This window comes from Pseudomonas amygdali, from assembly GCF_002699855.1.
Lineage (GTDB): Bacteria > Pseudomonadota > Gammaproteobacteria > Pseudomonadales > Pseudomonadaceae > Aquipseudomonas > Aquipseudomonas amygdali.
In genome coordinates this window covers 19485-60332 of sequence record NZ_LKBW01000101.1, presented here as the reverse complement: position 1 = coordinate 60332, position 40848 = coordinate 19485, and the positions used below count along the sequence as shown (strand labels likewise).

The following is a 40848-nucleotide window of genomic DNA, read 5'->3' as shown; positions in this document are numbered from 1 at the left end:
TTCGGTAGTTTTTTCATCGCTCCATCCTCTCAAAGGTTGGAGTCTCCGAGAAACCCGGGGCGGTTCATAAAGCCATCCAGATACAGCTATGGGCTTCTAAGAGAAATCCTTGACGTGTACCCTTTCGGTTTTGGCCCAAGGAATGCGTACCGGCCATCATTACACTCAGGAGCAGTGAGTCGCTATGGTTTGGCAAACGCTGGAGGCGAAGCTTTCTACGCCAAGGATGTCCCGCTACCTGAACGGCAACCGAGACAAGGACCGAGCCGCAGAGGCTTACGTCCACAATATGAAAATTACCGAGTCTCTCGTTTCAGTTTTTCATGTTCTTGAGGTAGCTGTGCGTAACGGAATTCAGAAAGAAATGGCCTTGGAGTACGGCCGGGATGACTGGTACGAAGAATGGAATGGTACTGGCAATGCAAATTTCCAGAAACTTTATGACAAGATTTCAGAGGCCAAGAATGAGCTTCGTAATCGAAGGGTTGAGCTTACGCCAGACAACATCGTAGCCGAGCTAAGCTTCGGCTTCTGGACGTCTCTATTCAACCGGGCGACCATCATCAACCTGTCAAAACCGCTAGTGCGGGTTTTCTATTTCTGCCCTAAAAGCATGCGACAACCCGACAACATTCGCACTCGCCTGAACAAGGGACGTGACCTGCGGAACCGTTGCTTCCACCATGAGCCGCTTTTGTGGCAACCGCTCTATGAACTGCATAGAGATGTATCTGAAGTCATCAAGTGGATCGAACCTGGATTACATGCATGGATAAAGATCCACGATCGAGTACCTGCCACACTCGGCGACTGTATAAAGTGGCGAGACTCACCGGAGCCAGGTCAAGCTGAGAGCATTATCGGCAGCAACGAATAAGCAGAGTGTAAGCGGCATTCCAAGAAGTGCTTATCCAGCAGCTGATCGGAAAATCGCTTGGTAGATGTTACCAAACGGAATGATGACATTTCATGGAGGACTTCTTTGATCACTTCAATGTGGGTCAGGGCGATTACGACCACTGTCGATACTTCAAACCGGAAGGTACAGATATTTTTATGCTGTTCCGAGCCAAAGACAGGCGCGCCAAAACGCCTCTGACACTGGGAATTCTGTACGAAGCGACCAGAATGAAGGTATGGAATTGCCAGACGCTAGAGGAAATGACGTTTAGCTCAATGCCTACTTACGGTCGTACCGAAGATACACCGGTTAAAATATTTGAGATAAAAACCCGGCAACCTGCGTCCTTATACAGTATGGGTTGCTTGCGGATGCCGAGCCTTGGCACGACGAAAGGCGCTCTCCCGGACACCTCTCGTTCCCATGCCACCTAGCTCATATTCATACACAAGTCCCCATGACGCCGGGAAACGTGGCTCAAGCCAATATGATGACCGTTACTACGCGTGGTAACGCAGAGCTGCAGCACGAAATCAACATTCATCAACCGCAGAACCACGCCATCACTCAATAGTCTTAGCCTTGCAGCCATTGCCTTGTATAGTTGCCCTCTTCATCTCAGGAGCTTTCCATGCGCATTCCTTCTCGCTTGATCGGTGGTGTTCTGGTCGCCACGTTGCTGACTCAGATTTCTGCCTGCGGCAGTATTTTCTATCCTGACCGTCGCGGTCAGATTGATGGCAAGGTTGACCCGGCCATTGCGGCGCTGGATGCTTTTGCGCTGCTGTTCTATATCGTTCCCGGGGTGATTGCGTTTGCAGTGGACTTCGCGACGGGCGCGATCTATTACGCACCCGGCGAGATCGATCCGCAGAAGCTGCAAAAGGCGATCAAGGCTGACGGCAGCGTCGACAACACCAAGCTGCAAGCCATCATTGAAACCGAGCTGGGCCGTTCCCTGCCACTGAACGACCCACGCCTGATTCAGCACAAAGGCAGCGTGGAACAACTGGCAGCCTTGGGCCTGGTCCCGGCAGCCTGATATCGATACGGTTCAAGGAAGCGTCATGAGCACCACTGCCGAACATTCCCGACTGCTGCGTCTGGCGACGCGGGCCTCGCTGGCGGTTGCCGTGACGCTGATCCTGGCCAAGGGCGTTGCCTGGTGGCTCAGTGGTTCAGTGAGCCTGTTGGCCGGCCTTACCGATTCGTTGCTTGATGGCGCGGCCTCGTTCCTCAATCTGCTGGCAGTGCATTACGCGTTGCGCCCAGCCGATGAGGATCATCGCTATGGTCATGGCAAGGCGGAAGCGCTGTCGGGTATGGCGCAGGCGCTGTTCATCACCGTCAGTGGCGTGCTGATCGCTGTTCAGGCGGTCGAACGCATCCAGAACCCGGAACCGCTGGGCGCGCCGCTGTTGGGTATGGTGGTGATGGTTATTTCCATCGCCCTGACGCTGGCACTGCTCACCTTGCAATACCGGGTGATCAAGGCGACAGGTTCGGCGGCCATCCGTGCCGACTCGCTGCACTACCGTTCCGACTTGCTGCTGAACGCCAGTATTCTGGTGGCGCTGACCCTTGCCTATTTCGGCTGGCAACAGCTGGACGCGTATTTTGGTCTGGGCATCGCGCTGTACATCTTGTGGAGCGCTTTGCAGATCGCCCGCGAGACAGTGTCGGTGTTGATGGATGAAGAATTGCCCGCCGATGTCAGCACGCGCATGCTGGCGCTGGCGTGCGACGTGCCGGGCGTGCTTGGGGCGCATGATCTGCGTACACGGATATCCGGCAATCACTGGTTTGTGCAGCTACATCTGGAGTTGCCGGGCACACTGACCCTGTCGGTCGCCCTTGCGCTCTGCGACAAGGTCGCCGATGCTATTCACGAGCAATTCCCGAAGGCCGAAGTGCTGGTGCACGCCGACCCTCAGGAAGTCGTCAAGCAAGCCAATGTCTGATCAGCGTCAATTGGCGCTGACGTTGTAGCCACGCCCTGCCAGACAGTCGCCCATCGAGCGACGATAGGCATCGACCAGATCCGGCGGCGGCTGGCCGCTGACATTGGCCGGGTCGAAGCCGCTCTGCTGCGCGGCCTGCAAATAGCACTGATAGTGATCCAGTTCGACCTGTTGCGGACTCTGGCCATTGGCAGGGTAGGCAACCGGGTCGTAGCCATTGACCTGCTGTCCAGCAGGGGCCTGATACACCGCCTCGTTCTGCGGCGGGTTGACCACTACGTAGTCCTGACTGTCAGGCTGGTAGGCATAATAAGTACCGGCTGCCAGAAACAGCAGACTGCTGCCGATCCACACTTCCTGCGAGTAGGACGGTAGTCTGCTGACACGTACCCCGTAAGGCGGTGTCACCACGACATAACGCGGGCCTTGCGGGCGATACCAGTAACCACCCGAGTAGTAATAGTCCTGACCACGATAGGGAATACGCGAGTAGCCACCCGGTACGCGATCTATCGCATAGCCAGGCCGATATTGCGGGCCTGGCCCCCAGCCATTGCCACGCCCGTCGGGACGCCCTTCCCAATGATCATTGGGGCGGCCGTTACCGGCCTGCCAGTTGCGGTTGTTGCCACGCGGGATGTCCTGATAGTAGCCCTGACGCGGCTGCTGGGTTTGCCACACCTCTCCAGGACCACCCTGGATCGGCAGATTGTTCTGGCTTTGGCGCAACTGCTGGCGCTGCTGGTTTTGCTGCTGCTGAATCTGACGCTGCTGATCACGTTGTTGCTGATCGATCTGCTGTTGCTGCTGACGCTCGACGTTGCGCTGCTGGATCTGCTGTTGCTGGATCTGCTGCTGTTGCTGGCGCTCAACCTGACGCTGCTGGTTCTGCTGTTCCTGAATCTGGCGTTGCTGATTGATCTGCTGCTGGTTGATCTGTTGTTGCTGCTGACGCTCGACCTGGCGCTGCTGATTCTGCTGCTGTTGGATCTGACGCTGCTGATTATTCTGTTCCTGGAAGCGCTGCTGTTGTTGCTGACGCTGCTGCCCGTTTTCGCCAGAGCTGTTGTACAACTGATTGCGCGGCGAATCATCACGTTCGTCGGCCAATGCCTGAGCGCTGATGCTCAGACACAACAGACTTACACCCGCAAACTGCCAGATGCCAGATTTCATGCTTTCCTCACTAGAGCGCGGGTTGACGTCATTAAGACTGTTTAAGCGTAGCGCCGTTCTGCGCACTTTATCAGCAGACAAAGAAAAGGGGACCAAATGGCCCCCTTGAGATACTTCGCCCTGGCGCAACGCTTTTGACGTTGGCTCACCTCATGCCGTCTTCTGGACAGTATGTAGCCCGGGGGCCTGGCACACCCTGTTGGGTGGGAGGCCGCGACTGGCCTGATTCGGCGAGTCGCGCTGGACGCTGTGTCCGGGCAGTGATTCTGGTTAAAAGAATAGGCCTGAGGCTAAGGCAGAGGATTGCTAATATTGCGGATTAAAACATTACTTGCGCAATTTTTGACTTCAGATGAATAATCCAGCGCAATTGAATTGATAAAGGGGTGCATCGTGAGCAAGCTCGACAGATACGACCTGAGCATTTTGGCTGAATTGCAACGTGACGCACGCATATCCAACCAGGAATTGGCCGAACGCATCGGTCTGTCACCCTCACCCTGCTCGCGACGGGTCAAGCAACTGGAGGACGACGGTTACATCGTGCGCCAGGTGGCCCTGCTGGATCGCAAGAAACTTGGCCTGAACCTCACCGCCTACGTGCTGATCGGCATGGACCGGCATACGCCCGAGCGATTCGAGAATTTCGAGCAGCAAATCCGTAACCTGCCTCAGGTTCTGGAATGCAGCCTGGTGACCGGCATGGACGCAGACTACCAACTGAAAGTGGTGGTGCCGGACATGGATCACTACCAGAAACTGCTACTGGGCCATCTGACGCGGATCGAGGGCGTGACCAGCGTCAAGTCCAGCTTTGTGCTCAATCAGGTGCTGGCCAGCACCGAAATGCCGCTGACTCACTTGCGCAACTAAGCCCGCTCGACCTCACAGCTTTGCGGCGACTTCCCGGTATTGGCCCTGATCCAGCCCATCCAGCGTCCAGTCGCCAATTCTGACCCGCACCAGCCGCAGGGTCGGCAACCCGACGGCAGCAGTCATGCGCCGCACCTGCCGATTACGCCCTTCCTTGATCACCAGTTCCAGCCAGCTGGTCGGCACGCTCTTACGAAAGCGCACAGGCGGGTTGCGCGGCCACAGTTGCGGTTCATCGAGCTGCCGCGCCTCGGCGGGCAAGGTCGGGCCGTCGTTGAGCTGGACACCGTCGCGCAACTGCTGCAACTGCTCATCGGTCGGCTCACCCTCGACCTGCACCCAGTAGGTCTTGGCCAGTTTGTGTTTCGGGTCGGCGATGCGCGCCTGCAACTGGCCGTCGTTGGTCAGCAGCAACAAGCCTTCACTGTCGCGATCCAGTCGTCCGGCCGGATAAATGCCGGGGATCTTGATGAAGTCCTTGAGCGTGGCGCGCCCTCCTTCGTCACTGAATTGAGTCAGCACATCGAATGGCTTGTTGAAGAGGAACAGCTTCGGCTCGGCCGGTGGCGCTTTGGCGACACGCCGGGCAGCGCCTGCCGGGTTGGAGGCAGGACGGCGGGAAACGGGGCGTTGGGTGCGGGACATGGGAATTAGGCAATCAAAAAACAGAAAGGGCCACTTTAGTGGCCCTTCGTGCAAATACCAATCTATTAACGGAATGCTATTAACGGAATGGCGGCTCGTCGAAGCTGCGCAGTTTGCGCGAGTGCAGCGAGTTCAGCTCGGTGCGCAGCAGGTCCAGCGCGGCGATACCGATCTTCAGGTGCTGGCTGACCGCACGTTCGTAGAACGCATTGGCCGAACCCGGCAGCTTGATTTCACTGTGCAACGGCTTGTCGGATACGCACAGCAACGTGCCGTAAGGCACCCGCAGGCGATAACCCTGAGCGGCGATGGTGCCACTTTCCATGTCGACCGCCACGGCACGCGACAGGTTGATCAATGGACGTTCCTGAGCCCAGCGCAGCTCCCAGTTACGGTCGTCATAGGTCAACACCGTGCCGGTGCGCAGGCGCTTCTTGAGCTCTTCGCCGCGTTCGCCGGTGATCTGCGCCGCCGACTCCTGCAAGGCCAGTTGCACTTCGGCAAGCGCCGGAATCGGGATATGCGGCGGCAGTACACGGTCAAGAATACCGTCGCGACGCATGTAGGCGTGCGCCAACACGTAGTCGCCGATAGTCTGCGACTGACGCAGGCCACCGCAGTGACCGATCATCAGCCAACAATGCGGACGCAGTACTGCCAGGTGATCGGTGATGTTCTTGGCGTTGGACGGGCCGACGCCGATGTTGACCAGGGTCACGCCATGACCGTCTTCGGCGATCAGGTGGTAGGCCGGCATCTGATAGCGATGCCAGACCACGCTGGCGACGATGGCCTGGGCTTCTTCCTGGCCCATGCTCTTGTCGACTACAACGTTGCCCGGCAGGACCATGCGCACGAAACGCGGGTCTTCGCGGAGTTTTTCCAGCCCGTGCAGGATGAACTGGTCGACATAGCGGTGGTAGTTGGTCAGCAGAATCCACGGCTGCACATGACGCCAGTCGCTGCCGGTGTAATGCACCAGACGGCGCAACGAGAAATCCACCCGTGCAGCGTCGAACAGCGCCAATGGCAGCGGGTCGACATTGGCCCAGTCATAAAGGCCGTCGGCAATACCATCGGTGGCAGCCGACAGGTCGGTGCTGGGGAATACCCGCGCCAGCGCCGCTGCGGTAACATCAGTGCCGGCCAGCTCATCGCCCTGCTCGACCACGTAAGGATAAGGAATGCTCTGCTCGCTCATGCCGACTTCAACCGTCACGGTGAAATCTTTCATCAGCGGGACAAGTTGTTCGAGCAGGTACTTCTTGAAGGCCTTGGGCTGCGTGACGGTAACGCTGTAAGTACCCGGCAGCTGCACCTTGGCGTAGGCACGAGTGGTTACCGGCACTTCGCCCTTGCATTGGTAGACCAGGCGCAGTTCCGGGTAGCTGAATTGCGCTCGCTCCTCGGCAGTGGGCTCGACGCGGTCTTTCAAATAGCGCTTGAGCGCCTGGCTCAGCGCGCTGGTCGCGCGCTCATGCAGCTCGGCGAGCCGCTCTACGGCCTGCTCGGCGGTGTCGACAACAACAAAGGCTTGGGTCACGATTCATGTCCTGTCTGATCTTGCAGACGTGCATCGTAACGGGTTCGCGTGCTCATGCCACCTGTGGCGAGGACCTGAGCAGCAATGTTTCGACATCGACACCACGCGGCAATGTGCCATACACCCGCCCGCCAGAGGCTATTCGCCCCGCGATAAAGCCGTCGCTGACAGCGGCATTGCCCGCTTCCAGCAATAGCTTGCCCTGCAAGGCGACGGCAATGTTCTCGGTCAGTTGGCGGGCGCGGTACTGAATATCGCTCGTGTCCTGAAACGCACCTTTCAATGCAGCTATATGCGCCGCCAGATGCCGATCGCCGTGCCCGTCGCCCAGTTCGTCGAACAGCGCATCGAGCGCGCCTGGTTCTTTGGACAGGGTTCGCAGCACATCCAGGCATTGCACATTGCCCGAGCCTTCCCACGTGGAGTTGACCGGGGCTTCGCGGTAAAGCCGGGGCAGAATGCTGTCCTCAACATAACCGGCACCGCCCAGGCATTCGGCGGCTTCGTTGATCATGGCCGGAGCCCGCTTGCAGATCCAGTATTTACCCACTGCCGTGACCAGACGGACAAAGCGTTTTTCGTGATCATCATCGAGATGGTCCAGCGCACGGCCCATGCGCAGGGTCAGGGCCAGCGCAGCCTCGCTTTCCAGCGCCAGGTCCGCCAGAACGTTCTGCATCAACGGTTGCTCGGCCAGCAGCCGGCCGCTGACCGCACGATACGCGCAATGATGCGCGGCCTGCGTCAGCGCCTGACGCATCAAGGCGCTGGAGCCAATCATGCAGTCGAAACGGGTCATGGCGACCATTTCAATGATGGTCGGTACGCCGCGCCCTTCCTCACCGATCATCCACGCCAACGCGCCGCGAAACTCGACTTCGCTCGATGCGTTGGACCAGTTGCCGAGCTTGTTTTTCAGGCGCTGGATATAGAACTCGTTGCGGGTGTCGTCCGGTCGGTGGCGCGGCAGCAGAAAACAGCTGAGGCCCTTATCGGTCTGCGCCAGGGTCAGAAACGCGTCGCACATCGGTGCCGAGCAGAACCACTTGTGTCCGACCAGCTCATAAGCCTGGCCGGGGCCACCCGCGCCTACCGGGAACGCGCGCGTGGTATTGGCGCGCACGTCGGTGCCGCCCTGTTTTTCGGTCATGGCCATGCCGATGGTTGCGCCACGCTTGTGCGCAATGCCCACGTTACGTGAGTCGTACTCAGTCGACAGCACCTTGGGCAGCCATATTTCAGCCAGATCCGGTTGCAGCCTGAGCGCAGGAACACTGGCGAACGTCATGGTCAGCGGGCAGCCGCTGCCCGGTTCTGCCTGCGTATGCAGATAGCTCATGGCAGCGCGCGCCACATGAGCACCGGGTTGCGGATCGGTCCATGGCAACGACGGGATGCCATGCTCGATGGCCGTGCTCATCAACTGATGGTACGCCGGGTGAAATTCGATCAGATCGATGTGGTGCCCGTAACGGTCATGGCTGGCGAATGCAGGCTTGTTCTGATTGGCCAGAAAGCCAGCCTCCATCAGCGGGCCGCCTGCCAGCGCACCGTAAGCGTCGATACGCGGTTGCGCCCAGCCCGCACCGAAGCGGCTGCTCCACTCCTGAAGCGGCACGTCGATACGGTAGAGGTTCGCCCCGTCCAGCGGTGGCGGTTGATTGGTGACTTCGTGGGTTTCGGCGAATTGATTCAGGTTCATGAGTCATCTCCTGCCTGTGTGCACGCGCAACATGCAGACAGTGAATCACGCGCCCGACACTTGCAAAAGTGCCGTAGCCGCCGAAATCTCGGCGCTTTTACCTGATGCGCGTATCAAATGACGCTTTATATACCCCACTGGGCCTTGAGTTCTGGGGCTCTGCGCACCGCGCCCGGTACGGCCATCAGCATCGGGACGTTCAAGGTAAAGCAACTGCCCTTGCCTGGCTCGGAACGATGACTCAGCTCGCCACCCTGCAACTCGACCAGTTTCCGGCAAATCGCCAGACCGATGCCCAGCCCGCCGTATTCGCGGGTCATGGAGCCGTCGACCTGAAAGAAGTGTTGATACAGTTGGGCTTCGTCCAGTCGGCTGAAACCGATGCCGCTGTCCATCACTTCAACCCGCAGGTGCATGCGCTCAAGATCCTGCGGGTGCCCGCTGAAGCGCACTTGCACCGCGCCCTTACGGGTGAATTTGATCGCGTTGTCCACCAGGCACTCAATGCACTGGTAGAGCTTGCCGATGTCGCCACGCAGGCACGGCGGCAGCTTATCGTCCAGATCGAGCGTCAAAATCAGCCCCTTGGACTGAGCGGCGCCCAGGAAGCGATTGCGTAGCCTGTCGGCGAGGTCTTCGGGCGAAAAGGCATTGCAGTCGGCATACAGCACACCGGCTTGAAGTTCGGTGAGGGTCAGAATGCCGTTGATCATACTCATCATGTCCCGCGCGGAACTGGCAGCCGTTTGCTGATACATCTCCAGCTCGTCATCCATATCGAGTGTCTGCATCACTTCCAGCGACCCGATCACACCGTTCATCGGCGTGCGCAGCTCATGGGTAAGCGTGGCAAGGAACTCATCTTTCAGCCGGTTGCTGTTGGCCAGTTGCTGATTGAGACGCTCCAGATCCTGACCTGCCGCCAGCAGCGTTCGCGCCTGCAGGCACCGGGCATGGTTGATACGGTCGGCAAGCGCCATGGAAAGGAATGCCATTTCCAGCACCGTGCCGATGTGCGAGGCGTACATGGTCAGGAAGGTGTTGGGCAAATAGCCCAGCAGCATCAGCCCGAAGATCAACCCGCTGACCATGAAGACAGACCAGGCCAGCACAAAATAGCGCCCTACCCGCTCGCCTTTCATGATGGCGACAATGCCCGCCAGGTAGATCGTCACAGCCCCTGTCATGACCAGTTGAGTGGCCCCGCGCAGGGCTGGCCCGTAGCCCAGGAACAAGGCCATGCCCATCACCAGCACAGCAGCGCCGATGACTATCAGCAGCAAGCGGTCCAGCCAGCGCGCCAACTGTGCCGTACCCAGAAAGCTGCGCGAAAACTGGCACGCGAACAGCGTGGCCAGCGCCATCAGAAAGGGCGTCGACGCATTTGCCCACCAGGGGCTGTCAGGCCACAGGTATTCAATGGCAACCCCGTTGATCGACATCTGGTAAAGCCCGAACGAGGCGACGTACAGCAGGTAGTACAGGTAATCCACCTCACGGACGCTGAGGTAGATGAACAGGTTGTAGACCAGCATGCCCAGCAGCAAGCCGTAGATCAGCCCGAAGACGTAAACCTTGGTGGGCTGCGCCTCGAGGTAGGCGTGAGTAGACCAGAGATTGAGCGGAGCCTGAACCGACCCTTCGCTGCGTATGCGCATATACAGGGTTCGCGTCTGACCCGCTGGCAGGTCCAGCTGGAAAAGGTAGTTGTTCTGAGCGAACTGACGGCTGGAGAACGGCAACATGTCGCCGGTCTGCCAGACCCGCCCGGGATTCCCGTCGGCATCCGGGACATAGAAATCAACGTGGTCCATTGGCGGATAGGCCAGTTCCAGCAACCAGTCGTTATGGATGCTGGCTTCTATCGGGCGATAGGTCAGCTCGACTTTCAGCCAGAAGGCGGAACGCGAATACCCGGCGTTGAAGGTTCCGGCAGGCACGGACTGAAAGGCACCGGCGTGAGCGGCGGCGCTGACGCTTTCAATGGTCGCATCGCCGGTCGGGTCTTCGAATACCTGAATGGCACGACCCAACGGCAGAAAACGAGTGTTTTCATCAAACTCGACTGCATGACTCTGCAACGGCAGCCAAAGAGCCAGAATGATCAACAGATAGCGCATTGAAGCCCCAAGGTAGGTCGTCGCGTTCAATCCATCCATTGATTACGACGTCCCGCAATTTTCTGTCCTTGAAACAGGCTAATGATTCAAACAGACCATTGAACGTAGGGATGACCTGGCTGGCATCGGTATAAAAAACGATGCAAACCGTCGGTAATCGGTCTGACCACACAAGCATAGCCGCTAATAGCGTAAAGACAGTATCGCGATAAAAATCAAGGCAATAGCTCTACATCGGCTATTTCAGGCCAAACATGAGTATTTTTTGCAGGTTTGTCGAATCTGCGACAGTCGCCGACGGACCATCACCAGCAAGAAAAACCTGGCACCCCGAGCGGCCCGCGAAAGGTTTAGTGATAAGCTCGCGCACCATGAATATCTATAGCTCCCGCCCCGTTGTCCTTTGCCTCTCCGGCCACGACCCTAGTGGCGGTGCCGGTATGCAGGCCGATATAGAAGCCCTGCTCGCCCAAGGCTGTCACGCCGCTCCGGCGATTACTGCGCTCACCGTGCAAGACACTGTAGATGTCAGTGATTTTCGCGTGCTCGATCGCGAATGGGTCATGGCCCAGGCCAATGCCGTCCTCAACGATTCGAACGTAGCCGCCGTCAAGCTGGGAATGCTCGGTTCGCTGGAGATGGTCGACACGGTCGTCGACCTGCTTCTCGCTCACCCGCATTTGCCAATGGTCTGCGACCCGGTGCTGCGCGCTGGTGGCGGCGGACGGCTGGGCAAGGACGAAGTTGGCTACGCCATGCGCGAACGGCTGCTGCCATTATCGACCATCGCGACCCCCAATCTTCCGGAAGCACGCATTCTTGCCGAGCTGCCTGAGGGTACTGCGGACGAGTGCGCCGACAAGCTACTGCTGTTTTGTGAATACCTGTTAATCACTGGCGGTCATGGTGACGAACAGCAAATCCATAATCGTCTCTATGTGCGTGGCGGCCAGACCCACACTTTCATTTGCGAACGTCTACCCGGCAGCTACCACGGTTCAGGCTGCACACTGGCCAGCGCACTGGCCGGGCGTATTGCTCAGGGAGAAGAACTGGTCAGCGCGGTAAGATCGGCGCTGGACTACACCTGGCGTACGCTCAGGGACGCCGAACAGCTGGGCCGCGGGCAATTTGTGCCTCGTCGGTTGCCGCTGGATTTTTGCTCGTAACACATCGCCATGAGGCTCGATTCATGAAACTACGTGGCCTGTATGCCATTACCGACAGTCAGTTGCTGTCCGGCAAATTTCTCTCGTACGTCGAAGCTGCGCTGGATGGCGGCGTGACGCTGCTGCAATACCGCGACAAGACCAGTGACGAGTCCCGCCGTCTGCGCGAAGCGACCGAGCTGCTCAAACTCTGCGAGCGCTACAAGACGCGACTTATCATCAACGATGACGCCGAACTGGCGGCGCGTCTGGGCGTGGGTGTGCATTTGGGCCAGACCGACGGCTCGTTGCCGGATGCGCGTGCCCTGCTGGGGCACAAGGCGATTGTCGGTGCCACCTGTCACGGCAGCCTGGAACTGGCCGAGCAGGCAAAGGCTGATGGCGCGACGTACGTAGCATTTGGCAGGTTCTTCAACTCCCTGACCAAGCCCGGCGCACCCGCAGTACCGCTGGACCTGATTGCTCAGGTGCGTGCCAGGGTTCACTTGCCGATTGCCGTGATCGGCGGCATCACCCTGGAAAACGCCCCGCAACTGGTCGAACATGGAGCAGACCTGCTCGCCGTGGTACACGGCCTGTTCGGCGCTGAAAACACCCAGGAAGTGACGCGCAGGGCAAAAGCCTTCATGGCGTTGTTGTAGAGCAGAATTGCTGTGGGAGTGACCGGGGCGGCGATCCGCATTGCTCGCGAAGGCGATGGTTCAAAATGCTCTGTTTTCGGGGTCTGCACTGCCCCCTTCGCGAGCAAGCTCGCTCCCACGAGTACGTGGATCCTCCTTCATTTGATATAGTGCGCGTTCCTGCGCCTTCTCTGGCTCATGCCACCCAATAAAGCAGCCCATCCTGAAGCTGCCCGCCTCGGCTGACCCCAGCGTAGACACGAATTCCCCGTTTCAAAGCAGAGACCCAATCATGTCCCGTTCCGAAACACTGTTCGCCAACGCCCAAAAACACATCCCCGGTGGCGTCAATTCGCCGGTTCGTGCTTTCAAAAGCGTGGGTGGCACGCCGCTGTTCTTCAAACATGCTGCGGGCGCTTACGTGACTGACGAAGACGACAAACGCTATGTTGATTACGTGGGCTCCTGGGGGCCGATGATTCTTGGCCATAGCCACCCGGAAGTGCTCGATGCCGTGCGCAGCCAGCTGGAGCACGGCCTGTCTTACGGTGCACCGACGGCCATGGAAACCGAAATGGCCGATCTGGTCTGCGAACTGGTACCGTCCATGGAAATGGTTCGCATGGTCAGCTCCGGCACTGAAGCGACCATGAGCGCGATCCGTCTGGCCCGAGGCTTTACCGGCCGCGACAGCATCATCAAGTTCGAGGGCTGCTACCACGGTCACTCCGACAGCCTGCTGGTCAAGGCCGGCTCCGGTGCCCTTACCCTGGGCGTACCCAGTTCGCCTGGCGTACCGGCAGCGTTTGCGAAACACACCCTGACCGTGCCCTTCAACAACCTCGACGCCGTGCGTGACCTGTTGGCTGAAGTGGGTCAGGAAGTGGCGTGCATCATCGTCGAGCCCGTTGCTGGCAACATGAACTGCGTGCCGCCTGCGCCTGGCTACCTGCAAGGTCTGCGCGACCTGTGCGACGAGCACGGCGTGGTGCTGATTTTCGATGAAGTGATGACCGGTTTCCGCGTAGCCCTCGGTGGCGCACAGGCTTACTACGGCGTGACGCCCGACCTGAGCACCTTCGGCAAGATCATCGGTGGCGGTATGCCGGTCGGCTGCTTTGGCGGCAAACGCGAAATCATGTCGCACATCGCACCGCTTGGTCCGGTCTATCAGGCGGGCACCCTGTCGGGTAACCCGTTGGCGATGGCCGCTGGCCTGACTACCCTGCGCCTGATCAGCCGCCCGGGCTTTCACGATGAATTGAGCGACTACACCCGTCGCCTGCTTGAAGGCCTGCAACAGCGCGCCGATGCAGCAGGTATTGCGTTCGTGACAACCCAGGCGGGTGGCATGTTCGGCCTGTACTTCAGTGAAGCGCGTGAAATCGTAACGTTTGAAGACGTGATGACCAGCGATGCCGAGCGTTTCAAACGTTTCTTCCACTTGATGCTGGAGGGCGGCGTGTACCTCGCGCCGAGCGCATTCGAAGCCGGCTTCACCTCCATCGCCCACGGCGATGCCGAGTTGAAACTGACACTCGATGCCGCGGAAAAAGCGTTTGCTGCGCTGAAATAAGCTCGTCAGACTCACCCGCGCCGGGTGTCATTGAACCGGCGCGAGTGATGCCTGTGAATGAAACGGAACGCTAAGTACGTATTTTGCTTCTACAATGCAGTGCGGATGCTGCAAACACAGGTCACTGGAAGTGTTGTTTCAGGTAATGCCCCCCTAAAGAAGGGCGTTTTCAACGCCGTGCAGCAGAAAATCCGTAAAGACTTTGTAAGGTTGGCTCTGCTTATTTCATAATGCGCAGCCAGCACGTTTAGCTGGTCGGGCATGCCCGCACCTTTTTCAGAGGTAAGTCGACTCCCATGAACCGCACCGGCCGCACCCTTGTATTGGGCTGCCTGTTGCTTGTCTATCCCCTGCTGGCGACTGCTGGCGGCAACTCGTTGTTAATCCCGGCGATGGGTCGTTGCACCCTCAATACCCAGCCAGAGAACCTGCCCGCTGCGCTTGAAGCGTGCCAGCAGGCCGCCAAGGGTGGGGATGCGCAGGCGCAGTACGAGTTGGGTGAGTTCTATTACGAGGGCAGAAATGCACCTCGCGATTTGCCGCAGGCGCTGAATTACTTCGAGCAGGCCTCATTGCAGGGCCATGCCCAGGCGCAGTATCAACTGGGCTTGATGTTCAGCCATGGTGAAGGGGTGCAGGCCAATAACATTCAGGCGTATATCGTGCTGAAGATGGCCGCAGTCAATGGCTCGGAAGAGGCGCTGGATGCCGCCGACGAGGTATCGGCAAAGATGCAGCGCGACGAACTGGAAGTTGCCACCCAGGTACTGGGGCAGATCTTCCGCAAATACCTGCTTGAACTGCAAACCGCCGAAGGGCGCAGCCCCTTCTCTCCGCTGCCCTGACCAGCAATAGCTCAGGGCACTTGCGATTCAGACTTACTTTTCCGGCATCGGCATGGGAAACGGCATTACGTTGCTGCTGCCGCGCGCTTCGCTGATCTTCGGCACGCCCATGCGCTCGACTTCGTCGATGCGCACAATCGAATGCATTGGTACGAAACTGCGCACCACGCCTTCGAACTGAGCCTTGAGCTTCTCTTCGCTCGGGTCCACCACAACCGTCGTGCGTTCGCCGAAAACGAATTCTTCAACTTCCAGAAAGCCCCACAGATCACTTTGATAGATCTGCTTGGCGTACATCTCGAACACCTGTCCCTGGTTGAGGAAAATCACCTTGTAGATTGGAGCTTCGCGTTTGGTCATAACGGGCGGGTAACGATCGGAGATGAAAAAGGGGCACGGACTATAGCATGTCCATCGGACAGCCAACGCTAGGAACCCGCGCCCTTCATCCTTATAATGCTCGGTTCACTGATACGGTTGATGATCACGCATGGCCAAGAAGCTTTATATCGAAACCCACGGTTGCCAGATGAACGAGTACGACAGCTCGCGCATGGTCGATCTGCTGGGCGAACATCAGGCCCTGGAAGTCACCGCTCGCGCGGAAGACGCCGACGTGATCCTGCTCAATACCTGCTCGATTCGCGAGCGCGCCCAGGACCGGGTGTACTCCCAGCTTGGCCGCTGGCGTGAATTGAAGCTGGCCAATCCCGAGATGGTGATCGCTGTCGGTGGCTGCGTAGCCAGCCAGGAAGGCGCAGCCATTCGTGATCGCGCGCCCTATGTGGACGTGGTGTTCGGCCCCCAGACCTTACATCGCCTGCCGGAAATGATCGACGCAGCGCGTATCACCCGCTTGCCGCAGGTCGACGTCTCGTTCCCGGAAATCGAAAAATTCGACCACTTGCCCGAGCCGCGCGTCGATGGCCCGAGCGCTTATGTATCGGTGATGGAAGGCTGCAGCAAATACTGCACGTTCTGCGTGGTGCCCTATACCCGTGGCGAGGAAGTCAGCCGGCCGTTTGACGATGTGCTGAGCGAAGTCATCCACCTCGCCGAAAACGGCGTGCGTGAAGTCACCCTGCTGGGGCAGAACGTCAACGGCTATCGCGGCACCACGCACGACGGCCGGGTTGCAGACCTGGCGGACCTGATCCGCGTGGTTGCCGCGGTCGATGGCATCGACCGTATTCGCTACACCACCTCACACCCGCTGGAGTTTTCCGACAGCCTTATCCAGGCCCACGCGGAAGTGCCGGAGCTGGTCAAACACCTGCACTTGCCGGTGCAGTCGGGTTCCGACCGCATTCTGGCGGCCATGAAGCGCAACCACACCACGCTGGAATACAAGTCCCGCTTGCGCAAGCTCAGGGCGGCCGTGCCGGGCATCAGCATCAGTTCCGACTTCATCGTTGGCTTCCCCGGCGAGACAGAAAAAGACTTCGACAACACCATGAAGCTGATTGAAGACGTGGGTTTCGACTTCTCGTTCTCGTTCGTCTACAGCCCGCGCCCGGGTACGCCTGCCGCAGATCTGAAAGACGATACGCCAGAAGCGCTCAAGAAAGAGCGCCTGGCAGCGCTGCAACACCGCCTGAACCAGCAGGGTTTCGAGATCAGCCGGCAGATGGTGGGCAGCATCCAGCGCATTCTGGTAACCGACTATTCGAAGAAAGACCCTGGCGAACTGCAGGGCCGCACCGAGAACAACCGGATTGTGAATTTTCGCTGCAACAACCCGAAACTGATCGGGCAGTTTGCCGACGTACACATTGATGATGCGCAGCCTCACTCTCTGCGTGGCTCGCTGCTACAGTAAACCTTGAATGTCGCCGCAGAAACGAATCGCCGAATGAATTCGGTTCTGCGCGGTCCCTACCATTGAGCACGGTGAATCCCTGGCGCGGCCTTTAACACGGCAAAGCTTTCACACAACCAGCGCCAGGGGTATTCTTCAATACATCTCAATTGCCGCCGGACGGCCATTAAACGACCTTGAACGCACCCATAGAACCTCATCGCTTCACCCTCGAGCCTTTCGAGGCCCATCGTTTCGCCAACCTGTGCGGGCAACTCGACGAGCACTTGCGCCTGATCGAGCAACGCCTGGACATCGAGATCCGCAATCGCGGCAATCAATTCGAGCTCATTGGCGACTCAAAACAAAATCACTCCGCCGAGAATCTTCTGCGCCGCCTGTACCGGGAAACCAAAGGTACCGAGCTAACGCCGGACATGGTCCACCTGTTCCTTCAGGAATCAGGTGTGGACGGCCTCGACAACCACCCTGCCGCCGAAGTCGGCGTCTCGCTGCGCACCAAAAAGGGCATGATTCGCCCGCGCGGCCTGAATCAGCAGCGTTACGTCAAGGAAGTCCTCAGCAACGACATCAACTTCGGCATCGGCCCTGCGGGTACCGGCAAGACGTACCTGGCGGTTGCCTGCGCGGTGGATGCTCTGGAACGCGAGCAGATTCGTCGCATCCTGCTGGTGCGCCCGGCGGTCGAAGCGGGCGAGAAACTGGGCTTCTTGCCCGGCGATCTGGCCCAGAAGATCGACCCGTACCTGCGCCCGCTGTATGACGCGCTGTACGAGATGCTCGGTTTCGAATACGTCGCCAAGCTGATCGAGAAGCAGGTCATTGAAGTGGCACCGCTGGCTTACATGCGCGGACGCACCCTTAATAACAGCTTCATCATTCTCGACGAGAGTCAGAACACCACTGTCGAGCAGATGAAGATGTTCCTGACCCGTATCGGCTTCGGCTCCACCGCCGTAATCACCGGCGACATCACCCAGGTCGACCTGCCCAAGGGCACCCGGTCGGGGCTGACGCATGTCATTGATGTGCTCAAGGACGTGCCGGGCATCAGCTTCACGCATTTCAAACCCAAGGATGTGGTTCGCCACCCGCTGGTGCAGCGCATTGTCGAGGCCTATGAGCGTTTCGATGATCAGCTCAGCGACGGTTCGTCGGGCAACAACAGTTACCCACGGGACAAGAACCGCGATGCTTGAGCTGGACCTGCAGATTGCAAGCGAAACAAGCGCCCCCGACGAAGCCCGATTCCGCCTCTGGTGTGAAATGGGCTTGCGTCAGCGCAGTGCCGATTCCGAGCTGACCATCCGCCTCGTCGACGAAAACGAAGGGCGCGAGCTCAATCACACCTGGCGACATAAAAATTACGCTACAAACGTGCTTTCATTCCCGGCGGATGTTCCGGACGACATGCTGGACATCCCGTTGCTGGGCGACCTGGTCATCTGCGTCCCGGTGGTCAACCGCGAAGCCGCTGAACAAGGCAAGTCCGTTTACGCGCACTGGGCACACATGGTCATTCATGGCTGCCTTCATCTGCTGGGTTACGACCACATCGATGATGAAGAAGCCGAAGAAATGGAAGCACTGGAACGAACGTTGCTTGAGGAGCTGGGCTACCCCGACCCTTACGCAGAAGATGAAAGTGCCGACCACCCCCATTCAGACACACCAAGCAAGGACCACGAGTAAGGGCTATGAGCGAAGACCGATCGAGCAACGGGCAAAAGTCATGGTTGGGTAAACTGACCCAGGCCTTTGTCCATGAGCCGAAAAACCGCCAGGAGCTGCTTGAGCTGCTGCGCGAAGCCCACCAGAACAAACTGCTGGACAGCGAAGCGCTGGCCATCGTCGAGGGCGCCATTCAAGTGGCTGACCTGCAAGTGCGCGACATCATGGTGCCGCGCTCGCAGATGATCAGCATCAAGGCGACCCAGACACCCCGTGAGTTCCTGCCTGCGGTCATCGATGCTGCGCACTCGCGCTACCCGGTGATCGGCGAGAGCCACGATGACGTGCTCGGTGTGCTGCTGGCCAAGGATCTGCTGCCTCTGATCCTTAAAGCCGACGGCGACAGCGACGACGTCAAGAAGCTGCTGCGTCCCGCTACGTTCGTGCCCGAATCCAAGCGCCTCAACGTGCTGTTGCGCGAGTTTCGCGCCAACCACAATCACATGGCCATCGTCATTGACGAATACGGTGGTGTGGCAGGTTTGGTGACTATCGAAGACGTGCTGGAACAGATCGTCGGCGATATCGAAGATGAGCATGACGTCGAGGAAGACAGCTATATCAAGCCACTGCCCAGCGGTGACTTTCTGGTCAAGGCCCTCACGCCGGTCGAGAATTTCAACGAATTCTTCGACAGTGCGTTCTCCGATGACGAGTTCGACACCGTGGGCGGTCTGGTGATGAATGCCTTCGGCCATCTGCCCAAGCGCAACGAAATCACTGAAATCGGTGCGTATCGTTTCCGCATCCTGAGCGCTGACAGCCGTCGCATTCATTTGCTGCGCGTGACTCCCATTTCACGTCCGTAACCACTTGATGCTGTTTTAAGGAATCTACATGCGCTGGATAACCCGCCCCGGCTGGCCCGGTAACCTGCTGGCCCTGGCGGCTGGCGGGCTCACGACCCTGGCCCTGGCGCCCTTCGACTTCTGGCCGCTGGTGCTGGTGTCGGTGGCCCTCTTCTATCTGGGGCTGCGCGAGCTGAATCCGCGCCAGGCGCTGGCTCGTGGCTGGTGTTACGGCTTTGGCCTGTACGGCGCGGGCACCAGTTGGATCTACGTCAGCATCCATACCTACGGTGGTGCTTCGGTACTGCTGGCCGGGCTGTTGATGCTGCTGTTCATCGCTGCCATTGCCCTGTTTTTCGCCCTGCCCGCCTGGGTCTGGGCGCGCTGGCTACGGCGCAACGAAGCGCCGCTGGCCGATGCACTGGCGTTTGCAGCACTATGGCTGTGGCAGGAGGCATTTCGCGGCTGGTTCCTTACCGGCTTCCCGTGGCTTTATTCCGGTTACAGCCAGCTTGACGGACCACTTGCCGGGCTCGCCCCGGTCGGTGGTGTATGGCTAATCTCGTTCTCGCTGGGCCTGACTGCCGCACTGTTGTGCAACCTGCACCGCTTGCGGGCACGCAAATCGTTCCTGGCGACGGGTGTGGTGCTGTTGCTGGCACCCTGGATCGCAGGCCTGGCACTCAAGGACCATGCCTGGACATCACCGTCCGGCCCGCCGCTGAAAGTCGCGGCGATGCAGGGCAACATTGAACAAAGCATGAAGTGGGACCCGCAAAAGCTCAATGATCAGCTCGCACTGTACCGGGACATGACCTTCCGTTCACAGCAGGCTGACCTGATCGTCTGGCCGGAAACCGCCGTGCCGGTGCTCAAGGAAAGCGCAGAAGGCTACCTGGCGATCATGGGCAAGTTCGCTTCGGACCGCGGCGCAGCGCTGATCACCGGCGTGCCAGTGCGTGAGCCGACCGGGCGCGGCGAGTATCGCTATTACAACGGCATCACGGTTACCGGCCAAGGCGATGGCACCTACTACAAGCAAAAGCTCGTGCCGTTCGGTGAATACGTGCCGCTGCAGGACCTGTTGCGCGGGTTGATTTCCTTCTTCGACCTGCCGATGTCGGACTTCGCCCGCGGCCCGAACGACCAGGCGCTGTTGCAGGCCAAGGATTATCACATCGCGCCGTTCATCTGCTACGAAGTGGTTTATCCAGAGTTCGCCGCAGGCCTGTCGGCGCAAAGCGACCTGTTGCTGACGGTCAGCAATGACACTTGGTTCGGTACCTCGATCGGTCCGCTGCAACACTTGCAGATGGCTCAGATGCGCGCCCTTGAAGCGGGCCGCTGGATGATCCGTGCCACCAACAACGGCGTGACCGCGCTGATCGACCCGTTTGGCAGGATTACGGTACAGATTCCGCAGTTCGAACGCGGCGTGTTGTACGGCGAAGTGGTACCGATGCACGAACTCACGCCTTACCTGCGCTGGCGCTCATGGCCACTGGCAATTGTCTGCCTGCTGCTGTTCGGCTGGGCATTGATGGCAGCACGGATTGCCAAAACCGTCTGAGTGCACGAAACCGGTATCGCCTGTTTTCAGGCGATACCGGTTAAAGAGTCAGTGGCTGGGCGGATAAATCCACGGATAAACCAGCCAGCCTGCCGCTTCGTTAAGCAACACGCCGCTTTGCGTGAACACACGACTTTCAGGCAGCCAGCCGCCAAAGGGGCGAGCGTTGTCGACACCGAGAAAGCCGACCGGCGCACTCACCACGGTAAAACCCGCCTGTTCGAAACTCCAGCGCGCTCGTGGCATGTGCCAGGCTTGCGTGACCAGCACCACGCGCTTGACACCTAGCGGTTGAAGAACCGCAGCGGTCATCGTCGCGTTTTCCCATGTTGTACGGCTCAGCCCTTCCTGCCAGCGTACCGTCACACCAAAATCATCGTGTAGCGCCTGCGCCATGATCGACGCCTCGCTGGGCGGCTGATCAAAGTGCAAGCCGCCGGTGGTCAGTATTGGCAGCCCGGACGTTTTCGACAACCGCGCCGCCAGACGCAGTCGCTCCAGCCCCAGCCCAGTCGGTGTATCTGTGCCCCACGTCGGAGAATTGCGCTCACGGCCATTGCCCAGCACCACAATGGCGTCCGCCTGCTGCGCCAGTGTCGCCCACTGCTGCTGCGGCAAGGGCGGGACCCGCTCCATTTTACGGGCAGCGAATTCCACCGCTACCGGCAGGCTCATCAACCACAGCCCGCCAAGACCGACCGCAAAAAATGCCGCTGCCAGGCGCGGACGGGAACGACGCAACCACCAGCCAAGAATGAGCAGAACAAACAGGATACCAGGCGGCAACAGGAGGGTTTTGAGCAGGTAGCGCAAAGGCATCGGGACATCTCCATGGATGTCCGCAGCCTAGAATGTTTGAAGCCAGGCGACAACGCCTGAAGTAAGCAGGCCCTTCGCCTGCGCGCAGAAGCGAGATTTTAAATACTTAACTGTTGCGACCCAACCGTGCCAGGCCCTTGCCTCGTCGCCTGTCTTTCAGCCAGATGATAGTCGCTGACGCTCTGGACGGCCTGCCGAGATCCGGCTGGAAGACCAGCTGCTCCCTGACAGCGACGTCCGCAGCCCTCAGGCCTTTTTCCAGATAGGCTTCGATCAGCTGGAGTTCGGCACTGCTCAAGCCCTTGAGTTCAAGCTCGGCTGGCGACTCGTTTCGGAGCCGGACCGAGGTACTCGCCGTCTCGAGCGCAAGCCCGAGGCGGTCGATCAGACGCTCATACAGTTCGGACAGGCTTACTACATGCTGCAACTCGGTCATCCGCTCACCTCATCGAAGATAATCATCACCCTCGAAATTGAGCTTAGCGCTGCTGTGCAAACCGGCATGGAACTGCGACCAACGGGCAGATAGGGCTGTCAGCCGGGCTTTGAGCCCTGCGAGGCGCAATCAGGGTTTCCCTCGATAGACAGCCCTCATGTATGCTACTGCGCTTCCTGTAATTCCACTTCCGTGCTCTTGAGCCCGAACGCACCGCACAGACAGTTGCAATTGTCCGCCACGCGGTGCCGACCTGACTCGGCGAAGCAATGAAGAGGTCAAGGGTCACTAATCTTTAGTAAAAAGTAGCCATGCACGAACTCTATCAGCCCCGCGAAATCGAAGCCGCTGCCCAGACATTCTGGGATGAGCAAAAGTCTTTTGAAGTCAGTGAACAGCCAGGCAAGGACACTTTCTATTGCCTGTCGATGTTTCCTTACCCGAGCGGCAAGCTGCACATGGGTCATGTGCGCAACTACACCATTGGTGACGTGATCTCCCGTTACCAGCGCATGCTGGGCAAGAATGTCCTGCAGCCACTGGGCTGGGACGCGTTCGGCATGCCGGCCGAAAACGCCGCCATCGACAACAGCGTTGCGCCGGCCAAGTGGACCTACGAAAACATCGCCTACATGAAGAACCAGCTCAAGAGCCTGGGTCTGGCGGTCGACTGGTCGCGCGAAGTCACCACCTGCAAGCCTGATTACTACCGCTGGGAACAATGGCTGTTCACTCGCCTGTTCGAAAAAGGCGTGATCTACCGCAAGAACGGCACCGTCAACTGGGACCCTGTCGACCAGACCGTACTGGCCAACGAGCAGGTCATCGACGGCCGCGGCTGGCGTTCCGGCGCGCTGATCGAAAAGCGCGAAATCCCGATGTACTACTTCAAGATCACCGCCTACGCAGACGAGCTGCTGGAAAGCCTCGACGAGCTGCCGGGCTGGCCTGAACAGGTCAAGACCATGCAGCGCAACTGGATCGGCAGGTCGCGCGGCATGGAAGTGCAATTTCCGTACGATCAGGCCTCGATCGGCGAAGCCGGTGCACTGAAAGTCTTCACCACTCGCCCTGACACCCTGATGGGCGCGACCTACGTCGCCGTTGCCGCTGAACACCCGCTGGCGACCCTGGCCGCGCAAGGCAACCCTAGGCTGCAAGCGTTCATCGATGAGTGCAAAGGCGGCAGCGTTGCCGAAGCTGACGTTGCCACTCAGGAAAAGAAAGGCCAGCCGACTTCGCTGTTCGTCGAGCACCCGCTGACCGGCGAAAAACTGCCGGTGTGGGTCGCCAATTACGTGTTGATGCATTATGGCGATGGCGCAGTCATGGCCGTGCCGGCACACGATGAGCGTGATTTCGAGTTTGCCACCCAGTACGGTCTGCCGATCAAGCCCGTAGTACGCACCAGCGCCGGCGACCAGACGCCTGCCCCATGGCAGCCGGCCTACGGCGAGCATGGCGAGCTGATCAATTCCGGCGAGTTCACCGGCCTGAATTTCCAGGCCGCATTCGATGCCATCGAAGCGGCACTGGTGAAAAAATCCCTCGGTCAGTCGCGCACCCAGTTCCGCCTGCGTGACTGGGGCATCAGCCGCCAGCGTTATTGGGGTTGCCCGATCCCTATCGTGCATTGCGATACCTGTGGCGACGTGCAGGTTCCTGAAGACCAGTTGCCGGTTGTCCTGCCTGAAGACGTAGTGCCTGATGGTGCTGGCTCGCCACTGGCGCGCATGCCCGAGTTCTACGAATGCAGCTGCCCGAAATGCGGCGCACCGGCCAAGCGCGAAACCGACACCATGGACACCTTCGTCGAGTCCTCGTGGTACTACGCTCGCTATGCGTCGCCGCATTACGAGGGTGGTCTGGTCGAGCCGAATGCTGCCAACCACTGGTTGCCGGTGGACCAGTACATCGGCGGCATCGAACACGCCATTTTGCACCTGCTCTATGCGCGCTTCTTCCACAAGTTGATGCGTGACGAAGGCCTGGTGACCTCGAACGAGCCGTTCAAGAACCTGCTGACCCAGGGCATGGTCAACGCCGAAACCTACTTCCGCATGGAAACCAGCGGCAAGAAGACCTGGATCAACCCGGCCGACGTGACTCTCGAAAGAGACGCCAAGGCCAAGGTTATCAGCGCGAAGCTGACCAGCGATGGCCTGCCGGTGGAAATCGGCGGCACTGAAAAGATGTCGAAGTCGAAGAAAAACGGCATCGACCCGCAAACCATGATCGATCAGTACGGGGCCGATACCTGCCGTCTGTTCATGATGTTCGCCTCCCCGCCCGACATGAGCCTGGAGTGGTCCGACTCGGGCGTCGAAGGCTCGCATCGCTTCCTGCGCCGCGTGTGGCGTCTGGCTCAGGCGCATGTCGCTCAAGGCGCATCGACCGGTCTGGACATTGCGGCACTGACGGATGACCAGAAAACCATCCGCCGCTCGATTCACCAGGCGATCAGACAGGCGAGCCAGGATATTGGCCAGAACCAGAAATTCAATACCGCCGTCGCACAAGTGATGACGCTGATGAACGTCCTGGAAAAAGCCCCGCAGGTCACCCCGCAGGATCGCGCGCTGCTGCAGGAGGGTTTGGAAACGGTCACCCTGCTGCTGGCACCGATCACGCCGCACATCAGCCACGAGCTGTGGACGCAACTGGGCCACAATGAGCCGGTCATCGACGCTGGCTGGCCTGCGTGCGATGCAAATGCGCTGGTCCAGGACAGCCTGCAACTGGTCATTCAGGTCAACGGCAAACTGCGCGGCCATATCGAAATGCCCGCCAGCGCCAGCCGCGAAGAAGTCGAAGCGGCCGCACGTATCAACGAGAACGTATTGCGCTTCACTGATGGCCTGACCATTCGCAAGGTGATCGTCGTGCCTGGCAAGCTGGTCAACATCGTCGCAAGCTGATTGGATCGGGCGCCCGGCAGACGCCGGGCGCCGAACATATTTCCAGGGTACGCAGTGTCGGCCCAAACGGATTCAAGGGGAGCATCAAGATGATCAAACGCAATTTGCTGGTGATGGGCCTGGCTGTTCTGTTGAGTGCCTGTGGCTTCCAGCTGCGCGGCACCGGCACCACCGAGCTGGCCATCAAGGAGCTGGATGTCAGCGCGCGTAACGCTTATGGCGAAACCGTGACCCAACTCACTCGCCTGCTGACCAGTTCCGGCGTCAAGGTCTACACCGGCGCGCCTTACAAGCTCATGCTGACCAACGAAGCAGAAACCCAGCGCGCCATCAGCTATTCGGGTTCGGGTCGCTCGGCTGAATACCAGCTGACCACCACTCTGACCTATGAAGTGCATGGCGACCGAGATCGTTTCCTGCTCGGCGACAAGGTCACTGCAGACCGCTCCTACGTTCACGATGGCAACAACCTGACCGGTTCCGATCAGGAAGCTGCCCAGGTTCGTCAGGAAATGCGCAACGACCTGATCCAGAAAATGATGGCGCGCTTGCAGCAAATGACGCCGACACGCCTTGAAGAACTGCAGGCCAAGGCCGACGCAGTTGCCAAGGCTGAAGCCGACGCACAGGAAGCCGCCCAGCGGATCCGCGACGAGACGCCTCAGCAATCGCCTGTCGAAGTACCGGCCAGGTAAGTGTCCGGGGCCAGTCAGCTGGCCCCGGCATGCTCTGACTCATGAAACTCGCCCCCGCCCAACTCGGCAAGCACTTGCAAGGCACACTTGCGCCCGTCTATGTGATCAGCGGTGACGATCCGCTGCTCTGTCAGGAAGCGGCTGACGCCATTCGCGCGGCCGCACGCCAGCAGGGCTTCGATGAGCGCCAGGTGTTCAGCGCCGACGCCAGCTTCGACTGGGGCACATTGCTCCAGGCGGGTGCCAGCATGTCGCTGTTTGCAGAGCGCCGTCTCCTGGAGTTGCGTCTGCCCTCCGGCAAGCCCGGCGACAAGGGTGCTGCGGCGCTCATGGAATATTGCGCCAGACCTGCCGAAGACACCCTGCTGCTGATCAGCCTGCCCAAGCTCGATGGCAGTGCGCAGAAAACCAAATGGGGCAAGGCACTGGTTGAGGGTGCGCAAACCCAGTTCGTGCAAATCTGGCCGGTGGACGTCGGCCAGCTGCCGCAATGGATTCGCCAGCGCCTGTCGCAGGCGGGCCTGGCAGCGACTCAGGACGCCGTCGAACTGATCGCGGCCCGGGTCGAAGGCAACCTGCTGGCCGCCGCGCAGGAAATCGAAAAGCTCAAGCTGATGGCCGAAGAAGGCCAGATCACCGTCGAGACAGTACAGGCGGCCGTGGCCGACAGTGCACGCTTCGACGTATTTGGCCTGACCGATGCCGTGCTCAATGGCGAAGCTGCCCATGCCTTGCGCATGCTGGAAGGGCTGCGCGGCGAAGGGGTCGAAACCCCAGTGATCCTTTGGGCGCTGACTCGCGAACTGCGTGCACTGGCCAACATGTCCCAGCAGTTCAGTCAGGGCGTGCCACTCGACAAAGTGTTCAGCTCGGCCCGCCCGCCGATCTGGGACAAGCGCAAACCATTGATGAGCAAAGCCCTGCAACGCCATTCGGCAAAACGCTGGAGCCAGTTGCTGATGGACGCACAGCGCATCGATGCGCAGATCAAGGGGCAGGCGCCAGGCTCGCCGTGGAGCAGCCTCAGCCGACTGGCGCTGCTGATGGCGGGGCAACGGCTGGCACTGCCTGCGGAGTGAGTGGGTGTTGTCGACTCTCGTTCCCGCGCTCTGCGTGGTAACGCCTTTCAGGACGCTCTGCGTCCTCTTGTGACGCGGAGCGTCACGAACTGCATGTCGACGCGGAGCGCCGGCACGATAAAGCGAGCAGCCTGCACCGCCCCCTTCGTGAGCAAGCTCGCTCCCACAGGTATTGCATTCAAGTCCGCCTCCCGCGTCATAGCACACGACTATTAGACACAAGCGCCGTTCTGCCCGATTATTTGCATCGCTTTACAACACCCATCAGGAGCACCCCGCCATGAGCAAGCCAAAGCGGCCGAACAAGGCCAAATCCATCATCGCCCAGCCATTGTTCCGCAGTCGTCAGGAACAACCCGCCAAGGGCAAAGGCAGCTACCGCCGCGAAGCCTTCCAGTCTAAAAGCTGGGAGGCTTCCTGCTTTATGGCGGCCTGATATCGAGCAACATCTCCGGGGCGCTTTCAACCGCTTAGCCGTGTTATGGTCTGCACCTAACGGTAATACCCTTGGACTCAAGCATGCCTTCTCGTTTTACCCATCGCCCGCAGCTGCGCCAACTCATCGCTGCCTCCAGCCTTGTTGCCTTGGTAGCCTGCGCAGAAAAACCCACTGCAGCCGATGCCACGCCTCTTCAATCCAGCAAAGCACAGACAAACGCTCCTGCCGTAGCCCCTACGCCTGCGCTGGTCGTTGATGACAGCCTCACGATTCAACCCGCCGTCAGCTTCAGCGAATGGCAGGCCGGTTTTCGTGTTCAGGCGTTAAAGGCAGGTATCCGGGCGGATGTATTCGATCAGGCATTCGCCGGTGTCACTCCCGACATGAGCGTGGTCAAGGCCGACCGCAGCCAGCCTGAGTTCACCCGTCCGATCTGGGAATATCTGGACGGTGCCATCTCCGCCGCACGCGTGCGCAAGGGGCAGGCGCTGCTTTCGCAGTACGCTGACGACCTGCAGAAGATCGAGCAGCAGTATGGTGTGGATCGTCAGGCGCTGGTCGCGGTATGGGGCATGGAAAGTAATTTCGGGTCGTTCCAGGGCACGCAATCCGTCATTCGCTCGCTGGCTACGCTGGCCTATGAAGGTCGCCGTCCCGGTTTTGCACAGAGCCAGTTGCTGGCCGCGCTGGAAATCATCCAGCATGGCGACATCACACCGGACAAGATGCTGGGTTCGTGGGCCGGTGCGATGGGCCAGACCCAGTTCATCCCGACCACCTATAACACTCATGCCGTCGACTTTGATGGCGATGGCCGCCGTGACATCTGGAACACTCCCGCCGATGCCCTGGCCTCCACTGCGCATTACCTGCAAAGCTCTGGCTGGCAACGCGGTCAGCCCTGGGGGTTTGAAGTGGTACTCGGCTCCGGGTTTGATTACTCGCTGGCAGATTCGACCACTCGCAAGAGCCTCGCTGAATGGCAACAATTGGGCCTGAAACAACCGGACGGCTCGGCGATTCCAGTCGCAGCCAGCCAGCAGCAAGCCGTCTTGTTGTTGCCAGCCGGTTATCGCGGGCCAGCCTTTCTGGTGCTGGATAACTTCCGAGCCATTCTCAAGTACAACAACTCCACCTCGTACGCACTGGCGATCAGCCTGCTTTCTGACCGGTTCAAAGGGGCCGGGTACGTAGTAGGTGCATGGCCACGCGGGGACACTCCGCTGAGCCGCTCTGAACGCATTGAACTGCAAACCCTGCTCTCGGCACGTCAATATGACGCAGGCGCACCAGACGGCATTATCGGTGCCAATACGCGCAAGGCCATTCGTAGCGCGCAGCAGTCATTCGGCTGGCCGGCAGATGGTTACCCGACGCATGAATTGCTGGAGGCCCTGCACAAGCCTGTGGGGCAATAATCGGGAGGACGCAGAGCGTCCAGAACGGCATGCCCACGCGGAGCGTTGGCACGATAATCAACCGCAAACAAAAAGGGCCAGGTATCGCTACCTGGCCCTTCTTGTTTTTGCGGCGTGCTGTCAGAGCATTGCCTTGGCGATCTTGGCTTGCTCGTCGGCATGATACGAAGAGCGTACCAGCGGCCCGGATGCGACGTTCTTGAAGCCCATCTTGTAACCTTCCTCGGCAAACCAGGCAAAGGTGTCAGGGTGGACAAAGCGCTGCACCGGAAGGTGGTTGCGCGATGGTTGCAGGTACTGACCCAGCGTCAGCATGTCGATGTCGTGCTCGCGCATGCGCTGCATGACTTCGATAACCTCTTCGTCGGTCTCGCCCAGGCCCAGCATCAGCCCTGATTTGGTCGGTACATGCGGGACCATCTGTTTGAAGCGCTGCAGCAGGGTCAACGACCACTGGTAGTCCGAACCCGGACGCGCAGCCTTGTACAGACGCGGAACGGTTTCCAGATTGTGGTTGAACACATCCGGTGGCTCGGCAGCGGTGATTTCCAGCGCTACGTCCATGCGGCCACGGTAATCCGGCACCAGCGTTTCGAGCTGTACGCCCGGCGACAGCAGGCGGATTTCGCGGATGCAGTCGGCAAAGTGCTGAGCACCGCCGTCACGCAAGTCGTCACGGTCCACCGAGGTGATCACTACGTACTTCAGACGCAGGTCGGCAATTGCGATGGCGAGGCTCTTCGGTTCGTTGACGTCGAGCGGCTTCGGACGACCATGGCCCACGTCGCAGAATGGGCAGCGACGGGTGCAGATGTCGCCCATGATCATGAACGTTGCGGTGCCACCGGAGAAGCATTCGCCCAGGTTCGGGCAGGACGCCTCTTCACAGACACTGTGCAGCTTGTGCTTGCGCAGCAATTGCTTGATACGGTCGACTTCCGGAGAAACCGGGATGCGCACACGAATCCAGTCGGGTTTCTTCGGCAGATCTACCGTTGGAATGATCTTGACCGGGATGCGCGCAACCTTTTCCGCTCCGCGAAGCTTAACGCCCGCTTCGACTTTCGGACGGGCCACTCGCTCGGAAACATCCAGCGTCGGGATCAGGGTTTGCACGGTGTCAGTCATAATGGTTTATTCCGCCCGTAAGGGTCGCCTGCTCAGCGTAGTCGAGGTGTTTGACGAGCTGCGCACGCAGTCGGGCACTTACCTCGGAAAATTCTATCTGCCCTGCCTGATCGCTCAGTTCGGTCATGGCCAACCCGGCGTATCCGCAAGGGTTGATGCGGCGGAACGGCTCCAGGTCCATGTCGACGTTCAACGCCAGACCATGAAACGAGCAGCCGTTGCGAATGCGCAGACCGAGCGACGCGATTTTCGCGCCGTCTACGTATACACCCGGTGCATCGGCCTTGGCGGCTGCCTTGACGCCGTAGTCGGCGAGCAAGGCGATAAGGGTATTCTCGATCCGTGTTACCAGATCGCGAACACCGAAACCAAGGCGCCTGACGTCCAGCATCAGGTAAGCCACCAGTTGGCCCGGGCCATGATAAGTCACTTGGCCGCCACGATCGACCTGTACGACAGGAATATTGCCCGGCAGCAGCAAATGTTCGGCCTTGCCGGACTGTCCCTGGGTGAAAACCGGGGGGTGCTGGACCAGCCAGACCTCATCGGCAGCCTCGCGGCCACGCCCATCGGTAAAGCGCTGCATGGCGTGCCAGGCGGTTTCGTAATCGATCAGGCCCAGATCACGAAAACCCAGCGCAACCGTCATCAGAGCACCATGTGCACGAAACCCGTAGCGCGAAGGGCACTATTGATATCGCGCAATTGATCTTCGCCTGTAGCGACGATGTGCAACTGGACGGTGGTGTATTTGCCGTTGCTGCTCTGACGCTCGGCGAGTGTCTTGAGGTCGACCTGAGCGTACTTGTGCAGGACTTCCATAACAGCAGCAGTAAAGCCCACGCTGGTGTCACCGATCACCTTGATCGGATAGTCATCGCAGGGGAATTCGATTTTGTGCGACTTGATGTCGGTATCAGTCATGGCAGTAAAGGTCTCACAAGCCGTGACGACGGACACGCGGCCCGCTCAGATCATGAGCAGGCCGCGAGAAGGTCGGCAGTAGTTACTGGAGGGTCAGTTGAACAAGCCGTAGAAGAACAGGCGGATGCTATCCCACACGCGGCGGAAAATGCCACCTTCCTCAACTGCATCAAGCGCAATCAGGTTAGCGGTATGAACCACCTGATCGTCTTTCTTGACCTCGACCTTACCGATCACGTCGCCCTTGGCGATTGGCGCAACCAGTTGCGGGTTCATGGTCATGCTGGCGGACAGCTTCTTCATGTCGCCTTTTGGCATGGTCATGCTCAGATCTTCAGCCAGACCGGCCTTGACCTGACGCTCAGTGCCTTTCCAGACGGTTGCCTGAGCCAGCTCGGTGCCCTTCTGATAGAAGTTCTGGGTTTCGAAGAAACGGAAGCCATAGGTCAGCAGCTTCTGGGTTTCAGCCGCACGGGCCTGCTCGCTGTTGGTGCCGAACACTACTGCGATCAGACGCATGCCGTCACGTACAGCCGAAGACACCATGCAGTAGCCGGCCTCGTCGGTGTGGCCGGTCTTCAGACCGTCAACGGTCTTGTCGCGCCACAGCAGCAGGTTGCGGTTAGGCTGCTTGATGCCGTTCCAGAAGAACTCTTTCTGCGAGTAGATCGCATAGTGAGCCGGGTCTTCGTGAATGATTGCACGCGCCAGGATCGCCATGTCGTGAGCCGACGAGTAGTGCTCGGGGTTCGGCAGACCGGTCGGGTTCATGAAGTGGCTGTTGGTCATGCCCAGATCGCCGGCGGTCTTGTTCATCATGTCGGCAAATGCATCTTCGCTGCCGGCAATGTGCTCGGAGATCGCGACGCTGGCGTCGTTACCCGATTGAATAATGATGCCGTGCAGCAGGTCGCTGACCGTCACCTGGCTGCCCACCTTGATGAACATCCGCGAACCGCCTGTGCGCCAGGCATTTTCACTGATGGTCACCGGATCGTTCTCGCCGATCTGGCCGCGACGAATTTCCAGGGTCGCGATGTAGGCAGTCATCAGCTTGGTCAGACTGGCAGGTGCCAGACGCTGGTCACCGTTGTTCTCGACCAGAACGTTGCCGCTGGTGGCATCCATCAGTACGTAGGACTTGGCTGCCAGTTGCGGCGCAGCAGGCGTCATCTGCTCTGCCGCCCAGACGGTCGGGGTGATAATCAGTGGAACAAGCAGGCACAAACGTTTTGCAAAGGTGGTGATGTTCATCCGTCTCTCGAGAATCCTAATGGGCAAACATGCCCTTGCGGGCAAAACTGAACAGACCGGCGAGGCGAAAACGCCTCGGTACGGCTCGTGGCGCCAGGCTGTAACCCTGGCTGACAAAGTCGCCTGTTCGACACACGACCTTGTGGGCAGTTACCTGCAACGCTGGCCCTGATGGCAAAGCTGCGCTGCCTGCGACTGCATATCGTCCTCCGTTGTTGCTGGAAAACGATTGTCGAAAAACTTATTGATCCGATGTCACTACGCTTGGCTGACCCAGATTGGCCGACCTGACGCTGTTTTGCAGTTGCTGGGCTTCACCCGGCGTGTCGATCGGTCCCATCCGGACCCGATAGAGCGTTTGCTGATTGCGAGCTATCGAGCTGACGAACACCGGCGCTCGAACCATCCCGCTCAGTTTCGACCTCAGGAGCTCCGCAGCGTCCGGGTTGGCGAAGGCTCCCACCTGGAGAAACAGCCCAGCGGCTTGTCCTGAAGCGTTTTTTTTTGCGTCAACCTGCAACGGCACGACAGGTGCGGCATGTTGCTGCGGTGGCGGCGTGTATTGCTCGACGGTTCCGGTCGATGTCGACAGCGCGGGCGGCGTGGCCTGAGCCATCACTTGCGGCTGATTGAGCATCAGCGGTGCCGGACGGCCACGTTGCGCCCACCATTCCTGCGGGTCGATACCTTCGACCTTCACCCGGGCGGTGCCGGTTTCGGCATAGCCCAGCTTTTTGGCGGCAGCGTAGGACAAGTCGATAATGCGGTCCGAATAGAATGGCCCGCGGTCGTTGACGCGCAAAATCACCGTGCGGTTGTTGTCCAGGTTGGTCACTTTGACATAGCTGGGCAGCGGCAGGGTCTTGTGCGCGGCACTCATGCCATACAGGTCATACACCTCGCCGTTGGCGGTGTTCTGGCCATGAAACTTGGTGCCATACCAGGAAGCGGTGCCCGAAGCGACGTAACGCTTTGAATCGCTCATCGGGAAATAGGTCTTGCCCAGCACCGTATACGGGTTGGCCTTATAGGCACCGGTGTGCAGAGTCGGCGTCGCGTCGGGGATGCGCGAGACATCCACATCCCACCACGGCGCGCCGTCCTTGTGGGCCCGGTTGATATCCAGCCCCGGCATCGAGCGCACGACTGCACCGCCTTTTGGCGACTGCGACGACGTTGTGCGTGACGGCGACGAGCAACTGGCAACCAGCACTGCCAGGCCGGTCAGCGCCAGAAGCTTGAATGTTTGCAGAATCGGCAATGCCCGCATTACTTGACGCCTCGAGCTTGAACCAACGATTCAGACAGCTGATACACGGCCATGGCGTACATCACACTGCGGTTATAACGAGTGATAGCATAAAAATTGTTCAAACCCAGCCAGTATTCAGGACCATTGTCGCCTTCAAGACGGAACGCCGTTACCGGCATATCGTCGCGCAGCGCATCATGACTCGCCCAGCCCAGCTGTCGCAACTCCCCGACCGACATTACCGGATCAAGCGCAGGGCTCAACCCTTCGTCAACCCGGTCGCCACGTGCGGTCGCGCGGCTGACTACCGGCTGACCGGCTACCCAGCCATGACGCTTGAAATAACTGGCAACGCTGCCGATGGCATCGTCCGGGTCGGTCCAGATGTTGATATGGCCGTCGCCGTCGAAATCCACTGCATATGCGCGGAAACTGCTCGGCATGAACTGCGGCAGGCCCATTGCTCCGGCGTACGAGCCTTTGAGAGTCAAGGGGTCAACCTGTTGTTCGCGAGCCAGCAGCAGAAACTCACGCAATTCCTTGCGGAAGAACTGTGCGCGTGGCGGGTAATCGAAACCGAGCGTCGACAATGCATCGATCACCCGGTAATTGCCGGTGTTGCGGCCGAAAAAGGTTTCCACGCCAATGATCGAAACGATGATCTGCGCCGGTACACCATATTCCTGCTCGGCGCGGGCCAATGCGGCCTCGTGCTGACGCCAGAAATCGACACCGCGGGCGATGCGCGTATCGGTGATGAACATCGGCCGATACTCTTTCCACTGCTTGACCCGTTCGGCCGGGCGGGAAATGGCATCGAGAATGGCCTGCTTGCGCTCCACCTCACGAAACAGGCTCATCAACTGCTCACCGGCAAAACCGTGATCGCGGGTCAGCTCACCGACGAATTCCGCTACCTGGGGCGAACCCTCATAGTCGCCGGCCAGCGCCTCTTGCACCGATCCAAGGATGCCTACCAGACCGACCACCGGAGCATATCGAGCCCAGTTACGCATTGCTTGCATTGAATAGTTCACCTTAATCAAACTTGAGCAATCCATTTACGGTGTGTATGGATCGACATCAAAACCCCAAACGCTGACAGTAGGGTCACCAGCGAAGTTCCGCCGTAGCTAATGAAGGGCAATGGCACCCCCACCACTGGCAGCAGGCCACTGACCATACCGATGTTGACGAAAACGTAAACAAAAAACGTCATGGTCAACGCTCCGGCCAGCAGTTTGCCGAATAATGTCTGCGCCTGTGCCGTGATCACAAGCCCACGGCCGATCAGCAGCATATAGATGATCAGCAGCGCACAGATGCCCACCAGACCGAACTCTTCACCCAGTACCGCGATGATGAAGTCGGTGTGGCTTTCCGGCAGAAAGTCCAGGTGCGACTGAGTGCCCAGCAGCCAGCCTTTGCCGAAAACGCCGCCCGAACCGATGGCTGCCTTTGACTGAATGATGTTCCAGCCGGTGCCCAGCGGATCGCTTTCCGGGTCAAGGAAGGTCAGCACGCGCTGTTTCTGGTAGTCGTGCATAAAGAAGAACCACATGGCCACCGCCGCAGGCACAGCGGCCGCCAGCACACTGATAATCCAGCGCCAGCGCAGGCCGGCCATGAACAGCACAAAGGCACCTGAGGCCAGAATCAGCAGTGACGTCCCCAGGTCAGGCTGGCGCACGATCAGAATGAACGGCACACCGACCAGGGCGAGACTGACCGCCACATGCTTCAAATGCGGGGGCAGCGTGCGCTTGGACAGGTACCAGGCGATGGTCGCCGGCATGATGATCTTGAGAAACTCCGAAGGCTGGAAGCGGATCACCCCGGGAATGTTGATCCAGCGCGTCGCGCCCATGGCGTTGTGACCCATGACATCCACCACTACCAGCAGCAGGACGCCGATGACATACAGTACCGGCACCCAGCGCGCCATGAAGCGCGGCTCCAACTGGGCGATCACCACCATCGCCACCAGACCGATACCAAACGAGCTGGCCTGCTTGATGAGCAGGTCCCAGTTCTTGCCGCTGGCCGAATACAGGACGAACAGGCTGCCAGCCGCAAGGGTCAGCAACAGGATCAACAACGGGCCATCGATATGAATGCGCTGAAAAAAAGTGGCACGGCGACGCATCACGTCTTCGCTGGACAGGATGCGGTCGAAATTACTCTTCACGGGCCGCAGCCTCCAGATTCAGGGAACCGGCATACTCAGGCTTGAGATGGCCGTTTTCGTCGAGCAGCCAGGCGTCCATCACCTGCCGCACAACGGGTGCAGCAACGCCGGAACCGGACTCGCCGTTCTCGACCATCACTGCAACAACGATTTTTGGATTGTCGGCCGGTGCAAAACCGACAAACAGGGCATGGTCACGGTGACGCTCCTGAACCTTGGTACGGTCGTATTTCTCGCCCTGCTTGATGGCGACTACCTGAGCCGTACCGCTTTTGCCGGCGATCCGGTATTGCGCACCGATGGCAGCCTTGCGCGCCGTACCACGCGCGCCATGCATCACTTCCTGCATGCCGTGGTTGACTCGCCCCCAGTTGGCCGGGTCGCGCAGCACGATGTTCGGCATCGGGTTTTCATCCACAGGCGCCTTGCCTTCGATGGTTCTGGCCAGATGCGGACGGTTCCACACACCCTTGTTGGCCACCAGTGCGGTCGCCTGGGCCAGTTGCAACGGCGTTGCCTGCATGTAGCCCTGCCCAATGCCGAGAATCAGGGTTTCGCCAGGGAACCAGGCCTGGCGACGGGTCGCACGCTTCCATTCACGGGACGGCATCAGACCGGGGGACTCCTCGAACATATCCAGCGACACTTTCTGCCCGATGCCGAACTTGTTCATGTAGGTGGAAAGCCGATCGATGCCCAGTTTGTGCGCCAGATCGTAGAAGTACGTGTCATTGGAACGTATGATCGCGGTATCCAGATCCACCCAGCCATCACCGGTGCGGTTCCAGTTACGGTACTTGTGATCGTAATTGGGCAGTTGGTAATAGCCAGGGTCGAACACTCTTGAGCCGGGCGTTACTGCACCGGCGTCCAGCCCGGCAATCGCCACGGCAGGCTTGATGGTCGAACCGGGCGGGTAAAGGCCGCGAAGAATGCGGTTGAACAGCGGCCGGTCTATTGAATCGCGTAGCTCGGCGTAGGCCTTGAAGCTGATACCGGTGACGAACAGATTCGGATCGAAACTGGGCGCGCTGACCATCGCCAGCACTTCTCCGGTGGCAGGGTCCAGCGCGACTACCGCGCCACGACGCCCACCCAATGCGGCCTCGGCAGCTTCCTGAAGGTTGATGTCCAGGCTAAGAACGATGTCCTTTCCAGGGATCGGGTCGGTGCGTTTGAGCACGCGCAGCACGCGGCCACGGGCGTTGGTCTCGACCTCTTCGTAGCCGACCTGACCATGCAGATCGGGTTCGTAAAATCGCTCGATACCGGTCTTGCCGATATGGTGCGTGCCGCTGTAATTGATCGGGTCGAGGCTCTTGAGCTCTTTTTCGTTGATCCGCCCCATGTAACCGACCGAGTGAGCAAAATGCGGCCCTTGCGGGTAGTGCCTGACCAGTTGCGCAACCACTTCGACACCCGGCAGGCGGAACTGGTTGACCGCAATCAGGGCGATCTGCTCTTCGCTCAGCTCGAACAGGATAGGCACCGGCTCGAACGGCCGACGCCCCTGCTTCATACGCTTTTCGAAGATGATGCGATCATCCGGGGTGAGCTGGAGGATCTCGACAATGGTGTCGAGCACACTGGACCACTCGCCGGCACGCTCACGGGTCATGCTGAGACTAAAACTGGGCCGGTTGTCCGCAACCACCACGCCATTACGGTCGTATATCAGCCCACGGCTGGGCGGAATCGGCTGAACGTGAACGCGGTTGTTTTCGGAAAGTGTGGAGTGATACTCGTACTGGATGACCTGCAGGTAATACAACCGGGCAATCAGCACGCACACCAGCAACACCACCGCCACGGCACCGAACACGACCCTGCCGCGCACCAGGCGTGCGTCCTTTTCGTGGTCTTTGAGGCGGATCGGTTGAGACATTTAGGCCGTATTCACAGTAAAGACGATGCTACTTGTGATAAGGGTGCCCGGACAGGACTGTCCAGGCGCGATACATCTGTTCGCCGATCAGAATGCGCACCAGTGGATGCGGCAGGGTCAGCGGCGACAGGGACCAGCGTTGTTCACTGCGGGCACAGACTTCAGGTGCCAGCCCCTCGGGGCCGCCGACCATCAGGTTGACCGTGCGTGCATCGAGACGCCAGCGATCGAGTTCGACCGCCAGCTGTTCGGTGCTCCACGGTTTGCCATGCACTTCAAGCGTGACAATCCGCTCGCCCGGCTGCACTTTCGCCAGCATCGCCTCGCCTTCCTGACGGATTAAGCGCGCAACATCGGCGTTCTTGCCCCGGGTATTGAGCGGGATTTCCACCAGTTCAAGCGCAAGCTCGGAGGGCATCCGCTTGGCGTACTCGTGCCAACCTTCTTCCACCCACTTGGGCATGCGCGAACCCACAGCAATCAGACGCAAACGCACATCAAGGCCTTATTCGTTGCCTGGAGTGTGATGCGCAGCGCTGGCGGCACGGCTTTGTTCAGCGCCCTGCCACAAGCGTTCCAGGTCGTAGAACTGGCGTGCCGCAGCGGTCATTACGTGAACGATCACATCGCCCAGGTCCAGCAGAACCCAGTCGCTGTCGCCCTTGCCTTCTTCGCTCAGGGACTTCAGGCCGGCTGCCTTGACCTTGTCACGGACGTTATCGACCAGTGCATTCAACTGACGGTTGGACGTACCGGTGCAGATCAGCATGTAGTCAGCGATGCTGGTCTTGTCACGCACATCGATGGTCAGGATGTCTGCACCCTTGACTTCTTCAAGGGCTGCAATCGCAACATTGATGACTTCTTCACTGCTCATTTTTTGCTTTGTCATATAAAACTCATTCAGCTCGTATGTGTGGGACCGTTCAAACGCTTATCGATCAAAGCAGTTTCAGGACGACCCATCAGTGTTCGGCGCGCGGTAAAGTCCGCGTGCATCGATATAGGCCAGTACCGCGTCTGGCACCAGAAAACGTACCGACTTACCGCTGGCCAGCAGTTGACGGATCTGGGTGGCAGACACCGATAAAGGCGTCTGCCAGACGAATGTAATGTGTCCACCCGGCCCTTTCAGGGCCTTGGGGTCGCTGACCGCGCGTGCCGCCAGCAGATTGCGCATGGCATCCGGCGACTCGCTGTCCGCGTCCGGGCGTTGCAGCACCACGATATGGCAGTGCTCCAGCATTTCTTCCCACCTGTGCCAGGTCGGCAGCCCACAAAAGGCATCCCAACCCAGCAACAGGAACAGCTGGTCCTGAGGCGCCAGTTCGGCGCGCATCGATTCCAGTGTGTCGAGGGTATACGACGGTTTGTCCCGCTTCAGTTCACGGTCATCCACCGTCAAGGGCGACACACCCGCAACCGCGCTCTGAACCATCGCCAGACGGTCCTCGGCGGTGACACTCGGCATGTCACGATGCGGAGGCCTGGCGCTGGGCGTCAGGCGCAACTCATCGAGTTCCAGCAGTTCGGCCACTTCAAGCGCACCGCGCAAGTGACCGATATGAACCGGGTCAAACGTACCCCCAAGCATACCGATACGTCTGGGCAGCGCTGTCGTGGGGTTGTTCAAGTCAGGCTTGTCCGCGCAATTGACCATCACCGATCACGATGTACTTCTCGCAGGTCAACCCTTCAAGCCCGACTGGACCGCGGGCGTGCAGCTTATCAGTAGAAATGCCGATCTCGGCACCCAATCCGTATTCGAACCCGTCCGCAAAGCTGGTCGGTGCATTGACCATGACCGAACTGGAATCGACCTCGGCCATGAACCGGCGAATCTGACTTTGATGGTCGGAAACGATGGCATCGCTGTGATGCGAACCATAATGGTTGATGTGCTCGATGGCTTCGTCCAGCCCTGAAACGACGCGAATCGACAGGATTGCAGCCAGGTATTCGGTGTGCCAGTCGTCTTCGGTGGCCGGAACTACGTCGATCAGGTCACGGGTGCGCTCGCAACCGCGCAACTCGACGCCCTTCTCGCGAAACTGCGCGGCCATGGCGGGCAGGAAATCGGCGGCGATGGTTTGATCGACCAACAGGGTTTCCATCGCGCCGCAGATACCGTAGCGGTACGTCTTGGCATTGAAGGCAATCTTCTGCGCCTTGGCCAGATCGGCGTGGGCACTGACATACACATGGCAGATGCCGTCCAGATGCTTGATGACCGGCACGCGCGCATCGCGGCTGACCCGCTCGATCAGGCCCTTGCCGCCACGCGGAACGATGACGTCAACGTACTCGGGCATGGTGATCAATGCGCCAACCGCTGCACGGTCGGTGGTTTCAACCACCTGCACCACAGCAGCAGGCAGCCCGGCCTCGGCCAGACCACGCTCGATGCAGGCGGCAATGGCACGATTGGAATGAATGGCTTCGGAACCGCCGCGCAGGATAGTCGCGTTACCGGACTTCAGGCACAGACTGGCCGCATCGATGGTCACATTCGGACGCGACTCGTAGATGATTCCCACAACACCCAGCGGCACACGCATCTTGCCGACCTGAATACCCGACGGCCGATAGCTCATGTCGCGGATCGCACCGACCGGGTCTGCCAGACCTGCTACCTGACGCAACCCGACGATCATGCTGTCGATACGCGCGGGGGTCAGGGCCAGTCGTTCCAGCATTGCCGGCTCAAGGCCATTGGCCTGACCATTGGCCAGGTCCAGCGCATTGGCGGCAGACAGCTCGGCGCGCGCTTCATCCAGAGCAGCGGCAGTGGCTTGCAGGGCGCGGTTCTTCTGCGCAGTGCTGGCACGACCGATCACTCGCGAGGCTTCGCGGGCGGCGCGACCCAGGCGGGTCATGTAGTCAAGAACGGACTCAGTCATGGTCTCAGAGGTCTTGGCAAAGAGGAAAGCGGCTGATTATAGCTGTCGTGCCGCACGAACGACAGCGCAGACAGGCGGATGGTCGATATCAGTGCGTAGATTTATTGTGCAGACCGATGCCTATCCCCCTCAGCCCTCATCGTTACATACAAAGTCCGCTTTTGATTCTGGCCGAAAGCCGTAGGAGCGGACTTGTCCGCGAAGGGGCCGTGACATCCGCAGGAGGTGTATCGCCCGAAATAAAGCTTTCGCGAACAAGTTCGCTCCCACGCCCTGCGGGCAGAAGCCTGAACGCCACCATTTATCACGCTCATCCCTCATCGTTACATACAAAGTCCGCTTTGGATTCTGGCCGAAAGCCGTAGGAGCGGACTTGTCCGCGAAAGGGCCGTGACATCCGCAGGAGATGTGTCGCCCGAGATAAAGCTTTCGCGAACAAGTTCGCTCCCACGCCCTGCGGGCAGAAGCCTGAAC

Annotated in this window: 39 protein-coding genes and 1 pseudogene; 20 read left to right on the top strand and 20 right to left on the bottom strand. The window is 59.3% G+C overall.

Going from position 1 to position 40848, the window contains the following annotated elements; all coding sequences use genetic code 11:
* Positions 1-184: 184 nt before the first annotated feature.
* From AO277_RS09545 to AO277_RS09530, 4 genes and pseudogenes are all read left to right on the top strand, one after another.
* Positions 185-877 carry an Abi family protein gene (locus tag AO277_RS09545; protein ID WP_044318435.1) on the top strand — a complete coding sequence of 231 codons (693 nt, stop codon included), beginning with the start codon at positions 185-187 and terminating at the stop codon, positions 875-877.
* 89 nt (positions 878-966) lie between these two features.
* Positions 967-1236: pseudogene (locus AO277_RS09540) on the top strand (DUF1493 family protein); the annotation flags it as partial.
* Between the two features lie 296 nt (positions 1237-1532).
* Complete coding sequence (gene pmcY, locus AO277_RS09535; RefSeq protein ID WP_044318436.1) at positions 1533-1943, top strand: periplasmic Zn2+ metallochaperone PmcY; 411 nt, start codon at positions 1533-1535, stop codon at positions 1941-1943.
* A gap of 25 nt (positions 1944-1968) precedes the next feature.
* Positions 1969-2862 (top strand): cation diffusion facilitator family transporter, encoded by an 894-nt coding sequence (locus AO277_RS09530; RefSeq protein ID WP_044318437.1) that lies wholly within the window; start codon positions 1969-1971, stop codon positions 2860-2862.
* 6 nt (positions 2863-2868) lie between these two features.
* Here AO277_RS09530 and AO277_RS29415 read toward each other — a convergent pair whose 3' ends face one another.
* On the bottom strand, positions 2869-3543 hold the full coding sequence (locus AO277_RS29415; protein WP_306599905.1) for a DUF6515 family protein: 675 nt from the start codon (positions 3541-3543) through the stop codon (positions 2869-2871).
* Here AO277_RS29415 and AO277_RS29410 point away from each other — a divergent pair.
* Complete coding sequence (locus AO277_RS29410; RefSeq protein ID WP_371411876.1) at positions 3535-4083, top strand: hypothetical protein; 549 nt, start codon at positions 3535-3537, stop codon at positions 4081-4083. The two genes, AO277_RS29415 and AO277_RS29410, sit on opposite strands and share 9 nt — an antisense overlap.
* 348 nt (positions 4084-4431) lie before the next feature.
* Positions 4432-4911 carry an Lrp/AsnC family transcriptional regulator gene (locus tag AO277_RS09520; RefSeq protein WP_002555305.1) on the top strand — a complete coding sequence of 160 codons (480 nt, stop codon included), beginning with the start codon at positions 4432-4434 and terminating at the stop codon, positions 4909-4911.
* A 12-nt stretch (positions 4912-4923) separates the two neighbouring features.
* On the opposite strand, the gene AO277_RS09515 is transcribed toward AO277_RS09520, so the two are convergent.
* From AO277_RS09515 to AO277_RS09500, 4 genes are all read right to left on the bottom strand, one after another.
* Entirely contained in the window at positions 4924-5556 is a 633-nt protein-coding gene (locus AO277_RS09515) for a pseudouridine synthase (protein WP_005732205.1), read from the bottom strand.
* 79 nt (positions 5557-5635) lie between these two features.
* Positions 5636-7099: an AMP nucleosidase gene (gene amn, locus AO277_RS09510; RefSeq protein WP_044318438.1), complete on the bottom strand. Its 1464-nt coding sequence runs from the start codon at positions 7097-7099 to the stop codon at positions 5636-5638.
* A 52-nt stretch (positions 7100-7151) separates the two neighbouring features.
* The gene (locus AO277_RS09505) at positions 7152-8801 is read right to left on the bottom strand and encodes an acyl-CoA dehydrogenase family protein (protein WP_044318439.1); all 1650 of its coding nucleotides are present in this window, start codon (positions 8799-8801) and stop codon (positions 7152-7154) included.
* A gap of 125 nt (positions 8802-8926) precedes the next feature.
* Positions 8927-10921, bottom strand: coding sequence for a sensor histidine kinase (locus tag AO277_RS09500; protein WP_044318440.1), 1995 nt, complete (start codon positions 10919-10921; stop codon positions 8927-8929).
* Between the two features lie 371 nt (positions 10922-11292).
* Here AO277_RS09500 and AO277_RS09495 point away from each other — a divergent pair, with 371 nt between their 5' ends.
* From AO277_RS09495 to AO277_RS09480, 4 genes are all read left to right on the top strand, one after another.
* Positions 11293-12090, top strand: a complete 798-nt coding sequence (locus tag AO277_RS09495; RefSeq protein ID WP_010193235.1) for a hydroxymethylpyrimidine/phosphomethylpyrimidine kinase — start codon at positions 11293-11295, stop codon at positions 12088-12090.
* A 23-nt stretch (positions 12091-12113) separates the two neighbouring features.
* Positions 12114-12731: a thiamine phosphate synthase gene (gene thiE / locus AO277_RS09490; protein WP_044318441.1), complete on the top strand. Its 618-nt coding sequence runs from the start codon at positions 12114-12116 to the stop codon at positions 12729-12731.
* A gap of 271 nt (positions 12732-13002) precedes the next feature.
* Positions 13003-14286, top strand: a complete 1284-nt coding sequence (hemL, locus tag AO277_RS09485) for a glutamate-1-semialdehyde 2,1-aminomutase (protein ID WP_044318442.1) — start codon at positions 13003-13005, stop codon at positions 14284-14286.
* A gap of 296 nt (positions 14287-14582) precedes the next feature.
* Entirely contained in the window at positions 14583-15131 is a 549-nt protein-coding gene (locus AO277_RS09480) for a tetratricopeptide repeat protein (protein ID WP_044318443.1), read from the top strand.
* A gap of 33 nt (positions 15132-15164) precedes the next feature.
* On the opposite strand, the gene AO277_RS09475 is transcribed toward AO277_RS09480, so the two are convergent.
* Entirely contained in the window at positions 15165-15491 is a 327-nt protein-coding gene (locus AO277_RS09475) for a DUF1820 family protein (RefSeq protein WP_002555314.1), read from the bottom strand.
* 130 nt (positions 15492-15621) lie between these two features.
* On the opposite strand from AO277_RS09475, the gene miaB reads away from it, so the two are divergent.
* The 5 genes from miaB (at position 15622) to lnt (ending at position 21039) form a co-directional block, all read left to right on the top strand.
* Positions 15622-16950: a tRNA (N6-isopentenyl adenosine(37)-C2)-methylthiotransferase MiaB gene (miaB, locus tag AO277_RS09470; protein WP_005732197.1), complete on the top strand. Its 1329-nt coding sequence runs from the start codon at positions 15622-15624 to the stop codon at positions 16948-16950.
* 176 nt (positions 16951-17126) lie between these two features.
* On the top strand, positions 17127-18149 hold the full coding sequence (locus AO277_RS09465) for a PhoH family protein (protein ID WP_004666280.1): 1023 nt from the start codon (positions 17127-17129) through the stop codon (positions 18147-18149).
* Positions 18142-18642, top strand: coding sequence for an rRNA maturation RNase YbeY (gene ybeY / locus AO277_RS09460; RefSeq protein WP_044318444.1), 501 nt, complete (start codon positions 18142-18144; stop codon positions 18640-18642). Before AO277_RS09465 ends, ybeY begins: the two co-directional genes overlap by 8 nt.
* Before the next feature lie 5 nt (positions 18643-18647).
* On the top strand, positions 18648-19490 hold the full coding sequence (locus AO277_RS09455) for a CorC family transporter (protein WP_002555318.1): 843 nt from the start codon (positions 18648-18650) through the stop codon (positions 19488-19490).
* A gap of 28 nt (positions 19491-19518) precedes the next feature.
* A complete protein-coding gene (gene lnt / locus AO277_RS09450; RefSeq protein WP_044318445.1) occupies positions 19519-21039 on the top strand; it encodes an apolipoprotein N-acyltransferase in 1521 nt (506 codons plus the stop codon).
* A 48-nt stretch (positions 21040-21087) separates the two neighbouring features.
* On the opposite strand, the gene AO277_RS09445 is transcribed toward lnt, so the two are convergent.
* Positions 21088-21858 (bottom strand): YdcF family protein, encoded by a 771-nt coding sequence (locus AO277_RS09445; protein WP_044318446.1) that lies wholly within the window; start codon positions 21856-21858, stop codon positions 21088-21090.
* Positions 21859-21964: 106 nt separating this feature from the next.
* Positions 21965-22294 (bottom strand): hypothetical protein, encoded by a 330-nt coding sequence (locus AO277_RS09440; RefSeq protein ID WP_002555321.1) that lies wholly within the window; start codon positions 22292-22294, stop codon positions 21965-21967.
* 311 nt (positions 22295-22605) lie between these two features.
* Between AO277_RS09440 and leuS the strand changes: the two genes are divergently transcribed.
* From leuS to AO277_RS09410, 5 genes are all read left to right on the top strand, one after another.
* A complete protein-coding gene (gene leuS, locus AO277_RS09430; RefSeq protein WP_044318447.1) occupies positions 22606-25212 on the top strand; it encodes a leucine--tRNA ligase in 2607 nt (868 codons plus the stop codon).
* Between the two features lie 89 nt (positions 25213-25301).
* A complete protein-coding gene (locus tag AO277_RS09425) occupies positions 25302-25907 on the top strand; it encodes an LPS-assembly lipoprotein LptE (RefSeq protein ID WP_004655642.1) in 606 nt (201 codons plus the stop codon).
* 41 nt (positions 25908-25948) lie between these two features.
* Entirely contained in the window at positions 25949-26986 is a 1038-nt protein-coding gene (gene holA / locus AO277_RS09420; protein ID WP_044318448.1) for a DNA polymerase III subunit delta, read from the top strand.
* Between the two features lie 280 nt (positions 26987-27266).
* Entirely contained in the window at positions 27267-27422 is a 156-nt protein-coding gene (gene arfA, locus AO277_RS09415; RefSeq protein WP_002555325.1) for an alternative ribosome rescue factor ArfA, read from the top strand.
* An 83-nt stretch (positions 27423-27505) separates the two neighbouring features.
* The gene (locus AO277_RS09410; RefSeq protein WP_044318449.1) at positions 27506-28843 is read left to right on the top strand and encodes a lytic murein transglycosylase; all 1338 of its coding nucleotides are present in this window, start codon (positions 27506-27508) and stop codon (positions 28841-28843) included.
* 120 nt (positions 28844-28963) lie between these two features.
* Here the strand turns inward: AO277_RS09410 and lipA are convergent, their stop codons facing one another.
* The 12 genes from lipA to AO277_RS09350 form a co-directional block, all read right to left on the bottom strand.
* Positions 28964-29971 carry a lipoyl synthase gene (gene lipA / locus AO277_RS09405; RefSeq protein WP_002555327.1) on the bottom strand — a complete coding sequence of 336 codons (1008 nt, stop codon included), beginning with the start codon at positions 29969-29971 and terminating at the stop codon, positions 28964-28966.
* The gene (gene lipB / locus AO277_RS09400; protein ID WP_044318450.1) at positions 29964-30620 is read right to left on the bottom strand and encodes a lipoyl(octanoyl) transferase LipB; all 657 of its coding nucleotides are present in this window, start codon (positions 30618-30620) and stop codon (positions 29964-29966) included. Before lipB ends, lipA begins: the two co-directional genes overlap by 8 nt.
* Positions 30620-30895: a DUF493 domain-containing protein gene (locus AO277_RS09395; protein WP_002555329.1), complete on the bottom strand. Its 276-nt coding sequence runs from the start codon at positions 30893-30895 to the stop codon at positions 30620-30622. The genes lipB and AO277_RS09395 overlap by 1 nt, the downstream gene beginning before the upstream one ends.
* A 93-nt stretch (positions 30896-30988) precedes the next feature.
* Positions 30989-32149: a D-alanyl-D-alanine carboxypeptidase family protein gene (locus tag AO277_RS09390; RefSeq protein WP_002555330.1), complete on the bottom strand. Its 1161-nt coding sequence runs from the start codon at positions 32147-32149 to the stop codon at positions 30989-30991.
* Positions 32150-32390: 241 nt separating this feature from the next.
* Positions 32391-33419 carry a septal ring lytic transglycosylase RlpA family protein gene (locus AO277_RS09385; RefSeq protein WP_044318451.1) on the bottom strand — a complete coding sequence of 343 codons (1029 nt, stop codon included), beginning with the start codon at positions 33417-33419 and terminating at the stop codon, positions 32391-32393.
* Complete coding sequence (gene mltB, locus AO277_RS09380) at positions 33419-34426, bottom strand: lytic murein transglycosylase B (RefSeq protein ID WP_002555333.1); 1008 nt, start codon at positions 34424-34426, stop codon at positions 33419-33421. The genes AO277_RS09385 and mltB overlap by 1 nt, the downstream gene beginning before the upstream one ends.
* Positions 34427-34443: 17 nt before the next feature.
* Entirely contained in the window at positions 34444-35547 is a 1104-nt protein-coding gene (gene rodA, locus AO277_RS09375) for a rod shape-determining protein RodA (RefSeq protein ID WP_044318458.1), read from the bottom strand.
* A 31-nt stretch (positions 35548-35578) separates the two neighbouring features.
* Positions 35579-37474 (bottom strand): penicillin-binding protein 2, encoded by a 1896-nt coding sequence (mrdA, locus tag AO277_RS09370; protein WP_044318452.1) that lies wholly within the window; start codon positions 37472-37474, stop codon positions 35579-35581.
* 28 nt (positions 37475-37502) lie between these two features.
* Positions 37503-37970 carry a 23S rRNA (pseudouridine(1915)-N(3))-methyltransferase RlmH gene (gene rlmH / locus AO277_RS09365; protein WP_044318453.1) on the bottom strand — a complete coding sequence of 156 codons (468 nt, stop codon included), beginning with the start codon at positions 37968-37970 and terminating at the stop codon, positions 37503-37505.
* 9 nt (positions 37971-37979) lie between these two features.
* On the bottom strand, positions 37980-38366 hold the full coding sequence (gene rsfS, locus AO277_RS09360; protein ID WP_002555337.1) for a ribosome silencing factor: 387 nt from the start codon (positions 38364-38366) through the stop codon (positions 37980-37982).
* A gap of 60 nt (positions 38367-38426) precedes the next feature.
* The gene (gene nadD, locus AO277_RS09355) at positions 38427-39086 is read right to left on the bottom strand and encodes a nicotinate-nucleotide adenylyltransferase (protein WP_161795786.1); all 660 of its coding nucleotides are present in this window, start codon (positions 39084-39086) and stop codon (positions 38427-38429) included.
* Between the two features lie 22 nt (positions 39087-39108).
* A complete protein-coding gene (locus AO277_RS09350; protein ID WP_044318455.1) occupies positions 39109-40374 on the bottom strand; it encodes a glutamate-5-semialdehyde dehydrogenase in 1266 nt (421 codons plus the stop codon).
* Positions 40375-40848: the final 474 nt, after the last annotated feature.

What these genes read in the sequence shown, in the direction of transcription:
- AO277_RS09395 (WP_002555329.1), bottom strand. Translation starts at nt 30,895, where the DNA reads ATGACTGATACCGACATCAAGTCGCACAAAATCGAATTCCCCTGCGAT.
- AO277_RS09545 (WP_044318435.1), top strand. Translation starts at nt 185, where the DNA reads ATGGTTTGGCAAACGCTGGAGGCGAAGCTTTCTACGCCAAGGATGTCC.
- mrdA (WP_044318452.1), bottom strand. Translation starts at nt 37,474, where the DNA reads ATGTCTCAACCGATCCGCCTCAAAGACCACGAAAAGGACGCACGCCTG.
- leuS (WP_044318447.1), top strand. Translation starts at nt 22,606, where the DNA reads ATGCACGAACTCTATCAGCCCCGCGAAATCGAAGCCGCTGCCCAGACA.
- AO277_RS09500 (WP_044318440.1), bottom strand. Translation starts at nt 10,921, where the DNA reads ATGCGCTATCTGTTGATCATTCTGGCTCTTTGGCTGCCGTTGCAGAGT.
- holA (WP_044318448.1), top strand. Translation starts at nt 25,949, where the DNA reads ATGAAACTCGCCCCCGCCCAACTCGGCAAGCACTTGCAAGGCACACTT.
- AO277_RS09425 (WP_004655642.1), top strand. Translation starts at nt 25,302, where the DNA reads ATGATCAAACGCAATTTGCTGGTGATGGGCCTGGCTGTTCTGTTGAGT.
- AO277_RS09390 (WP_002555330.1), bottom strand. Translation starts at nt 32,149, where the DNA reads ATGAACATCACCACCTTTGCAAAACGTTTGTGCCTGCTTGTTCCACTG.
- AO277_RS09480 (WP_044318443.1), top strand. Translation starts at nt 14,583, where the DNA reads ATGAACCGCACCGGCCGCACCCTTGTATTGGGCTGCCTGTTGCTTGTC.
- AO277_RS09530 (WP_044318437.1), top strand. Translation starts at nt 1,969, where the DNA reads ATGAGCACCACTGCCGAACATTCCCGACTGCTGCGTCTGGCGACGCGG.
- lnt (WP_044318445.1), top strand. Translation starts at nt 19,519, where the DNA reads ATGCGCTGGATAACCCGCCCCGGCTGGCCCGGTAACCTGCTGGCCCTG.
- AO277_RS09385 (WP_044318451.1), bottom strand. Translation starts at nt 33,419, where the DNA reads ATGCGGGCATTGCCGATTCTGCAAACATTCAAGCTTCTGGCGCTGACC.
- pmcY (WP_044318436.1), top strand. Translation starts at nt 1,533, where the DNA reads ATGCGCATTCCTTCTCGCTTGATCGGTGGTGTTCTGGTCGCCACGTTG.
- AO277_RS09495 (WP_010193235.1), top strand. Translation starts at nt 11,293, where the DNA reads ATGAATATCTATAGCTCCCGCCCCGTTGTCCTTTGCCTCTCCGGCCAC.
- rsfS (WP_002555337.1), bottom strand. Translation starts at nt 38,366, where the DNA reads ATGACAAAGCAAAAAATGAGCAGTGAAGAAGTCATCAATGTTGCGATT.
- lipA (WP_002555327.1), bottom strand. Translation starts at nt 29,971, where the DNA reads ATGACTGACACCGTGCAAACCCTGATCCCGACGCTGGATGTTTCCGAG.
- hemL (WP_044318442.1), top strand. Translation starts at nt 13,003, where the DNA reads ATGTCCCGTTCCGAAACACTGTTCGCCAACGCCCAAAAACACATCCCC.
- miaB (WP_005732197.1), top strand. Translation starts at nt 15,622, where the DNA reads ATGGCCAAGAAGCTTTATATCGAAACCCACGGTTGCCAGATGAACGAG.
- lipB (WP_044318450.1), bottom strand. Translation starts at nt 30,620, where the DNA reads ATGACGGTTGCGCTGGGTTTTCGTGATCTGGGCCTGATCGATTACGAA.
- AO277_RS09410 (WP_044318449.1), top strand. Translation starts at nt 27,506, where the DNA reads ATGCCTTCTCGTTTTACCCATCGCCCGCAGCTGCGCCAACTCATCGCT.
- AO277_RS09515 (WP_005732205.1), bottom strand. Translation starts at nt 5,556, where the DNA reads ATGTCCCGCACCCAACGCCCCGTTTCCCGCCGTCCTGCCTCCAACCCG.
- mltB (WP_002555333.1), bottom strand. Translation starts at nt 34,426, where the DNA reads ATGCAAGCAATGCGTAACTGGGCTCGATATGCTCCGGTGGTCGGTCTG.
- AO277_RS09350 (WP_044318455.1), bottom strand. Translation starts at nt 40,374, where the DNA reads ATGACTGAGTCCGTTCTTGACTACATGACCCGCCTGGGTCGCGCCGCC.
- AO277_RS09445 (WP_044318446.1), bottom strand. Translation starts at nt 21,858, where the DNA reads ATGCCTTTGCGCTACCTGCTCAAAACCCTCCTGTTGCCGCCTGGTATC.
- rodA (WP_044318458.1), bottom strand. Translation starts at nt 35,547, where the DNA reads ATGCGTCGCCGTGCCACTTTTTTTCAGCGCATTCATATCGATGGCCCG.
- arfA (WP_002555325.1), top strand. Translation starts at nt 27,267, where the DNA reads ATGAGCAAGCCAAAGCGGCCGAACAAGGCCAAATCCATCATCGCCCAG.
- AO277_RS09475 (WP_002555314.1), bottom strand. Translation starts at nt 15,491, where the DNA reads ATGACCAAACGCGAAGCTCCAATCTACAAGGTGATTTTCCTCAACCAG.
- AO277_RS09505 (WP_044318439.1), bottom strand. Translation starts at nt 8,801, where the DNA reads ATGAACCTGAATCAATTCGCCGAAACCCACGAAGTCACCAATCAACCG.
- AO277_RS09440 (WP_002555321.1), bottom strand. Translation starts at nt 22,294, where the DNA reads ATGACCGAGTTGCAGCATGTAGTAAGCCTGTCCGAACTGTATGAGCGT.
- AO277_RS09455 (WP_002555318.1), top strand. Translation starts at nt 18,648, where the DNA reads ATGAGCGAAGACCGATCGAGCAACGGGCAAAAGTCATGGTTGGGTAAA.
- thiE (WP_044318441.1), top strand. Translation starts at nt 12,114, where the DNA reads ATGAAACTACGTGGCCTGTATGCCATTACCGACAGTCAGTTGCTGTCC.
- ybeY (WP_044318444.1), top strand. Translation starts at nt 18,142, where the DNA reads ATGCTTGAGCTGGACCTGCAGATTGCAAGCGAAACAAGCGCCCCCGAC.